The sequence below is a fragment of the Streptomyces spirodelae genome, from assembly GCF_017676385.1.
GTDB lineage: Bacteria > Actinomycetota > Actinomycetes > Streptomycetales > Streptomycetaceae > Streptomyces > Streptomyces spirodelae.
This window is the reverse complement of record NZ_JAFFZN010000016.1, coordinates 115344-172528: the sequence shown is the minus strand read 5'-3', so window position 1 is coordinate 172528 and position 57185 is coordinate 115344. Positions and strand designations below refer to the sequence as shown.

48 protein-coding genes, 1 tRNA gene, 1 pseudogene and 1 riboswitch (1 of these 51 only partly in view) are annotated in these 57185 nt (G+C 70.5%); of the genes and pseudogenes, 25 read left to right on the top strand and 25 right to left on the bottom strand.

Going from position 1 to position 57185, the window contains the following annotated elements:
• The 4 genes from JW592_RS18660 to JW592_RS18645 form a co-directional block, all read left to right on the top strand.
• On the top strand, nt 1-442 hold the final stretch of the coding sequence (locus tag JW592_RS18660) for an aspartate kinase (protein WP_209266258.1). It extends 839 nt beyond the left edge of the window; the window shows 442 of its 1281 coding nt (coding positions 840-1281); the start codon falls outside the window, past its left edge; its stop codon occupies nt 440-442.
• A gap of 289 nt (nt 443-731) precedes the next feature.
• Nucleotides 732-1385, top strand: a complete 654-nt coding sequence (locus JW592_RS18655) for a SigE family RNA polymerase sigma factor (protein ID WP_372446536.1) — start codon at nt 732-734, stop codon at nt 1383-1385.
• Entirely contained in the window at nt 1382-2683 is a 1302-nt protein-coding gene (locus tag JW592_RS18650; protein WP_209266257.1) for a hypothetical protein, read from the top strand. Before JW592_RS18655 ends, JW592_RS18650 begins: the two co-directional genes overlap by 4 nt.
• A gap of 73 nt (nt 2684-2756) precedes the next feature.
• Nucleotides 2757-3632: an SURF1 family protein gene (locus tag JW592_RS18645; RefSeq protein ID WP_209266256.1), complete on the top strand. Its 876-nt coding sequence runs from the start codon at nt 2757-2759 to the stop codon at nt 3630-3632.
• Here the strand turns inward: JW592_RS18645 and JW592_RS18640 are convergent.
• Entirely contained in the window at nt 3535-5397 is a 1863-nt protein-coding gene (locus tag JW592_RS18640) for a S9 family peptidase (RefSeq protein ID WP_209266255.1), read from the bottom strand. The two genes, JW592_RS18645 and JW592_RS18640, sit on opposite strands and share 98 nt — an antisense overlap.
• Nucleotides 5398-5501: 104 nt before the next feature.
• On the opposite strand from JW592_RS18640, the gene cbiE reads away from it, so the two are divergent.
• Both cbiE and cobM read left to right on the top strand, forming a co-directional pair.
• Nucleotides 5502-6773 carry a precorrin-6y C5,15-methyltransferase (decarboxylating) subunit CbiE gene (cbiE, locus tag JW592_RS18635; protein WP_209266254.1) on the top strand — a complete coding sequence of 424 codons (1272 nt, stop codon included), beginning with the start codon at nt 5502-5504 and terminating at the stop codon, nt 6771-6773.
• Nucleotides 6770-7519 (top strand): precorrin-4 C(11)-methyltransferase, encoded by a 750-nt coding sequence (gene cobM / locus JW592_RS18630; protein ID WP_209266253.1) that lies wholly within the window; start codon nt 6770-6772, stop codon nt 7517-7519. The genes cbiE and cobM overlap by 4 nt, the downstream gene beginning before the upstream one ends.
• Before the next feature lie 14 nt (nt 7520-7533).
• On the opposite strand, the gene JW592_RS18625 is transcribed toward cobM, so the two are convergent.
• Nucleotides 7534-8667, bottom strand: coding sequence for a cobalt-precorrin-5B (C(1))-methyltransferase (locus JW592_RS18625; RefSeq protein ID WP_209266288.1), 1134 nt, complete (start codon nt 8665-8667; stop codon nt 7534-7536).
• Between the two features lie 30 nt (nt 8668-8697).
• On the opposite strand from JW592_RS18625, the gene JW592_RS18620 reads away from it, so the two are divergent.
• Nucleotides 8698-9480, top strand: a complete 783-nt coding sequence (locus JW592_RS18620) for a cobalt-precorrin-6A reductase (RefSeq protein WP_209266252.1) — start codon at nt 8698-8700, stop codon at nt 9478-9480.
• Between the two features lie 144 nt (nt 9481-9624).
• A complete protein-coding gene (locus JW592_RS18615) occupies nt 9625-10320 on the top strand; it encodes an LAVTG motif-containing sortase-dependent surface protein (protein WP_209266251.1) in 696 nt (231 codons plus the stop codon).
• A 62-nt stretch (nt 10321-10382) separates the two neighbouring features.
• Here the strand turns inward: JW592_RS18615 and JW592_RS18610 are convergent, their stop codons facing one another.
• Complete coding sequence (locus tag JW592_RS18610; RefSeq protein ID WP_209266250.1) at nt 10383-11597, bottom strand: cytochrome P450 family protein; 1215 nt, start codon at nt 11595-11597, stop codon at nt 10383-10385.
• A gap of 174 nt (nt 11598-11771) precedes the next feature.
• On the opposite strand from JW592_RS18610, the gene JW592_RS18605 reads away from it, so the two are divergent.
• Complete coding sequence (locus JW592_RS18605) at nt 11772-13661, top strand: serine/threonine-protein kinase (RefSeq protein WP_372446535.1); 1890 nt, start codon at nt 11772-11774, stop codon at nt 13659-13661.
• A gap of 7 nt (nt 13662-13668) precedes the next feature.
• Here JW592_RS18605 and JW592_RS18600 read toward each other — a convergent pair whose 3' ends face one another.
• Entirely contained in the window at nt 13669-14103 is a 435-nt protein-coding gene (locus tag JW592_RS18600; RefSeq protein WP_209266249.1) for a hypothetical protein, read from the bottom strand.
• A 316-nt stretch (nt 14104-14419) separates the two neighbouring features.
• Here JW592_RS18600 and JW592_RS18595 point away from each other — a divergent pair, with 316 nt between their 5' ends.
• The 3 genes from JW592_RS18595 (at nt 14420) to JW592_RS18585 (ending at nt 16341) form a co-directional block, all read left to right on the top strand.
• A complete protein-coding gene (locus JW592_RS18595) occupies nt 14420-15304 on the top strand; it encodes a helix-turn-helix domain-containing protein (protein WP_209266248.1) in 885 nt (294 codons plus the stop codon).
• Nucleotides 15304-15525, top strand: a complete 222-nt coding sequence (locus JW592_RS18590; protein WP_209266247.1) for a DUF397 domain-containing protein — start codon at nt 15304-15306, stop codon at nt 15523-15525. The genes JW592_RS18595 and JW592_RS18590 overlap by 1 nt, the downstream gene beginning before the upstream one ends.
• Before the next feature lie 414 nt (nt 15526-15939).
• Nucleotides 15940-16341 carry a hypothetical protein gene (locus JW592_RS18585; RefSeq protein WP_229376328.1) on the top strand — a complete coding sequence of 134 codons (402 nt, stop codon included), beginning with the start codon at nt 15940-15942 and terminating at the stop codon, nt 16339-16341.
• Nucleotides 16342-16698: 357 nt separating this feature from the next.
• Here the strand turns inward: JW592_RS18585 and JW592_RS18580 are convergent, their stop codons facing one another.
• The 3 genes from JW592_RS18580 to cobG are packed head-to-tail and all read right to left on the bottom strand — an operon-like array spanning nt 16699 to nt 20425.
• Nucleotides 16699-18228 (bottom strand): precorrin-2 C(20)-methyltransferase, encoded by a 1530-nt coding sequence (locus JW592_RS18580; RefSeq protein WP_209266286.1) that lies wholly within the window; start codon nt 18226-18228, stop codon nt 16699-16701.
• A 50-nt stretch (nt 18229-18278) separates the two neighbouring features.
• Nucleotides 18279-18905, bottom strand: a complete 627-nt coding sequence (locus tag JW592_RS18575) for a precorrin-8X methylmutase (protein ID WP_209266285.1) — start codon at nt 18903-18905, stop codon at nt 18279-18281.
• A 17-nt stretch (nt 18906-18922) separates the two neighbouring features.
• Nucleotides 18923-20425: a precorrin-3B synthase gene (cobG, locus tag JW592_RS18570; protein ID WP_372446534.1), complete on the bottom strand. Its 1503-nt coding sequence runs from the start codon at nt 20423-20425 to the stop codon at nt 18923-18925.
• Between the two features lie 147 nt (nt 20426-20572).
• Nucleotides 20573-20648, top strand: a riboswitch (cobalamin riboswitch).
• 154 nt (nt 20649-20802) lie between these two features.
• On the opposite strand from cobG, the gene cobN reads away from it, so the two are divergent.
• Nucleotides 20803-24588 (top strand): cobaltochelatase subunit CobN, encoded by a 3786-nt coding sequence (gene cobN, locus JW592_RS18565; RefSeq protein WP_372446540.1) that lies wholly within the window; start codon nt 20803-20805, stop codon nt 24586-24588.
• A gap of 79 nt (nt 24589-24667) precedes the next feature.
• Here the strand turns inward: cobN and JW592_RS18560 are convergent, their stop codons facing one another.
• On the bottom strand, nt 24668-26506 hold the full coding sequence (locus tag JW592_RS18560) for a DUF262 domain-containing protein (RefSeq protein WP_209266243.1): 1839 nt from the start codon (nt 26504-26506) through the stop codon (nt 24668-24670).
• A 233-nt stretch (nt 26507-26739) separates the two neighbouring features.
• On the opposite strand from JW592_RS18560, the gene JW592_RS18555 reads away from it, so the two are divergent.
• A complete protein-coding gene (locus JW592_RS18555) occupies nt 26740-27648 on the top strand; it encodes a glycoside hydrolase family 16 protein (protein ID WP_209266242.1) in 909 nt (302 codons plus the stop codon).
• Between the two features lie 15 nt (nt 27649-27663).
• Here the strand turns inward: JW592_RS18555 and JW592_RS18550 are convergent, their stop codons facing one another.
• Nucleotides 27664-28155 (bottom strand): histone deacetylase, encoded by a 492-nt coding sequence (locus JW592_RS18550; protein WP_307805456.1) that lies wholly within the window; start codon nt 28153-28155, stop codon nt 27664-27666.
• A 176-nt stretch (nt 28156-28331) separates the two neighbouring features.
• Nucleotides 28332-28697, bottom strand: a complete 366-nt coding sequence (locus tag JW592_RS18545; protein ID WP_209266241.1) for a hypothetical protein — start codon at nt 28695-28697, stop codon at nt 28332-28334.
• 413 nt (nt 28698-29110) lie between these two features.
• On the opposite strand from JW592_RS18545, the gene JW592_RS18540 reads away from it, so the two are divergent.
• Both JW592_RS18540 and JW592_RS18535 read left to right on the top strand, forming a co-directional pair.
• A complete protein-coding gene (locus JW592_RS18540) occupies nt 29111-29977 on the top strand; it encodes a LysR family transcriptional regulator (RefSeq protein WP_209266283.1) in 867 nt (288 codons plus the stop codon).
• Between the two features lie 151 nt (nt 29978-30128).
• On the top strand, nt 30129-31268 hold the full coding sequence (locus JW592_RS18535) for an epoxide hydrolase family protein (protein WP_209266240.1): 1140 nt from the start codon (nt 30129-30131) through the stop codon (nt 31266-31268).
• Nucleotides 31269-31389: 121 nt separating this feature from the next.
• On the opposite strand, the pseudogene JW592_RS18530 reads toward JW592_RS18535, so the two are convergent.
• From JW592_RS18530 to JW592_RS18505, 6 genes and pseudogenes are all read right to left on the bottom strand, one after another.
• Nucleotides 31390-31713 (bottom strand): annotated as a pseudogene (locus JW592_RS18530) (transposase family protein); the annotation flags it as partial.
• Nucleotides 31714-31856: 143 nt separating this feature from the next.
• A complete protein-coding gene (locus tag JW592_RS18525) occupies nt 31857-33938 on the bottom strand; it encodes a type I restriction-modification system subunit M/S (protein ID WP_229376360.1) in 2082 nt (693 codons plus the stop codon).
• 923 nt (nt 33939-34861) lie between these two features.
• On the bottom strand, nt 34862-35680 hold the full coding sequence (locus JW592_RS18520) for a DUF8758 domain-containing protein (RefSeq protein ID WP_504739934.1): 819 nt from the start codon (nt 35678-35680) through the stop codon (nt 34862-34864).
• A gap of 84 nt (nt 35681-35764) precedes the next feature.
• Nucleotides 35765-36445, bottom strand: a complete 681-nt coding sequence (locus JW592_RS18515; protein ID WP_209266237.1) for a DUF488 family protein, N3 subclade — start codon at nt 36443-36445, stop codon at nt 35765-35767.
• Between the two features lie 245 nt (nt 36446-36690).
• Nucleotides 36691-36764, bottom strand: a tRNA-Pro gene (locus JW592_RS18510).
• 62 nt (nt 36765-36826) lie between these two features.
• On the bottom strand, nt 36827-37771 hold the full coding sequence (locus JW592_RS18505) for a metallophosphoesterase (RefSeq protein ID WP_209266236.1): 945 nt from the start codon (nt 37769-37771) through the stop codon (nt 36827-36829).
• Between the two features lie 195 nt (nt 37772-37966).
• On the opposite strand from JW592_RS18505, the gene JW592_RS18500 reads away from it, so the two are divergent.
• Entirely contained in the window at nt 37967-38431 is a 465-nt protein-coding gene (locus JW592_RS18500) for a GatB/YqeY domain-containing protein (protein WP_209266235.1), read from the top strand.
• A gap of 221 nt (nt 38432-38652) precedes the next feature.
• On the opposite strand, the gene JW592_RS18495 is transcribed toward JW592_RS18500, so the two are convergent.
• Nucleotides 38653-41007 carry a transglycosylase domain-containing protein gene (locus JW592_RS18495; RefSeq protein ID WP_209266234.1) on the bottom strand — a complete coding sequence of 785 codons (2355 nt, stop codon included), beginning with the start codon at nt 41005-41007 and terminating at the stop codon, nt 38653-38655.
• A gap of 439 nt (nt 41008-41446) precedes the next feature.
• Between JW592_RS18495 and JW592_RS18490 the strand changes: the two genes are divergently transcribed.
• Nucleotides 41447-41797, top strand: coding sequence for a WhiB family transcriptional regulator (locus JW592_RS18490; protein WP_209266233.1), 351 nt, complete (start codon nt 41447-41449; stop codon nt 41795-41797).
• A 117-nt stretch (nt 41798-41914) separates the two neighbouring features.
• Here the strand turns inward: JW592_RS18490 and bagB are convergent, their stop codons facing one another.
• Nucleotides 41915-43447 carry an ATPase BagB gene (gene bagB, locus JW592_RS18485; protein WP_209266232.1) on the bottom strand — a complete coding sequence of 511 codons (1533 nt, stop codon included), beginning with the start codon at nt 43445-43447 and terminating at the stop codon, nt 41915-41917.
• Nucleotides 43448-43650: 203 nt separating this feature from the next.
• A complete protein-coding gene (gene bagA, locus JW592_RS18480; protein ID WP_209266231.1) occupies nt 43651-44664 on the bottom strand; it encodes an ATPase BagA in 1014 nt (337 codons plus the stop codon).
• Nucleotides 44665-44776: 112 nt separating this feature from the next.
• Between bagA and sp36 the strand changes: the two genes are divergently transcribed.
• From sp36 to JW592_RS18460, 4 genes are read left to right on the top strand one after another with little or no spacing between them, the layout of a single operon-like run.
• Nucleotides 44777-44938 carry a Sp36 family protein gene (gene sp36 / locus JW592_RS18475; protein ID WP_003975360.1) on the top strand — a complete coding sequence of 54 codons (162 nt, stop codon included), beginning with the start codon at nt 44777-44779 and terminating at the stop codon, nt 44936-44938.
• Nucleotides 44935-45399: a RidA family protein gene (locus tag JW592_RS18470; protein ID WP_209266230.1), complete on the top strand. Its 465-nt coding sequence runs from the start codon at nt 44935-44937 to the stop codon at nt 45397-45399. Before sp36 ends, JW592_RS18470 begins: the two co-directional genes overlap by 4 nt.
• A 58-nt stretch (nt 45400-45457) precedes the next feature.
• Nucleotides 45458-46390: an NUDIX hydrolase gene (locus JW592_RS18465; protein WP_229376324.1), complete on the top strand. Its 933-nt coding sequence runs from the start codon at nt 45458-45460 to the stop codon at nt 46388-46390.
• A complete protein-coding gene (locus JW592_RS18460) occupies nt 46387-47217 on the top strand; it encodes an MBL fold metallo-hydrolase (protein WP_209266229.1) in 831 nt (276 codons plus the stop codon). Before JW592_RS18465 ends, JW592_RS18460 begins: the two co-directional genes overlap by 4 nt.
• Nucleotides 47218-47284: 67 nt before the next feature.
• Here JW592_RS18460 and JW592_RS18455 read toward each other — a convergent pair whose 3' ends face one another.
• A complete protein-coding gene (locus JW592_RS18455; protein WP_209266228.1) occupies nt 47285-47959 on the bottom strand; it encodes a Crp/Fnr family transcriptional regulator in 675 nt (224 codons plus the stop codon).
• 265 nt (nt 47960-48224) lie between these two features.
• On the opposite strand from JW592_RS18455, the gene nth reads away from it, so the two are divergent.
• From nth to JW592_RS18440, 3 genes are all read left to right on the top strand, one after another.
• Nucleotides 48225-49355 (top strand): endonuclease III, encoded by a 1131-nt coding sequence (nth, locus tag JW592_RS18450; protein WP_209266227.1) that lies wholly within the window; start codon nt 48225-48227, stop codon nt 49353-49355.
• A gap of 65 nt (nt 49356-49420) precedes the next feature.
• The gene (locus JW592_RS18445; RefSeq protein ID WP_209266281.1) at nt 49421-50089 is read left to right on the top strand and encodes an NUDIX hydrolase; all 669 of its coding nucleotides are present in this window, start codon (nt 49421-49423) and stop codon (nt 50087-50089) included.
• 142 nt (nt 50090-50231) lie between these two features.
• Nucleotides 50232-51431, top strand: coding sequence for a MarP family serine protease (locus tag JW592_RS18440; protein ID WP_209266226.1), 1200 nt, complete (start codon nt 50232-50234; stop codon nt 51429-51431).
• Between the two features lie 95 nt (nt 51432-51526).
• On the opposite strand, the gene JW592_RS32825 is transcribed toward JW592_RS18440, so the two are convergent.
• The 5 genes from JW592_RS32825 to acs all read right to left on the bottom strand — a co-directional run bounded on the left by JW592_RS32825 (nt 51527) and on the right by acs (nt 57099).
• Nucleotides 51527-51712 carry a hypothetical protein gene (locus tag JW592_RS32825; RefSeq protein ID WP_229376323.1) on the bottom strand — a complete coding sequence of 62 codons (186 nt, stop codon included), beginning with the start codon at nt 51710-51712 and terminating at the stop codon, nt 51527-51529.
• 148 nt (nt 51713-51860) lie between these two features.
• Complete coding sequence (locus JW592_RS18435; protein ID WP_209266225.1) at nt 51861-52847, bottom strand: alpha/beta fold hydrolase; 987 nt, start codon at nt 52845-52847, stop codon at nt 51861-51863.
• Nucleotides 52844-53314, bottom strand: coding sequence for a phage holin family protein (locus tag JW592_RS18430; RefSeq protein ID WP_209266224.1), 471 nt, complete (start codon nt 53312-53314; stop codon nt 52844-52846). Before JW592_RS18430 ends, JW592_RS18435 begins: the two co-directional genes overlap by 4 nt.
• 116 nt (nt 53315-53430) lie before the next feature.
• The gene (gene nhaA / locus JW592_RS18425; RefSeq protein ID WP_229376322.1) at nt 53431-54909 is read right to left on the bottom strand and encodes a Na+/H+ antiporter NhaA; all 1479 of its coding nucleotides are present in this window, start codon (nt 54907-54909) and stop codon (nt 53431-53433) included.
• Nucleotides 54910-55131: 222 nt separating this feature from the next.
• A complete protein-coding gene (gene acs / locus JW592_RS18420) occupies nt 55132-57099 on the bottom strand; it encodes an acetate--CoA ligase (protein ID WP_209266223.1) in 1968 nt (655 codons plus the stop codon).
• Nucleotides 57100-57185: the final 86 nt, after the last annotated feature.

Here is a 57185-nt window from a genome sequence, read left to right as displayed (position 1 = left end):
GGGCGAGGCCGCGGCCCTCTTCCGCGCCGTCGCGGAGGCCGAGATCAACCTCGACATGGTGGTCCAGAACGTCTCCGCTGCCTCAACGGGCCTGACCGACATCTCCTTCACGCTGCCCAAGACCGAGGGCAAGAAGGCCATCTCCGCGCTGGAGAAGGTGCAGGGCACCGTCGGCTTCGACTCGCTGCGCTACGACGACCAGATCGCGAAGATCTCCCTCGTCGGCGCGGGGATGAAGACCAACCCGGGCGTGACGGCCACCTTCTTCGAGGCGCTGTCGAACGCCGGGGTCAACATCGAGCTGATCTCCACCTCGGAGATCCGGATCTCGGTCGTCACCCGCGAGGAGGCCGTGGGCGACGCGGTGCGCGCGGTCCACTCGGCGTTCGGCCTGGACAGCGACTCGGACGAGGCTGTCGTCTACGGCGGTACGGGTCGCTGATGGCTGGGCTCCGGCCGGGGAGTTCTTGCCTGCGCCCCTGACCGGGGCCCCTGGTCACGACGGCGTCCGCTGACGGACAATGGCGCTCCCCGCCCCTGCAACCGGCAGGCAGGCGGGGAGCGTCTTTGTGCCTCCAGGGCCTGACGCGCAGGGGGAGCGCGGCCGACGGCTTGGGCGACACGCGACGTTCACGAAGACTGAGAGATGTGTGTATGACGGCATGTGGTGTGTTTTCGCGCACAGTGCCTGTCGCGTACAACCCTGACGGGGGGAAACGTGTCAAACAGGCGTGGCAGAGGTACTCGGAATCGCAACGGCCCCTGGTCGCCCTGGCCCCGGTGTGGGAGGGCTGCCGGTGGCCGGAGGCATGCCTGTGATCGCGCCGTGGCCGGCCCCGCGCCCCTCGCGTCCGCTCACCCAGCATGGGGACGCTGACGAGGCGATGGCACATGGCACCACAGTCGACCATCTGACCGAGACCTACCGCGCCCACTACAAGTCCCTGCTCGGGCTCGCGGCGCTCCTGCTCGACGACACCGCCTCGTGCGAGGACGTCGTCCAGGAGGCGTTCATCCGCGTCCACTCGGCGCGCAAGCGCGTCCGGGACCCCGAGAAGACCCTCGCCTATCTCAGGCAGACGGTCGTGAATCTGTCCCGCTCCGCACTGCGCCGCCGCATTCTCGGGCTCAAGCTGCTCTCCAAGCCGATGCCCGACATGGCGAGCGCGGAAGAGGGGGCCTACGAACAGCTCGAACGGGATCAGTTGATACAGGCGATGCGCGGCTTGCAGCGGCGCCAGCGCGAAGTGCTGGTGCTGCGGTACTTCGCGGACATGACCGAGGCTCAGGTGGCCGAGGTGCTCGGGCTCTCCCTCGGCTCCGTGAAGGCGTACGGGTCGCGCGGTATCGCCGCCCTGCGCACCGCCATGGAGTCGGCGTCATGAGTGAGGGACTGGGTCTCCCCGGCGGCGAGGAGCCGCGTGAGCAGCACACGCCGCGTGCCGGGACGGACGGGCCTGCCGGGACGGACGGGCCTGACGGGAAGGGCGGGAAGGACCGGGCGGAGGAGGGCGCCGCGGGCGCCGCGGGCGCCGAGATCCAGGAGCGGCCCGGGGCGGACGCCAAGGCGGCAGCCGCCTCCGAGGACGAAGACGCCACCCGGGAAGCGGCGCCCGGGGAGATGTCGCTGGACCTCTTCGACGAGTCCGAGCTCAGCTCCGAGGAGGAGGTCCTGCGGGGGCTGCTGCACAACAGCGTCCGCGGCATCGAGCCGCCCGCCGACAGCCTCGACCGCACGCTCGACCATCTGCGCCGCGCGGTGCCGGCCCGGCGCGCGCACCGCCGTCAGGCGCTGGTCGGCGGGGTGGCAGCGGCGCTCGTCGCGGTCGTCGGAGTGCCCGCGCTCTTCTACGGCGGTGTGCCCGGCGTCGGCGGCGACGACCACCCGCTGAGCGCGGCCAGCACCCACGGCCAGACGCGCGGGCCCGACGCGGGCTCGGGCGGGAACGGCGGCAAGGGCGAGGGCGAGCACGACGGCGGCAAGGAGAAGGGCAAGGACAAGGGCGGCAAGGGCGGCTCGGAGGCCCGGCCCTCGCCGTCCGGCGGCCCGGGGGACAGCGTCGATCCCAACCAGAGCCTCAGCGCCAGCGCACCCACCTGCGGCAGCGAGCAGCTCGGCGGCGGCTCGTCGCAGTCGGGAGTGCCCGACAGCAACGGCACCGTCTACGGCAGCTTCCGGGTGGCGAACGTCTCCGGTGACGCCTGCACGGTCCAGGGCGAGGGCGTCGTCGGCGCCTCCGTGGAGGGCGGCGGCTCCGGCCAGGTGGTGGTCGTCGACCACACGCCGGGCGACCCGGCACCCGGCCTCGGCGACCCGGCGGCGGCGCGGGACGAGCTGGTGCTGCGGCCGGGACAGTCGTATGTGGTGAAGTTCGCCTTCGTGCCCAGCGGAAGCTGCAGCTCGCCCACGCCGCAGGGTGGCCGGTACGAGGGCGACACCTCGGGTTCCACGGGAGCCGGTCCCGATGACGGGTCCGGGGACGCCGGTGGCAGCGACGGCTCGGGCGGCGGCACCGGAACGCCCGGCGAGAGCGACGGCGGCAGCGGTGACCCCGGTGGCGGCGACACCCAGGTCGTGGTCTCGCACACCCCGGAGGGCGGCGCTCCGGTGGCAGGCACCCGCGTCCCGGGCGCCTGCGGGAGCGGCACCGTCTACCGCACGGGAGTCATCCCGCAGGGCTGACGAGGGGGTGCCCGTCGGTGGCGAGGGGGTGCCCCTTGCCAGGGGCGGCACCGCGTGGTCGTACTGTGGTGGCGTGTACCGGTTTTTGCTGACCCCGCGATGGTGGGCGATCAACATCTTCGCCGTGTTGGCGATTCCGGTCTGCGTGCTGATGGGCAGCTGGCAGCTCAGCCGTTTCGACGACCGGGTGGACCGGCACCAGGAGCAGCAGGAGCAGTCGGGCACCGGTGCGCGCGCCGCGGCGCGCCCGCTGGAGAAGCTGCTGCCGGTCACCCAGGACACGGTGGGCCGCACGGCCGAGGTGACGGGCCGGTTCGATACGGCGCACCCGCTCCTCGTGCCGGACCGCACGGTCGAGGGGAAGCGCGGTTTCTATGTGCTGTCCCTGTTGCGCACCGGCCAGACGAACGGCGGCCAGACGAACGGCGGCAAGGCCCTTCCCGTCGTACGCGGTTGGCTGCCGGGTGAGCCGGACCCGGACCGGGTGCCGGCGGCGCCGAAGGGGAAGGTCACGGTGCGGGGCGTGCTCCAGGCGCCGGAATCGCACAGCGACGCCGGCCAGGGCGCCTCGGGCGGGCTGCCCGACGGGCAGCTCGGCTACGTCAGTGCGGCCACGCTCGTCAACGTCGTCCCGTACGACGTCGAGGAGGCATGGATCACCGAGCAGCGGACCGAGCGGCCGCTGAGGCCGGTGCCGCCGGTCGCGCCCGACAACACCGGCCTCGATATGAAGGCGTTCCAGAACCTGGGCTACACGGCACAGTGGTTCGTGTTCGCCGGGTTCGCCGTCTTCATGTGGTTCCGCTTCTTCCGCCGGGAGGCGGAGATGGCCAAGGACGCGGCGCTGGGCCTCATCCCCGGGGACCGGCCGGACGGTCCGGAAGCGGATGCCGGCCCTCCCGGTCCGTCGTCGGAAGGTGCCGCAGCGCGAAATCGATCTCCAGCCTGACCTGCTTGATCCGCTCCTCCACGACGAGCGAGCCGTGGCCCGCGTCGTAGCGGTACACCTCGTGCGGGTGGCCGCGCTCCGCCAGCTTGTCGACGTAGTTCTCCACCTGCCGGATCGGGCAGCGCGGGTCGTTGACGCCGGCTGAGATGTAGACGGGAGCGCGCACCTTGTCGACGTACGTCAACGGCGAGGACGCCGCGAAGCGCTCCGGCACCTCCTCGGGGGTGCCGCCCAGCAGCGTGCGGTCCATCGACTTCAGCGCCTCCATCTCGTCGTGGTAGGCGGTGACGTAGTCCGCGACCGGGACGGCGGCCAGCCCGAGCGCCCACGCCTCCGGCTGGGTGCCCAGGCCGAGGAGGGTGAGGTAGCCGCCCCAGGAGCCGCCGGCCAGCACCAGCCGGTCGGGGTCGGCGAGGCCGGAGTCGACGGCCCAGGCGCGGACGGCGTCGATGTCCTCCAGTTCGATCAGGCCGACGCGGTGTTTGAGCGCGTCGGTCCAGGCGCGGCCGTATCCGGTGGACCCCCGGTAGTTGACCCGTACGACGGCGAAGCCGTGGTCGACCCAGGCGGCGGGCTGCGCGGCGAACGAGTCGCTGTCGTGGTGGGTGGGGCCGCCGTGCACCTCGAAGACGGTGGGGAAGGGGCCGTCCCCGGCCGGCTTCTGCACCAGCGCGTGCACGGCGCCGCCGGGCCCCTCGACCCAGGCGTCCTCGACCGGCACGGAGCGCGGGGCCTTCATCCCTGGGGGGTCGAGCACGGCCGAGCCGGAGGTGGATCGGACCTGCGGCGGTTCGGCGGCCGACGACAACAGGTACTCCACCGTGCCGTCGGGCCGGGCCGTGGCGCCCATGACGGACCCGGGGGGTGTCTCGATACGGGTCCGCTTGCCGTCGGCCAGGTCGTAGCGGAACAGCTCGTCGCGGGCCTGGTGGCTGTGCGCGATCAGCAGCGCTGAGGCGTCCGGATACCACTCGGCTGCGACGTCGCCGGGCAGCTCCAGGTCCAGCTCCGTGGTGGTGCCGACGACCGGGTCCCAGACCATCGGCTCCCACCGGCCGCGCCGCTGGTGGCCGACGAGCAGCCGAGGGTCGCCGTCGACGGGCGCGAAGCCCAGCACGGTCAGGCCCAGGTCCTTGGTGCCGCCCTCGCTGTCGTCCAGCTCGGCGACGGTCGAGCCGTCGGGCCGCACCACGCGCAGCGCCGAGTGCATGGCGTCACCGTGCTCGGTGTGTTCGATCACCAGCAGCGTGCTGTCGTGTGAGAGATCGCCCACACCGGCCGACTCGCTGTGCCGGTAGATCTCCACGGGCGGTTTGGGCGCTCCGGAGGCGGGGCGCAGTACGTGGATGGTGGAGCCGTCCTCGTCGGTGGAGCGGCCGACGACGACGGTGCCGTCCCGGCCGATCGCCAGCCCGGCCGGGTAGGCGGGGTCCAGGCCCTCGACGGCGACCGTGTCGGGGCCGCCCCCGAAGGGCTGGCGCATCCAGGTGCCGAACTCGTCGCCGTCGGTGTCGGAGAACCACCAGATCCACTCGCCGTCGGGCGTCAGGGTGCCGTCCGTCGTCCCGTTGGGGCGGTCGGTCACCTGTCGCTGTTCGCCGGTCGTACGGTCCCAGGCGTACAGCTCGAACGTGCCCGTCGCGTTCGATACGAACAGCGACCGGGCGGGTGCGTCCTCGGCCCACTCGGGCAGTGAGACGCGCGGCGCCCGGAACCGCTTCTCCCAGTCGGGCATGGCGTGGTCGGGCAGTGCGTTCTGATCCATGCGCCCCATTGTGGACCGGGACCGGTGGTCGGGGCGCGGGGCCGTGAACAGTACAGTTCGAGCGTCCGTGTTCGAGAGCCAGCGCGTGCCGTGAGGTGTCCGTGATGTCCCCCTCCGCCGCCGACCCGTCCCAGGCGGCGGCGCCGGTCACCGTCGTCGGCGTCGGGGCCGACGGCTGGTCCGGCCTCACCGAGCCGGCGCGTGAGGCGCTGCGCGCGGCCGAGGTGCTCATCGGGGGCCGCCGCCAGCTCGACCTGCTGCCGCCACTGGAGTGCGCGGGGGAGCGGGTGGCCTGGCCTTCCCCGCTGCGTCCCGCCGTCCCCGGGCTGTTCGCCGAGCACGCCGGGCGCCGGATCGCGGTCCTGGCCAGCGGCGACCCGTACTTCTACGGCATCGGCCGCACGCTGACCGAAGCGCTCCCGCACGTCTCCCTCCGGGTGCTGCCGCACCCCTCGTCGGTCAGTCACGCGTGCGCCCGGCTGGGCTGGGCGCTGGAGGAGTGCGAGGTCGTCAGCGCCGTCGGCCGGCCGCTCGCCCGGCTCGCTGCCACGCTGCACCCCGGGCGGCGGCTGCTGATCCTCAGCGCCGGGCCCGGCACCGCAGGCGAGGTCGCGGCGCTGCTGCGGGAACACGGCTTCGGGCCGAGCAGGATGCGGGTGCTGGAACAGCTCGGTGGCGCGGCTGAGCGCTCCTTCGAGGGGACGGCCGGCGACTGGGCGCATCCGCCGGGCGACCCCCTCAACATCGTCGCGGTGGAATGCGCGGCGGCACCTGACCGGTTGCGGCTCGGCGCCGTGCCGGGGCTGCCGGATGCCGCCTACGAACACGACGGGCAGCTCACCAAGCGGTACGTACGCGCCGCCACGCTCGCCGCGCTGGCGCCCGCGCCCGGTGAACTGCTGTGGGACGTGGGCGGCGGCGCCGGTTCGATCGCGGTGGAGTGGCTGCGTACGCACCCTGCCTGCCGGGCGCTCACCGTGGAGCGCGACCCCGGGCGGGCCGCACGCATCGCCCGCAACGCGGACCGCCTGGGGGTGCCCTCGCTCCGCGTCGTCACGGGCAGGGCGCCGGATGCACTCGCCGGACTGCCCACGCCCGACGCCGTGTTCATCGGCGGCGGCCTGACCGCGCCCGGACTGCTGGACGTCTGCTGGGCGGCGCTGCCGGTGGGCGGCCGGCTGGTGGCCAACACCGTCACCCTGGAGTCGGAGGCGCTGTTGGTCGAGTGGTACCGGCGCTGCGGCGGCGAATTGGTGCGGCTCTCGGTGGCGCACGGGGCGCCGGTGGGCGGCTTCACGGGCTGGCGGCAGGCGATGCCGGTGACGCAATGGGCGGTGCGCAAGGGCGCCGGCCCGGAAGTGGGAGGGGACGTATGACGGTCTACTTCATCGGTGCCGGGCCCGGTGCCGCCGACCTGATCACGGTGCGAGGCGCCCGTACGCTCGCTGCCTGCCAGGTGTGCCTGTACGCGGGCAGCCTGGTGCCCCGCGAACTGCTCGCCGAGTGCCCGCCCGGGGCGCGCCTGGTCGATACGGCCCAGCTCGATCTGGACGCCATCACGGAAGAGCTGGTGCGTGCGGACGGCGAGGGGCTGGACGTGGCGCGGCTGCACTCCGGAGACCCGTCCGTCTTCAGCGCCGTCGCCGAGCAGATGCGGCGGCTGGACGCGGCGGGCGTGCCGTACGAGGTGGTACCGGGCGTACCGGCCTTCGCGGCCGCCGCCGCCGCGCTGAAGCGGGAGTTGACGGTGCCGACTGTGGGGCAGACCGTCGTGCTGACGCGCGTTGCGCGGCAGGCGACGCCGATGCCGGAGGGGGAGGACCTCGCCACGCTGGGGCGCAGCGGCGCGCTGCTGGTGCTGCACCTGGCGGTGCGGTACGTGGATGAGTTGGTGGCCGAGCTCGTCCCGCACTATGGCGGCGACTGCCCGGCGGCGGTTGTCGCCTTCGCCAGCCGACCGGAGGAGGTTGTTCTTCGGGGGACGTTGGCCGACATCGCGGAGCAGGTGCGGACCGCCGGCATCAGCAAGACCGCCGTCATCCTGGTGGGCCGCACGCTTGCGGCTTCGCACTTCCGGGACAGCCATTTGTACTCGGCGGAGCGCGAGCGGCACGTGTGCTGAGAGCCCCCTGGGACCTAGCGGATAGCGCTGCGGCCCACAATGGTGCCCCCGCGATCGATGCAGAGCACATCAACGGCGACGGGTGCCCCGCGCAGCACCGCGAGGGCTTCGTCGCGTGCGGCGGCGGCAACGAGATCGCCGAGCGGCACATCGGCGGCCGTACACAATTGCAGGGCCGCCAGCCCCGTGTTGGCCTCACGGATGCGCGCGGCCAGCTCCCCGTCGGCCCCTCCCGCAACGGCCAGCTCGGCGAGGAAACCCTTGTCCACCTGCGAGCGCTTCGAGTGCAGATCCATGTGCCCGGCCGCCAGCTTCGACAGCTTGGCGAAGCCCCCGCACAGGGTGAGCCGCTCCACGGGGTGGCGGCGTACGTACTTGAGCACGGCGCCCGCGAAGTCCCCCATGTCCAGCAGCGCGTCCTCGGGCAGCCCGTACTCGGCGACGACCGTCCGCTCCGAGGTCGAACCGGTGCAGCCGGCCACATGGGTGCGCCCCGCCGCGCGTGCCACATCCACGCCGCGCCGGATCGAGTCGATCCAGGCGGAGCACGAATAGGGGACGACGACCCCGGTCGTCCCGAGGATGGACAGCCCGCCGAGGATGCCGAGCCGGGGGTTCCAGGTGGAGCGGGCGATCTCCTCGCCGTTGTCGACCGACAGCGTGATCTCCACATCGCCGCTGCCGCCGTACTGCTCCGCGACACGCGCGATGTGCTCGCTCATCATCTGGCGCGGTACGGGGTTGACGGCGGGCTCACCCACGTCGAGGGGGAGTCCGGGGCGGGTGACGGTGCCCACGCCGGGTCCGGCGCGGAAGACGACGCCCGCGCCCGGCGCGAGGGGGCGCACGGTGGCGCGTACGAGGGCGCCGTGCGTGACATCGGGGTCGTCACCGGCGTCCTTGACCACGGCGGCGGTGGCGTACCCGGGCCGCGACTCCTCGTAGGCGAGGGCGAAGGCGGGGGTCTGTCCCTTGGGCAGGGTGATCGTCACCGGATCGGGGAAGTCGCCGGTCAGCAGCGCGGTGTAGGCGGCGGTCGTCGCCGCCGTCGCACAGGCGCCGGTCGTCCAGCCGGGCCGCAGCCCGGTGTGCTTGAGTTGGGCGTCGCGCCCGCCCTGGGCTCCGCCGCCTCCCGCCGCGTCACTCATACGCGTCACTCATGAAGGGAACCGAATGCTGTGCACGTGCTGATTCTCGGCGGTACGACGGAAGGCCGCCGCCTGGCGGAGCTGCTGTACGCCGACCCCGCCGTGCGGGTCACCAGCTCGCTGGCCGGGCGGGTCGCCAGTCCCCGGCTGCCCGCGGGCGAGGTGCGGATCGGCGGCTTCGGAGGCGTCCAGGGGCTGACGGAGTGGCTCCGTGCACACCGTGTGGACGTACTCATCGACGCCACCCATCCCTTCGCCGAGACGATCAGTTTCCACGCCGCGGAGGCCGCGGCCAGTGCCCATGTTCCCCTGCTCGCTCTCCGCCGTCCCGGGTGGGTGCCGAGTGCGGGCGACAATTGGCACATCGCGGATTCGCTGGGCGAGGCCGCGCGCCTGCTGCCCCGGCTGGGGCGGCGCGTCTTTCTGACGACGGGGCGGCTGGGGCTGAGCACCTTCGCCGGTCCTGGGAGCGACGACCTGTGGTTCCTGGCCCGCTCCGTCGACCCGCCGGAGCCCGGCAGACCGACCCCAGCGCGTATGGAGCTCCTCCTGGACCGGGGGCCGTTCACGCTGGAGGGCGAACGCGCGCTGCTGCGCGGTCACCGTATCGACGTGCTGGTCACGAAGGACAGCGGTGGCGAGGCCACCGCGCCCAAGCTGGTGGCGGCGCGGGAGGCGGGGCTGCCCGTCGTGGTCGTACGCCGTCCGCCGGTCCCGGCAGGGGTCCGGGTGGTGACGAGCCCGGAGGAGGCCGCGGAGGCGGTGGAGACGGAGGAGGCGGCGGATGTGGCGGAGGCCGTCCGTCGCCGCTAGGCCGGATTGTTATGCGTCATCAAAGGTGCGTTTCAGTAGGAAATCGGACTGCTGGTCCCATATCCGGCTTGACCGGGATCGGATACCAGGCAACGCTGAGCGGCCCACCCCCCCGCTCGGATCTCTCAAGAAGTTGGTATGCCCATGCGCACCTTCTCTTCGGCTTGCACGGTGGTGGCGGGGGTGGCGGTCTCGCTGCTCGTTGCTCCGGTGGCGCAGGCCACCCCGCCCGGTGACAACGGCACCGTGAAGATCCACGACGCCAAGACCGGCGAGATGCTCCGCAAGAACCAGCCCCATGTCTGCACCTTCTACCTCGACGCGTTCGGCTTCGACGGCCGGCAGCAGGTGGACTGGCGGATCGTCGAGATGCCGCCCACCGGAACGAAGGGCACCGTGGCCAAGAGCGACTCCCTGGCTCTCGACGGCGAAGGCCACGGCCGCAGCGCGGATCTGACCCTGCCGGACGGCCACTACAAGCTGATCTGGAACTTCGACGGCGAACACGGCCGCGCCAAGCACAAGGTCTTCTGGGCCGATTGTGAGGGTGACAAGGAGCCGGGCGGCGACCCGAGTGGTTCGCCGAGTGGTTCGCCGAGCGACGGGCCCAGTGAGAAGCCCTCCGCGGAGCCTTCGAAGCCCGCGGCTTCGACTTCGGCCTCGCCCTCGGCCTCCACCCCTGCCGGCTCGGGCCAGGACCCGTCCCCGGCTCCGTCGCCGAACGGTGGCGAGGGTGATCTCGCTGAGACGGGCACCTCGGTGGCCGTCGTCTCTGCGGCCGCAGCGCTGCTGCTGGGTGCCGGTGGCACGCTGCTGGTGCGGCGCCGCCGCCGGAGCTGACCGCCCCGCTCGTTCCGGTGAGGGGCTGCCCCTGACGGGGCGCACCCACGCGAGGGCAACCCTCAGCGGACCGGCAGGTGGCGCGGGCCGCGGACCAGGAGGCCGGGGCGGTAAGGGAGGGAGTCCGCGGGGGCTGCGAGGCCCACCTCATCGGGCAGCGCGGCGAACAGGCGGGGGAGGGCGACGGCCGCCTCCAGTCGGGCCAGCCGCGCCCCGGGGCAGATGTGCGGCCCGTGGCCGAAGCCCAGATGCGGGGCGGGGCGCCGGCCCTCCGCCAGATAGCGGGCGGGCCGGAAGCTGTCGGGCTCGGGGAAGTGCTCCGGGTCGCGGTTGGCGGCGGCCAACACGACCAGGACCGCCGCCTGCTCCGGCAGCACTGCCCCGGCCAGCTCCACCTGTTGCGTGGTGCGCCGCCATGTCGCCCCCTCCAGCGGGCTGTCGAAGCGGAGCGTCTCCTCCGTCACGGCCGCCCAGTACCGCGGGCCGCCGTCCCGGGCGGCGGCCCGCTGGTCGGGGTGGGTGAGCAGCAGCAGCGTCGCGGAGGCGAGCAGGTTCATCGTCGTCTCGTATCCGGCGAACAGCAGCAGGAACGCCATGGCGACCAGTTCGCCCTCGTCGAGACCGGGCACCAGGGCGCTGAACAGATCGTCGCCGGGGCGGCGCCGCTTGGCGGCGATCAGCTCCGTGAAGTACGCGTACAGCTCCCGCCACGCCTCCTCGACGGCGCCGGGGGGCAGCGCGTCGGCGGGGGAGCCCACCCGGTAGGTCCACTCACGCAGCTGGGTGCGGTCGGCCTCCGGTACGCCCAGCACGTCGGCGATCACCAGCACCGGCAGCGGGAAGGCGAACGCGTCCACCAGGTCGGCGGTCTTGCCGTCCGCCAGCTGCCGGGTGACATCGGCCACCAGCCCGTCCGCCAGCTCCTCGATACGCGGGCGCAGCGCGTCGACGCGGCGCGGGGTGAAGGCCCGGGTGACCAGGCGGCGCAGCCGTCGGTGGTCGGGCGCGTCCTGGTTGAGCATGTGCCGGGCCAGACACGCCTGCGCCCGGCGGGCCGGCGAGTCGGCACGCGGGCGCCCCGCTCCCCGGAGGGGGACGTTGGAGAACCGCGGATCGGCCAGCACGGCCCGCGCGGTCTCGTAACCGGTGACCAGCCAGGCGTGCGTTCCGTTGGCGAGCGCCACCCGCGTCGCGGCTCCTTTTGTGCGGAGTCGAGCGTAGTACGGGTAGGGGTCGCGAGCGAAGTCCGGGTCGGCCGGGTCCAGTGTTGCGGGCATACGCTCCATCTTTGCCGGGCGGACGACATCTGAGGACGGCCGCCCTGGACCATCTGTGCCCCGCGTGATTTGTAGGGTTTCAACAATGCCGATGCGAGGCGCTGCTCCAACTCGCTTCCCTGTCACGGGAGTTCGGATATCATCGCTCCGCTCAGCAGCCGGAGGGGGTGGCGGGTGCGACCGTTGGAGACCTCCGACCCGCGCAGGGTCGGGCCGTACAGGATGCTCGCCGAACTCGGCAGCGGCGGCATGGGGCGGGTGCTGCTGGGCGACACGCCCGGCGGCCGGCTGGTCGCGCTCAAGCGCGTACGCGCGCAGTTCGTGGAGGACGACGGTTTCCGCGCCCGGTTCACCCGCGAGGTGGCGGCCTCCCGCAGGGTGGCCGGCGACTACACGGCGGCCGTGGTCGACGACGGCGCGGACGAGCCGGTGCCGTGGCTGGCCTCGGAGTTCGTGCCGGGACCTTCGCTGCACGCGGCGGTGGACGCCGTCGGCGGGCTGCCCGAGGAGGCGGTGCTGTGGCTGGCCGCCGACCTCGCCTCCGCACTGCTCGACATCCACAGGGCCGAACTGGTGCACCGCGATCTGAAGCCCTCCAACGTGCTGCTCGCGGAGCGGCACGCCAAGGTCATCGACTTCGGTATCGCGCGGGCCACCGACAGTGACGACGGCACCTGGGTCACGCACACCGGCTGGGTGGTCGGCGCCCCCGGCTTCATGTCGCCGGAGCAGGTCGAGCCCAACGGCCGCACCCTGACGTCGGCCAGCGATGTGTTCTCGCTGGGCGCCACACTGGTCATGGCGTGCACGGGTGAGGGCCCGTTCAGAGGGACCTCGGCCCCGCAGATGATGTACAACGTCGTGCACACCGAACCCGACCTCGGCCGAATCCCGGACCGGTTGCGCGGATTCATCCAGCCGTGCCTCGCCAAGGAGCCGGCCGACCGGCCGAATCCGGCCCAGCTCCGCGAGCGGGCCCACAATCTGCTCTCACAGACCGCGCGGCCCGAGCAGGTCTGGCCGCGCGAGGTGCATCAGCTGATCGCGGCCCAGCGGGACGATGTGCTCCGGTTCCGTATGGCGGCGGACGAACGGCACGTCCCTCCCGACTCCGAGGAGCCCACCGTCGTCGTACCGCCCCGTACGGGGGGTGGCGCGGCGTGGGCCCGGCGGGTGTTCGGCTGGGCACGTGACTTCAGCCGCGAGGCCGCCCGGATGGTACGGAGCGCATCGCCGGGAGGCCCGGGCGCGGGCGCAGGCGCGGGGGCGGCGCGCGGACGCGGGGCCGCCCGCGGGACGGGCGACCCTTCGGCCACCACCGTGGACCCGAATCCGCCCGACCGCCCTTCCCTGCGGGCCCGCCTGACGGCTGCCGTCTCAGGACCGAGGGCCCGCCGCGCGCTCGGGCGGTCGCGGGACACCGCCTTCGTCGTACTCGGCGTACTCGCGGGCCTGATCGCCGCCACCAAGGCCAACAGCGGCGATCTCGTCCCCATGTCCCAGCAGTCCTTCCACGCCGGGCTCCTGGAGATGGACGCCCCCGACATCCCCGCCGGGCTGCTCCACCCCAGCTATCTGGGCGCGGTGGCCGGTGCCTGGCTCGGTGGGCTGGCCGGTGTCGTGGCGTGGATCGTCGCCGGGCTGCGGTCCGCGCTCACCGGCTTCCTCGTCCTCGTGGCGCTGAGCGTGAGCGGCTTTCTCCTCGGCTGGCTCGGGGACGACGGCGGACTGGGCATCGCTGTGATCTCCCTGGGCCAACTCGACGAGGGCGGCGCCTGGATCGGCGCGCTGGTGGGCCTCGCGCCGTTGGCCGTCGCCAGTGCCATGTCCAAGAGGGGCGGCGTGGCCCACTCCAGCGAACAGGGCTGCGGCGTCGTGGCCGCCCTCGTGGTCGCCACCGCGTTCACCGTGGGCCTGGGCGCCGTCTGCGGTTACCACGGGTGGATGGGTCTCACCATCGGCGACTCGACGACAGTCGGACTGTTCACAGCCGTCGGCGCGGCCTTCGGCGGCAGCATCGCCTTCCGCATCGTCGCCGCTGCCCGCGCACGACGGTCCGGGTAGGGGGAGTTCACCGGTCCGTCGGCCCTGGGCCGTCTTCTTTGTCGCGGAGCTTCGGGACGCATGTGATCCCGGCGCCACCGGAGTTGCCCGGCAGCCGGGCACCCCTGCTGTCGGCGACGCGGAGTACGTTGCTGAGGGCGACGGCGAGTTCCTTGGGGGCGCCGCCCGCCTTCTCGTCGTCGCCGTGCTCGCCGTAGACGAAGAGGAAGTGCTTCAACGCCCGGTCGCCGTCCGCCAGCTGGGCCTCTTCCAGTTCGTCCGCGTAACAGGAGACGGTGGAGTCCAGGTCGCCGCTGAGGTAGCAGGGTTTACCGGACTCCGTTGTCCACGGCAGCAGCCGGAGCCCCGGGGCCGGCATCGGCGTCTGCTCACGGTCGTAGATCCACATACGGCCGCCCTCCAGCCCTCGGTGGCAGACACAGCCGCACGCCTCATACGTCACCGGGACACCCGGGGGCGCCTGCCTCGGCGTGGCATGACGGCACTCCGTGTGCCTGCCGAGACCGCATGCCGCAGATCGGTAACTCGTCACGGAACCCTTTTCCTTTCCGGGGCCGCGCTCCCTTGTGTGAGCGCTCTGTGAGAAATCCCCTACAGAGTGACACCGGCACGGCTACCGTTGGAACGGAGTTGAAGGGTTTGCGCGGACAACTTTCCGTGCCAATTTCTACTGCTCGGCGGCGGTGTTCACGCTTCGCCGCAATGTTCTGCAAATTCGCAGAACGTTTCACGCGCTGGCGGAGGAAGGAAGCGCGCGGATGATCACAGACATCGAGTCGGCAACGCCCGCCCTGTGCCGCTTGCAGCTCGGCAGCGAGCTGCGGCAGTTGCGGCAAGTCGCGGGGTTGAACGGGCGCCAAGTCGTCCGGAAGCTCCTGTGGAGCTCGTCCAAGCTGACCCGTCTGGAGACGGGCGACAACGCGTCGGTGGAGCCGTCGGATGTGATAGCTCTCTGCGAGATTTATGGGGCCTCGAAGGAGAAGCGTGCCCTCTTGCAGGGGTACGCGGCGGTGACCAAGACGCGGCGGGACTGGTGGCAGTCGCCAACCTATCGGCCGGTGATCCGGCCAGGTTTCAAGGCGTTCCTGGGGCTGGAGGCCACCGCCAGCGCCCTGCAGAACTACGAATCGGAGTTCGTCCCGGGGCTGTTGCAGACTGAGGCGTACGTCCGCGTGATCCATGAGCGCGCCCACCAGGGTATGAACGCCGAGGAAGTGGACAGCCTGGTCGCTGTGCGAATGAACCGTCAGGAGGTGCTGCGACGAGAGTGCTCGCCGCTGAAGCTGACGGCCATCATCAACGAAGCGGTATTGCGCCGTACGGTCGGTGGCTCCAAGCTGATGCGCGACCAACTGAGCCACGTCGTCGACGTGGCCACGGAGCTGCCTAACGTGCGGGTCCAGGTGGTGCCGTTCAGCTACGGTGCCCACTCAGGGATGAACGGGCCGTTCTTCGTCCTCAAGTTCCCGGACGGGGCAACAATGAGGTCTCTCGTGTACCTGGAGAACATGGCGGATGCTTGGGTCGGCCGTAGGGAAGAGGACATTGAGCGGTACAAGGAAGCGTTCACTGACCTGCAAGCCTTGGCCCCCGGGCCGCAAGAGTCCCTGAGCCTCATCAAGAGAGCGATCAAGGAGCATTGATGTCCACGAAGAGCATGGCCGTGAGCCCGCGCGACGCTACATGGTTCAAGTCGAGCTACAGCAACGACCAGGGCGGCGCCTGCGTTGAGGGTGCCCGTCTCGCTGGCGGTGTGATGGCCGTGCGTGACTCCAAACGACCCGACGGGCCCGCGTTCGCCTTCCGGGCCGATGCCTGGTCTGCCTTCCTGGCCTCCGTGAAGGGTGAAGCCCTCGACATCTGACCCCGCACCAACTTCGTTTTCGTCACCCCCTTGACCAGTGACGTCACCGTGCTCCGTGGCTCCAAGCGGCAGCCCGCGGTGAAGAGTGGGGCTCTCGAAGAGGAGCAGTGCTCGGGGGCGGGAGCACCGCTCTCGCCCCCGAGCAGGGCACAGCCGCTGCCACCGCGAAAAAACCCAGCCTGTGCGGCGATTGAGGCTCCTCAGGTCCTCCCTCAGCGGGTGCGCTCTCATCCGCAGGACGGATACGGTCCGCCGTAGAGGACGAAGCGTCGCCGCCATGACCAGGCCAGCATGTACGTCATGACGACAGCGACCGCCCCTCTGCCTGCCTCCGCGCCTGCGCCTGTGTGGGCTCGCCGCGCCGCCCATGCCATCGCTCTGTGTGCCGTCCCGTCCGGCCTGTGGCGCATTGCCATGGCATCCGGTGTCTACGTGGGCTACAGCGACCAAGTGCTGCGCGATGTCTTCGACATCCCAGGCTGGGGCATCGCATACGTCGTCGGTCTCTCGGTCCTCGCCGAGCTGGCCGCTCTGTTTCCGCTGTTGCTCGTCAGCGACCGGTGGAGGCCGCTGCACCCCAGGGTCCTCGCCCCGCTGGCCTGGACCGCCTCGGGCGTCGTGGTTCTGGTGGCACTGTGGCAGCTCGTGGTCGCTTTCACCGTCGAGAGCCGGACGTACATGTCCAGCGGTACGGCAGAGACCGTCTGGGGTTTCACTTTCGCCCCGCTGCTCGCCATCCCGGTCCTGATGACCGCGGTGACCTGGTCGTACGCAAAGCGGCACCGGGCACGGGGAACAAGCGGTAGCGGGAGCTGACGGGTGGGGCCTGAAGGAGGCCAAGGAGGCTGCCGGTCCAGTGGGGCTGCTGCGAGCGGGTTACTGCTGGGGCGCGATCTCGATGAACTGGTGGTCCGTCCGGGCGCGGCCATCTGTGTCGGAGCGCGGCAGCGCGGCTGTCGGCGTCGGCCTCATTCCAGACGGCTGCATACCGGTTCATGAAATCGTCGATGCCGTTCATATTGATCTCCTCCGGGTAGGGCCGACGCGGCACGCATCGGGGGAGGGGCCGGGCCGCCGGAACAGCGCCAACCTCGCACCCGCCCGCTCTCTCGTCGGCTACCTCCGAGGTCATGCACGGCCCGTCCCCCAAGGGGAGGGGACTCGGCAGTCGGCTCAGTCCTCCGGGTACCGGCGCGGCGTCCACACGTACCGCGTACCGTCCGGCCGACAGGCCGTCCGCGTCTGCGAGGAGCCGACGAGCAGCAGGGTGCGCATGTCCACCTGGGCCGGGTCCAACTCGGCGAGCGGGACGATGCGGACGCGCTCGCCGTCGCCGCCCACGTCGCGGGCCAGTACCACGGGTGTGTCCGGGGCGCGGTGCTCCAGCAGGACCTCGCGGGCCTTGCCGACCTGCCAGGTGCGGCTGCGCGAGCCAGGGTTGTAGAGGGCTAGCACCAGATCGGCCGCCGCCGCTGCGCGCAGGCGCTGGGCGATGACCTCCCACGGCTTGAGGCGGTCGGAGAGGGAGAGCACCGCGTAGTCGTGGCCCAGCGGTGCGCCCGCGCGGGCGGCTGCCGCGTTGGCGGCCGTCACACCGGGCAGCACCCGTACGGGTACGTCCGCGTACGCGTCCTGCGCGGCGGCTTCCAGTACGGCGGTCGCCATGGCGAACACGCCGGGGTCGCCGCCGGAGACGACGGCCACCCGCCGCCCGCGCCGGGCCAGTTCCAGGGCGAATTCGGCGCGTTCGGCCTCGACCCGGTTGTCCGAGCCGTGCCGGCGCTGCCCGTCGCGCCGCGGTACCCGGTCCAGATAGGTGGTGTAGCCGACCAGGTCGTCGGCGGCGGCCAGCGCGCCCCGCGTCTCCGGGGTCAGCCACAGCGGCCCGGCGGGCCCGGTGCCGACGACGACGACCTCGCCGGCGGCTTCCCCTGAAGGCCCGGCGGGTCCGGGCTCCGCGCCCTGTCGGGCTCCGACCTTGCTCGGCAGCACGGCCACCGAGAAGTACGGCACCGATTCCGGGTCCACGTCCGCGACCCGGCCGGTGCGCTCGCCCTCCATGGTGGCCCGCTCGACGTAGCGGGCCTCGGCCAGCCGTCCCGACCGCTCCAGTGCGCGGCGCACCTTGGGGAACGTCCGTCCCAGCTTCATCACGGCCACCGCGTCGCTGGAGGCCAGACGCGCGGTCAGCTCCTCCTCGGGCAGCGTGCCGGGCAGTACGGTCAGCGCCTCCTCGGCCTCGGACAGTGGGGTGCCGAGGCGGGCTGCGGCGGCGCTCACCGAGGTGACGCCGGGGACGACCTCCGTCGGATACAGGTGCGCGAGCCGCTTGTGCATATGCATGTAGGAGCCGTAGAAGAGCGGATCGCCCTCGGCGAGTACGGCCACCGTCCGTCCCGCGTCCAGATGCGCGGCCAGTCGCGCCGCCGCGTCGGCGTAGAACTCCTCCAGCGCGCCCCGGTAGCCGCCGGGGTGGTCGGTGGACTCCGTGGTGACGGGGTAGACCAGCGCCTCCTCGATGTGGTCGGCGCGCAGGTGGCGGGCCGCGATGGAGCGCGCGATCGAACGGCCGTGCCGGGCGCTGTGATACGCCACGACGTCCGCCTCAGCGATGGCCTCGACGGCGCGGACGGTCATCAGCGAAGGGTCACCGGGCCCCAGCCCCACACCGATCAGCCGTCCGGTGCCCGCGCCCTCGGTCACGCCCTCGGCCACGTCGTCGCCCCTCACTCGGTCGCTGCCGGTCACCTGGCTCACTCCTCCTCACTCGCGATGGCGTTGAGCGCGGAGACGGCCAGCGCGCTGCCGCCCCGGCGCCCGTGCACGACCAGGTGCTCAAGACCGGACGGGTGCTCGGCCAGCGCCTGCTTGGACTCCACAGCGCCGACGAACCCGACCGGCACCCCGATGACGGCAGTCGGCCTCGGCGCCCCCTCCTCCACCATCTCCAGCAGCCGGAAGAGCGCGGTGGGCGCGTTGCCGATCGCGACGACCGCCCCCTCCATGCGGTCGCGCCACAGTTCGAGTGCGGCGGCGGTACGGGTCGTACCCAGCTCGGCGGCGAGCCGGGGTACGGCCGGGTCGGCGAGGGTGCAGATCACCTCGTTGTCGGCCGGGAGCCGCTTGCGGGTGACACCGCTGGCGATCATGGCGACGTCGCAGAGGATGGGAGCGCCCGCGCGCAGGGCAGCGCGGGCCTTCTCGACGACTCGCGGGGTGTGGGCGAGGTCGCGTACGAGATCGACCATGCCGCAGGCGTGAATCATCCGCACCGCGACCTGGCCGACATCGGCGGGCAGCCCCGCCAGGTCCGCCTCGGCGCGGATGGTGGCAAAGGACTGCCGGTAAATGGCAGCGCCGTCCTTCTCGTACTCGAACACTGTGTTCTCGCTCATCGTCATGGGGTCGTCGGCAGGGGGCGCGTGGTGTCGGGGGAGCGGTGGTCGGGGGAGCGTGGGTCGCGGGCTGCAGCCACGGTGGCGGCCAGATCGTCGGAGTGCCCGGCGCTGTGTACGGCGCTGCGCACGGGGAGCGCTTCGCCGGTGGCCCGTACGACGGAGATCCGGTAGCCGTCCGCGCCCGCGACGACCTCGACCCGCTCCCCGCGCGGATGCCCGCACCGGCGCTCACAGCCGGACCAGTACACGGGCAGTGCCCTTCCGGTGCTCTCTTCGGGTGCGCGCCGTCCGCCCCGGGAGGCCAACGCCGCGGCGGCGTCCGCGCGTACGTCCGTCAGCGACTTGGCGCAGCCCGGCCGCCCGGCGCAGGCGCCCACTCCGCGCCAGGGCGAGGAGGGGTCCGTCACCAGCCCGGCGTCACCGAGCGCGGCGAGCGCTGCCGGCGCGCCTCCGGGCGCGAGTCCGGGCACGACGACGCCGCGCCACGGGGTCAGCCGCAGTCCGCCGCCGCCCTCCTGTTCGGCGGTACGGGTGAGCAACTGCCACTGTCCGCCGGTCAACCGCCCCAGCGGAGCCAGTACGGAGAGTGCGACCGGTCCGGAAGGCCGGGGGCCGCGGACCGGTCCGGGTTCGGGTCCCTCGTCCGCCGTCGGCGGGAGCGATGGAACGGGAACGAGTTGGACATCGCCGAAATCGCTGGCATTGCCGACACTGCCGACACTGCCGACACTGCCGACATCGCTGCCGTCGCCACGCAGCCGCTCCGCGGTTCTGCGGGCCAAGTCACCGCTCGTCACCGGCAGCTCGGCCACCCGCCACGCGCGTACGCCGCACTCCCGCGCGGTCTCCAGGAACACCTCGGCGGCGGTCACCGCGGCCGCAGCCGCACGCCCGCTCTCCACCCGGAGCGCCGGAGCGGCAGCGTCCGCCCCCAACCGCAACAGTGCGCGCCCCTCCCGCTCGGCGAGCAAGGTCACATCCGCACCGAGCGAGGCGACATCGCCCCGGCCGTCGTCCACCGCGAACAGGAACCGCCCCGAGAGGTCGCGCAACTCTTCGCTCTCGCACACCAATCGGTCCAACTCGGTGAGCCAGGTCCCGATGTCCCGCCTTCCGCGCCCGTCCAGACCGGACAGCGGCGAGGCCACGATGTTGCGTACCCGCTCGTGCGCGGCGGAGGGCAGCAGCCCCGCGTCGTCCAGTATCCGGGCCAGTTCGGCACCCGAATCGTCGCGCAGTCCGCGCAGTTGGACGTTTCCGCGCGAGGTCAGATGCAGGTCGCCGTCCCCGAGGCGGGAGGCGGCCAGCCGCAGCGCCGCTGCCTGCGCGGTGCCGAGCGCCCCGCCCGGTACCCGCACCCGGGCCAGCCCTCCGTCGTCAGCCTGGTGCAGCCGCAGCGCACCCGGGCAGGCGTCGTCCCGCGCGCGGGAAACCGCGCAACTGGTTGCGGAAGCAACCGGCGCGGCGCTGTGCGCGGACGAACGAGCGGAGGGCATGACCATGTCGGCGAGCATACCGACCCCCCGTCGGCCCCTCGCCGGAGCGGGAGACAGGGATGAGTGGGCGCCCTCCCGCCGCGCAGGGGACCCCCGTACGATGCTGTGGGCGGACCACCCGGTCCGCCTTATCGCCGGCGACGGCGACAGGGGGAGGAAGCCGGTGCGAATCCGGCGCGGTCCCGCCACTGTGAGCCCGGCCACCGACGGCCGGGTGAGCCAGGAACTCCCTCACCCCCGCCCTCGGCGCTGCCTGGGCAGGGGACCTCACTACGACACCGCCCGGGGCGCGGATACCCCGAGGAAGGGCCGACCGCACCATGCCGCTTTCGTCACGCGACAACGCCGACGTCGACGCCGTCACCCCCGACGGCACCGCCAGGGTGATCCTCCTTCTCTCGACGTCCGACACGGACCTCCTCAGCGCCCGCGCGGCAAACGCTGCGCACGCGGCAAACGCCACGCACGCAGCCAACGCAGCCAACGCAGCCGAACCAGCCAACGCAGCCGAACCAGCCGACACAGCCAACGCAGCGCCCCTCACCTACCGCTACGCCAACCCGAGCCGCCTTCCCGAGGACAGTCTCGACGCCGAGCTCGGCACCCTCCTGGAGGGCGTCGACTTCGTCGTCGTACGGCTGCTCGGCGGTGTCCGCGCCTGGCAGCAGGGCATCGATCTGCTCCGCGACACCAGCCTCCCGCTCATCGTGCTGACCGGCGAACAGGCGCCGGACGCCCAGCTCATGGCGGCTTCCACGGTCCCGATCGGGGTGGCAGCCGAAGCGCACGCCTACCTCGCGCACGGCGGCCCGGCCAACCTCGTCCAGCTGGCCCGCTTCCTCTCCGACACGGTGCTGCTCACCGGGCACGGCTTCGACCCCCCGGCCCCGGCACCCTCCTGGGGCCCGCTGGACCGCGAGCCCTCGCCCCAGGCCCCCGCGCCGCCGACGGACACGGCGGCCCCCACCGTCGCCGTCCTCTACTACCGCGCGCACCACATGAGCGGCAACACCGCGTTCGCCGCCGCGCTCTGTGACGCGATCGAGGCGGCGGGCGGCAAGCCGCTGCCCCTCTATGTGGCCTCCCTGCGTGCGCCCGAGCCCGAACTCATCGAGGAACTGCGCGCCGCGGACGTGATCGTGACGACGGTACTGGCGGCGGGCGGCGCAGGCGGCGCGAAGCCGGCCGAAGCGGGCGCGGGCGGCGACGACGAGGCGTGGGACGCGGGCGCGCTCACCACGCTGGACGTCCCCATCATCCAGGCGCTGTGCCTGACCGCGCCCCGCTCGGACTGGGAGCAGAACGACGAGGGCGTCTCGCCCCTGGACGCGGCGAGCCAGATCGCCGTACCGGAGTTCGACGGCCGCCTGATCACCGTCCCGTTCTCCTTCAAGGAGATCGACGCCGACGGACTGCCGTCCTATGTGGCCGACCCCGAGCGCGCGTCGCGCGTCGCGGGCATCGCCGTACGCCACGCCCGGCTGCGCCATATCCCCGCCTCTCGAAAGCGGCTGGCTCTCGTGCTGTCGGCGTACCCGACCAAGCACTCGCGCATCGGCAACGCCGTCGGCCTCGACACCCCGGCCAGCGCGGTGGCGCTGCTGCACCGCCTCCGCGCCGAGGGCTACGACTTCGGCGACACCCCCATCCCCGGCGTCACCCCCCGAGGCGGTGACGATTCCGAGGGGTCCGACGAAGGGTCCGACGAGGACGTCCACACCGGCGACCCCCTCATCCGGGCCCTCATCGACGCCGGAGGCCACGACCAGGACTGGCTCACCGAGGAGCAGCTCGCCAAGAACCCGGTCCGCATCCCGGCCGCCGACTACCGCCGCTGGTACGCCACCCTTCCCGCCGAACTCCGTGAGGCGGTCGAGGAGCACTGGGGGCCGCCGCCCGGCGAGATGTTCGTGGACCGTACGCACAACCCGGAAGGCGACATCGTCCTGGCGGCCCTGCGCCACGGCAACCTGCTCATCCTCATCCAGCCGCCCCGCGGCTTCGGCGAGAACCCCATCGCCATCTACCACGACCCGGACCTGCCGCCCTCGCACCACTACCTGGCGGCGTACCGCTGGATCGCCGCCCCCCGCCAGGACGGTGGCTTCGGCGCGGACGCGATGATCCACCTGGGCAAGCACGGCAACCTGGAGTGGCTGCCCGGCAAGAACGCCGGACTCTCGGCCGCCTGCGCCCCGGACGCCGCGCTGGGCGATCTCCCGCTCGTCTACCCGTTCCTGGTCAACGACCCGGGCGAGGGCACCCAGGCCAAGCGCCGGGTGCACGCCACGCTCGTCGACCACCTGGTGCCGCCGATGGCCCGCGCCGACTCCTACGGCGACATCGCCCGCCTGGAACAACTCCTGGACGAGTACGCGCAGATCAGCTCCATGGACCCGGCCAAGCTGCCGGCCATCCGCGCGCAGATCTGGACGCTGATCCAGGCGGCCAGGCTCGACCACGACCTGGGCCTGGAGGAGCGCCCGGACGACGACGGCTTCGACGACTTCCTGCTCCATGTGGACGGCTGGCTGTGCGAGGTCAAGGACGCGCAGATCCGCGACGGACTCCACGTCCTCGGCACAGCACCGGCCGGCGCCGACCGCGTCAACCTGGTGCTGGCCATCCTCCGTGCCCGGCAGATCTGGGGCGGCACCAACACCCTGCCCGGCCTGCGCGAAGCCCTCGGCCTGGACGAGTCGGCCGCCACCCGCACCGCCTCCGACGAGGCGGAGGCCGAGGCCCGCGCGCTCGTCGAGGCGATGGAGGCGGCCGACTGGGACCCGCGCGCTGTCTCCCGTATCGCCTCCGGTCACCCGCGACAGGTCGCCGACATCCTCGACTTCGCGGCCCGCGAGGTCGTACCGCGGCTCGCCGCCACCACCGCCGAGCTGGACCACACCGTGCACGCGCTGGCCGGCGGCTTCGTACCGGCAGGACCGTCCGGCTCACCGCTCCGCGGCCTGGTCAACGTCCTCCCGACAGGGCGCAACTTCTACTCCGTCGACCCCAAGGCCGTCCCCTCCCGCCTGGCGTGGGAGACGGGCCAGGCCCTCGCCGACTCCCTCCTGGAGCGCTACCGCGCAGACAACGGGAGCTGGCCCACCTCCGTCGGCCTCTCCCTGTGGGGCACCAGCGCCATGCGCACCGCGGGCGACGACATCGCCGAGGCCCTCGCGCTGCTGGGCGTCCGCCCGGTGTGGGATGACGCCTCACGCCGGGTCACCGGTCTCGAGCCGATCCCGGCCGACGAGCTGGGCCGTCCGCGTATCGACGTCACCCTGCGTATCTCCGGGTTCTTCCGCGACGCGTTCCCGCACGCCGTCGCGCTGCTGGACGACGCGGTACGCCTGGCCGCCTCGCTCGACGAGCCGGACGAGATCAACCACATCCGCGCCCACGCCCAGCAGGACCTGCGCGAACACGGTGACGAACGCCGCGCCACCACCCGCATCTTCGGCTCCCGCCCCGGCACCTACGGCGCGGGCCTGCTCCAGCTGATCGACTCCCGCGACTGGCGCACCGACGCCGACCTCGCCGAGGTCTACACCGTCTGGGGCGGCTACGCCTACGGTCGCGACCTGGACGGCCGGCCGGCGCGGGACGAGATGGAGACGGCGTACAAGCGCATCGCCGTGGCCGCCAAGAACACCGACACCCGTGAACACGACATCGCCGACTCCGACGACTACTTCCAGTACCACGGCGGAATGGTCGCCACCGTGCGCGCGCTGCGGGGCACGGCCCCCGAGGCGTACATCGGCGACTCCACCCGCCCCGAGACGGTACGCACCCGCACCCTGGTGGAGGAGACCTCCCGCGTCTTCCGTGCCCGCGTGGTCAACCCCAAGTGGATCGAGGCGATGCGCCGCCACGGCTACAAGGGCGCCTTCGAACTGGCCGCCACCGTCGACTACCTCTTCGGCTACGACGCCACCACCGGCGTGGTGGCCGACTGGATGTACGACAAACTCACCGAGACGTACGTCCTGGACGAGACCAACCGCTCCTTCCTCCAGGAGGCCAACCCCTGGGCCCTGCACGGCATCGCCGAGCGCCTGCTGGAGGCCGAGTCCCGCGGCATGTGGGCCAAGCCCGACCCGGCCACGCTGGACGCGCTGCGCCAGATCTACCTGGAGACGGAAGGCGAACTGGAACAGGACGAGTAGTAGGCAGTTCGCCTCGTCGATGGTGCTGACGACGGCTTCGCCGTCGTCAGGGGGAAGGCTGTCGGCGGCGGAACCGTCGTCACAAGTCATCCGTGTCGTCGGCTGCGTCGAGGCTGGCGCCGGGGCCGTCGTCGGCATCATCGCTCTCAATGATCACCTTGCCCATGGCGGCCGCGATGTGATCGAGCAGGGCTGCCTTGCGGGCCGCGAAAAACCCGGCGAAGTCGTCCTTGGCCATCTTCCCCGGATCGGCGAGGTGGGTTCGGATGTGCCGGTGAACGCCGTCGTGAGAGGTCTCGGCAGCGTTCACCAAGCGGTCGAGGTAGTCGGAGGGCGCGATGCCGCCGATGATCCGATTGGTGCGGGCCGTCAACGGGGTCTTGTTGACAATCGAGTTGAAGACGGTGGGGTCAAGGCCGGCCTTGTCGCACCAGCTCTTCGGGAAGATGTGGTGGATGTCCACGGCCTCGTCGAAGTAGCCGGTGACCTCGGCCTTCTCGCCGGTACGCCAGTCGACGGCACCCGCCTTGAGGAGGAGCGCGTAGATACCTTTGTAGGCAGCACTGTTGCGGGTTCGCAGGGTCAGCAACCGTCCTGGCGAGAACTGCGCAGCAGTCACCGTTCGCGGCTCCGTCGTGGACCCGCGGATCCAGTCCACGACATCCGGCAGGTCTTGGCTGAAACGAGTCTCGGTGGAGCCGCCGTACAGCTCGCCGAACACTCCGCACCAGTACCAACGGGTCAGCTTCTCTTGCGCACCTGCACTCTGCGCGTCCTCAGCGGCCAGGGCGAAGATGGCGGCCAGCGGGATCAGCTGGGTGCCGTAGGGCAGGAACTTGGTGTCGAAGACGCACTGTTGATGCAGGAACTTCGCCGCGGCCTTGAACCCGGCGACGAGCATGGGTGCGAAACGCCGGTAATCGGCGAGGGAGAGTGCGAGCATATCCTTGCGCTTGCAGCCGATCCGCGGCAGCCGTTCCTCCTCCGTACCGTTGGCCCGTTCGCGCCACCACCGCTCGCCCGTGGAGAGCAGGGTGACCGCCTGCAGAAAGTCGGTGTTGGAGACCTCCCGCAGGATGCGGTACTCGGGCGCCTGCCACGCTGCCCGGCACTCGTGCTCCCAGTGCTTGCGCAGGTCGAAGTCGTCGGCGGCGTATGTAGCGGTCAGCAGCTCGAACACCGTGAGTGTGACGCCACCCGTGTTGACCTTCTCGAATACCTGGCAGACTGCCTGTCGTGGGGTTTCCTGGCCGAGTTCGATGACGGGTACGTGGTACAAATCGAAGGGCCGTACGAACGCATTCCGGAAATTCCGCCACAGCGCGCGCTTCTCTTTGTCACCGACCCAATAGTCGGTGAACTCATCGCCCCAGTCGCCGTTGTCGAACACCGCGTGCAGCGGGAAGAGATGATGCTTGAACTCCAGCTCCGGGGTCGAGTAGTCCTCCAGGACCTCCCCCCGGAAGTTGCGGACGACCCGGGACTCCGGAAGGAACCGGATTGCTTCCTCGCGGTCGCCGTTCTCTTCCAGCGCTGCCCGCATGTCGGCGTAGAACCATCCAGTGGCCCGGTGCTTGCGCAGATCCTGCGTCTCCACCGGGCGCTGCAGCTTCAGAGCCTGGAAGAGTGAGGTGAGGCGCTGCTGCCCGTCCAGTACGAGCGATTCCGGTTCCGCGTCAACCGGTGGCGCGGCACCTTCGATCGGCCGATATTTGAACCGTACATCGCCGCCCGCCTTGAGTAGCATGACGGTACCGACTGGATAGCTCAGCGAGATCGACGCGAGCAGGCTCGCAATGTTCGGCCAGGGCCAGACCCAGCCCCGTTGGAACTCGGGTAGCTGCGCCTTTCCGACCCGCACCTGCTGCAGCAGGTCGCGCAGCGGTCGCTTGTCGATGCTGAACGCCTCATCGGCCACTTCGGCTCCTTTGTGACAGTCGGACAGGCCCGCCGCCGCTTGTCCGCCCAAACTACTATCTGTCACCTGGTGATATGCCCGGGAAACGGAAAACGGCCGTGGTCTCGGCCAGAGGCATGTCGCCGTGGAGGAGCCGGATGCATCGACTGCTGGACTAAGTGTCGTGCTGCTTAGGGGCGTTACTCCTGAGAAGGGGGGGCGCCGCAGGGACGGCAGGTGCATACTCTCTGGCCATGAGACGGAAACTCGGCTACAAGGCCGTCACCGCGGTGGCGGCCGCCCTCGCCTGCGTATGGATGGCGGCCGGCTCGGCACCGGCCGACGAGACACCCTCGGAAGACGCGTGCCGGGTGACGGACAACGCCATGCCGACCGGGGACTGCGGAGACTTCCGTCAGGTGTTCGCGGAGAACTTCAACGGCGACACCGTGCCGGTCGGCTCGTTCTCCGACTGCGACCACAACGTCGACACGGCCGACGCCTACTGCGGCGGCCTCAGCGGTGCATACCGCGCTGACTGGTGGGCGTACCCGGCCGGGTGGTACGACACAGCCCACCCGAACAACCACAGCAACGGCAACGACCGCGAGAGGGGCGGCGAGTACCGCGCCGACAAGACCGTCTCCGTCTCCCCCTCCGGCTACGACGGCACCGGCACCATGAAGGTCGACATGTACCGGCCGCGCACCGGCGACGACAACTACGTCGCCACCGTCGTCCCCCGCAAGTGCATGGACCGCGCGTACGGCAAGTACACCGAGCGCTTCAAGGTCACCCGGATGGACCCCGGCTTCAAGGCGGCGCACCTCTTCTACGAGGAGCCCCACGAGATGGACTTCCCGGAGGCGGGCGGCAACTTCAACGACGACACGATCTCCGCCTTCACCCACCCCAGCGAGGAGAACGTCGACACCGGCGCCTCCTGGACCACCCCGCACACCACCTCCATCGAGTGGACCCCGGGAAAGGTCAAGTACTTCCTCGACGGCAAGCTGGTCAAAACCGCCACCCGCGACATCTCCTCCTCACCGATGGACTGGGCCCTCCAAAACGAGTCGGCCCTCTCCGGCCCCTACGCGGCCCCCGGCGCACACGCCACGATCGAGACGACGTGGGTGACGTGCTACACGTACAACCCGTAGCAGCGGCCCGGCTACCTATCCGCCGATCAGCTCCCGCACCCGCGCGGCCCACCAGCTCCCGGCCGCCCCCGGCGCCCCGGCGAGATACGCAGCCACCGTGTCGGTGCTCCATGCGCCGGTCTCGCACAACCCGGTGGCCAGGTACCGGAGGTACCTGGCCACCGGAGCCACATGGGTCACCTCCGCCACCGTCCACGGCGCGGTGAACGTCACCACCGGACACCCCTCCAGCTCCCCGGGACTCACCAGCGTCTCGTACCGGCCATCCCCCAGGACCGCCCGCCCCACGCCGAGCACCTCGGCCAAGTCCAGCTCGGCACCCGGCTCGCGGCCCATTTCCTGGGCCGCGACATCGGAGAACTGGGCGGGCGTCAGCAGATGGGCGACCGCGAGCGTCGTTCCCTGCGCATCGGGATCGTGGAAAGCCCGCCCACCACCCCACACAGGAGAGGTGGTCGCGAAATACAGCACCCCCGGCAGCTCGACAGGCACCGACCGCGCCGGCATCCGCCCGTCCCGGCACCCCGGATAACTCCGCGCAGCCCCCTCCGGCCGCCCCCCACAGACATACGCCCGCAACCGCTCCCGATGCGTATTGGACCCGTAGGCGGCGTACCAGATCTTCTCCGGCGCCTCCGCCCGAGCCTCCATGGGCTGCCCGCCCCGCACCACCCGCACCGCGCTCACTTCGGAGCCGTCACGTCCTCCGCGCTCCTGTAGTAGTCGCGGCAGAACTCCACCAGGTCATCGGCGTGAATGGCGCCGTACTCCAGCGGCGACGAACTCTCGAGGGCCTCGATGATCTGATGCGCCGAGGCCGACCGGTATCCCATCGCGCTGGTGCCCTCGGTGACGGTCACTCCCCAGTACTTCACCAGAACCGGCGACCGCTGAAAGGAGCGATAGGTCTTCGTATCCCGCAGATCCCGATCGGTGATCTCCACATTCAACCCCTCGGCGAGGGCTTTCCTGGCATAGGCCACAGCTGCGTCGAGATCCAGCGTGTAGAAGGTCAACGGCCGACCGTTGGACTGGCGAGGGATCGACATGCGGGCACCCTATGGTCATCCTCCTCCCACCGCACCACTTCGAGCCACCGCCCACCACGCCTCGACCGCCTCCATCGCACACCACCCCTGGGGCCTGCCGGGCAGCCGTGACGTGCTGTTTCTTCAGCAGCGTGGCTCGACGCCGGCCCCGAGCGCATTCCGCGCGACCCTCAACGGACACCGGCTCCGAGGCGGACGGGCAGTCGCCAACATCGCCGAGCGGAAAGTGAAGGAAAGGCCGGATTCTGCCGTGCGGGTGCCAGCGACGCCGTAGCCTTGGACCTCCGTATTCGGGCGCAGCTCTCCCGGTAGCTCCTCCCGCCCGCTAGCGTGACCGAGATGTTGGAGATGCGACAGATCGAGGCGTTTCTGGCGGTGCCGAGGAGCTGCACTTCGGGCGGGCCGCCGACCGGTTGCGGCTGTCCACCTCGCGGGTCAGCAATCTCATACGGGCCGTGGAACGGCGGGCCGGCGCACGGCTCTTCGAGCGCAGCAGCCGGGTGGTCAAGCTGACCCCGCAGGGCGCCCAGCTCTATGCCGGGCTGCGGGCCGCGTACATCCAGATCGAGTCCACCCTGGAAGACGTCCGTCGCACCGGCTTTCTGAGCGGTGGGGTACTGCGCGCCGGCTTCTCCACCACATTGCCCGAGAAGCTGCGGGCAGAACTCATCAACGTCTTCGAGAGCCGCTACCCGGACTGCCGCATCGTCGCTTCCGGCATGCCCACCACCGACCTCTTCCGGTGGCTCGGCAAGGACTGGCCGGTCGATGTGTTCGTCACCTGGATGCCCACCGCCTCCGCCCCTGTCGAGCCTCCGCTGCACATCGGGCGGGTGATCCATCGCGTACCCCGCGCCGTGATGCTCGGCGCGGGTCACCCGCTGGCGGGCCAGGAGCGGGTCGACATCGAGGAACTGGCGGAAGGCGGCCACCCCGTCATCTACCCCGAGCTGCCACCGTGGTTCGGTGAGCTCTGGGCGCCGGCCACCACATCCGGTGGGTGGACGGTACGGCTGCGACACCTGCCGGCAAGCTATGTGGAGGACGTGCTGCGGCTGGTCGCCGAGGGTGCGCTGGCCCATCTGACCTTCGCCTCGCTGCTCGACGCGTACATCCGGCCGGGCGTGGTCGTCGCTCCCCTCACCGGACTGCCGCCCATGCCCGTACGGGCCGTGTGGACGGCGGGCCCGCAGGAGAAGCTGGCGGAAGCGTTCGCGGAGTGCGCGGCGGATCTCGCCGCGGAGGTGGGTTGGCTGACCGACCCGGACCCGGCGCTCTGAAGCGTCCCGGAGCCGCGTCATTCCTCGTCTGGCGCGCCGCGCCACGGTGAGAGCCCCCTGCGGCAGCGCCCCAGTGATCGTTGTGTCACACGCAACGATCGTGCTGCATTTCGTCATTGATGCAGGTCAGAGCCTACGGGAAGTTCTACCCATGACGGAAATCAAGCGGTTCCAGATCGACATCCCGCAGGCCGAGCTCGACGACCTCCAGGACCGGCTCGCCCGTACCCGCTGGGCGGATGAGCTCCCCGCCGATCCCGAGGCCGCACAGACTGGGCCGGTGCCTCCGGGCTGGGAGCGCGGCGTACCGCTCTCGTACGTACAGGAACTCGTTGAGCGCTGGCGCACCACCTATGACTGGCGCGAGCACGAGGCCCAGCTCAACAAGTACCCGCACTTCACGACCGAGATCGACGGTCAGAACATCCACTTCGTGCACGTGCGTTCACCGCATGAGGACGCCACACCACTGATCCTCACGCACGGCTGGCCCAACACCTTCGTGGAGTACATGGGCCTCATTGATGAGCTCACCAACCCGGAGGACCCGGCCGACGCCTTCCATGTCGTGATCCCCGACATGCCCGGCTTCGGCTTCTCCGGCCCCACCCGCGAGGCCGGCTGGAACCGCCACCGCATCGCCGACGCCTGGGCCGAGCTGATGCACCGCCTCGGCTACGAGCGCTACGGCGTGCACGGCAACGACGCGGGCGCTTTCGTCGCCCCGGAGCAGGGGCGACAGCACCCGGACCAGGTCATAGGCGTGCACGTCAACCAGCTCTTCTCCTTCCCCGACGGCACCCCGGGCGAGTTCGAGGGGCTGACGGAGCAGGAGATGGGGATGCTCCAGTTCCTGCAGTCGTTCAACTCGGAGATGTCGGCATACGCCGAACTGCAGTCCACCAAGCCGCAGAATCTCGCGCACGCGCTCGCCGACTCCCCGGCCGGCCCACTCGCCTGGATCGGCCAGCTGCTGGGCACCGCGGTCGACCCCGACACCGTGTTGACCATTGCCACCATCTACTGGCTGACCAACACCGGCGCCTCCTCCGCCCGTCTCTACTGGGAGGACCGCCACACCGAGCATCCCACGGAGCCGACCACCGCCCCCACGGGCCTGGCCGCCTTCGCCTACGACTTCCGCCCGATACACAGATTTGCCGACCGCGACCACAAGAACATCGTCGCCTGGTCCGAATTCGACCGCGGCAGCCACTGGGCCGCCCACGACGCCCCCGACCTGCTCATCACCGACCTGCGCCGCTTCTTCCACTCGCTCCGCCAGGGCTGACCCGGCGCCTTCCCGTACCGACGCACACCACAGCCGAGGCCCCGCGCCGGCTCCCCGGCACCGGGCCTCGGTGCGCGATACCGTCGACCACTCCTAGAGGTTGTCCCGTATGAGGTGGGAGTTATCCAGTGAGGGCCAGGTTGTGCGGCCGGGCGATGCCGAGCATGGCCTGGTGAACTCCGTCGCTCTTGAGTCGGCAGTCCCGCAGGATCTTCCAGTTCTTCAACCGCGACAGGGCATGTTCCACCCGCGCTCGTGCCCTTCGATGGACAGCGTTCTCTGCTTCCTGCGATGGGCTGAGGTGGCTCTGGCCTCGTCGTTTGCGGTGCGGGATGAGGAGACCGGTGCCTTGGTAGCCGCCGTCGGCGATGGTCGGGGCTCCCCGGCAGGCCCGGTCGATGCCGGACTCGGTGAAGGCCCGGCAGTCGTTGCGGCTGCCGGGCAGCGAATGCGGTGGGGAGCCCGGAGCGCGCCTCGTCACTGGTCATGGAATTCCCCGCGTCGGTGTGGTTGGACTCCCCATGCTGGACCACGCCACTGACAGCTTGTGGTCCCAGCCTGGAGATCCCCCGATTTTCGAGTGCCGATCTATGAGCTCGGCAGAATCCCCTTCAGCGCGTCACTGCGGATCTTCTGCGTTAGCGCGAGATGCTCTCGCAACAGTCGCTCATGCTCGTCCAGCCGCGTCATCGCGTCGGCGATCGCCTGCTGTGTCCCAAGATCAGGTAGTGCAACCGGCAACTCACCCAATACGTTGCGAGAGACGGTCTTCATGGCCATGCTCCCCGTGGAGCGGGCCTCGAGCCACTCGCGTGCTTCCGGACTGCGGAGGAACGCCGCGAAGTAGTCGGCGTCGAGCTCGGCGGGAGGACGAAGTACAAAGCAGCCGGTTCCGCAGACCCAGCCGTGCTGCTCCTCACGGACGACAGCACATCGCCCCAGCTCTCCACGGCGTGCCAGCACCACGTCACCACGGCGGAGTCGAAAGCGTTCCAGCCCTTCAGCGTGCTGCTCGGTGATGTATCGGATGCTCGCCTCACTGAAACCGTTGCCAGTGAGATCCTTGGGCATCACGACGGGCACACCCGCGTCCACGTAGTCCTCGGCGCGGATGAGGCTTCCCGAAGGACCGGCGAGGAGCAGGCCAGGCATTGAGTCCTCGAACAGGTCCGCTGTGGCGCCACTGACGATGTCCCGGAGCGGCACTCGCGGATGTTCAATCCCGCTGCGAGCCAACCGCTGACACATGGTGAAGCTCTTCCGGACGCTGACGCTTGATTTGGACGTGGCCAAGCCACACCGATCCAACTCATCGAGCGTGCGGCTCATGTCCAGTGCCGTCGCCGGTTGCTCCCGCTCGGCGTAGACGTACAGCCGAGGGTCGAGGCTGCCGTCGTGCATGAGGATTTCTTCGTGTGTGACCGAACGGGAGAATCCTGGTTCATGTGCCGTTGCTTGAGGGGATCGCTGCCAGGCGTGAAGCTGACTGCTGATGTGCCCCAGCTCTTCTGCGGTCAAGGTGCGCGGTCGCCGAGGCAATTGCGTGCCGAGACGGCTGGCATCGATGAAGAGGACGTCATTCGCATGGCCGGTCGGCAAGTGGCGGGACTTGTCGCGGGCGAGTACCCAGATGTGCACAGGGATGGACGTGTGGGGAGCAAAGAGATTCGGCGGTAGCGCGATGATGCCCAGGAGAGCGCCGCCAGCGATCATCCTTTTGCGGATCTCCGCCTCGCGACCGCTGGACCAGGTGGCTCGCGGCGGCATGATGACCGTCGCGAGCCCGTCCTCGCTCAGCCGGGCCCACGCGAGCTGAAGCCAGGCGAAGTTCGCATTGGACTCGGGTGGCTGGCCGAAGGGCCAGTCGATGGCATGGATGTCCTCGACGCGCTGGTTGAACGGCGGATTGCTCAACACCCGGTCGGCAAGGCCGGTACCCCGGCGGAGGAACAGCGACACCGGGTCGGAGGTGTCGACGACCGGCTGGTCTACTCCGTGGATGGCGAGGTTCAACGTCGCCAGCCGCGGATTGCTGCGATCCGTCGCGTGCGCCTCGAAAGAGTCGCCGTCGATGCGGCCGGCGGCCCCAGCGATGTGTTGTGCCGCGGCCGCGAGCATGCTGCCGGTACCACAGGCAGGATCAAGGATCCGGTCTCCGGGTTGCGGGGACGCGGACTCGACGAGCAGGCGTACCACCTCACGCGGCGTGTAGAACTCCCCCGCTGAAAAGGCGCCCTCCTGAACGTGGCGTTCGAGGAGGAGCCCACCGACTTCCGACAAACCGGCCTCGGCCAGCGTCGGGCGCTGCGTCAGCGCGGTGAGGAAAGCGGCTACCCACGGCACGTCGTCGGATGCCTCGCCACCGTCGAGGAACTCGACGTCCAGCTTGTGGATGTCAGGCACAGGGAAGTGCGGGTGCCTGCTGGCGCTCCTCATCGCAGAGCGCAGATCCATCAGCGGTGAGATGCCGATTCGAGCCTCCGAAACCGCGCGGGTCCACCGCTGGACGAACTCGTCTTCCGGTTCGCCCGCCGACTCGACGAATCCTGCAAGCATCAGGATCGCGAGCATGGACGTCAGATCGCCGAACGTGTTCCGGCCCCGCTGGAAGGGCGCGTACGCTCGCCAAAGCCGGTCAACCACGTCCGCGGCGCGGCTCTCCGCCCCCATGGTCTCCACGTGTAGGTCTCCTTGCTCTAGACCGGACCCAGTTGGCTGATCATTGCCAAGGCTGCTACGGCAACAAGGATCAGCAGACACAGGCGCAGCGTCATGCCTGTGCTCTGCATCGCCTTCCCAAGCAACTCGAAGAACGCCTTCACTCTGCGGTGCCCCCTGCCAAATTCTGCGCAGTGCTTCTGCGCATTTCTGCCTCACCCTTGGCTGTGTCGAACGACGACGGTCAGGCCTGTGGGTAGAGGCCGGATGAAGAGGAATCTAGCAGCGGCCAACGGAGAGTGTGAGTCGGCAAGTTGCTCGTTGGTTGAGGACGAGGGAGCTGCGCAGGAAAACTGCGCAACGATGCTCGCGGTGAGATTGCTGTTCACGGACACGCGGAGGGGAGTGTGGTGCTCGTCAGTTAGTCGCGGAGGCGGCCACGGGTGTGTTGCAGTTCACAGTGCCAGCTGTCGGCGAGCGGCCGCTGGAGTCGAGTTCGGCTCGGTGATGTTTCGCAGATCGCGGGCGGCCGTGCTCAGTGCGTGTTCGAGTGATCTTGGTGCTGGCTGACGGGAGCAACTGAGGAGACGGGATATGCAGGCGGTTCCCAAAATGCCCCCGGAGCCATTCGAGGGTCCGCCCCGCAATGCGCATCAGGCCCCCGGGGCGTCTCAAGCGAGGCGGTCCCGGAGGTCGCTCAGCGAATCTTGCACGTCACCGAAAGCATGATGCCACTACTCTCGGTGATGCCGGGAGGGACCGTGCATGGTCGCCGGTGCAGTGCCCGCAGTGGGGCGTCGGGAGCGTTGTAACTGACCGCGGCACTACGAGGGTGCCACGGTGACGACCAGCGTCAAGGTGGAACGGCCATAGGAGTGACGCCTGGGGCCCCCGATGTGGTCGGCCCCCAGGGACCGTGCCCTGCGTACTCGCCCTTACAGGTCGAACAGACTCTCCTGGAAGTTCTCAACGACATCCCGTCGCGGGTAGAACAGGCCCAACAGCAGAAACGTCTTGGGGCGGGCCGCGACGTTTCCGACGAAGCAGTGCACGGCCTTCTCCGGAGAGACCATCCGGTCGAACCAGCGCTCGCGGAGCTTCTCCTCCACGTCGTCCTTCCCGTACTGGCGAAGGAACTTGCGGTACGACTCGCCCGCCTCCCAGTCTCTCAGCCCCATATCGTGACCGCCGCACTCCTGATCCGCACATCGGAAGCTGTATCGGAACTCAAGTGGCACCCACTCCAACTGGCGAAGGTCCTGCGCGAGTAGATCCAACTGATCGGCCAGGGCCGCCTTCGAAGCAGGCCAGGGCTCCGCAGGAGCGAAGCGGAAGCCAGTGAACTCCGCTGGGCGGAAGACGCCGAGCGATGTGCCCCGCACCTCTTGGTCTCGCTTTATGGAGCACAGGGACGACGCCACGAGAGGCCGAACATGCGAGAAGCGTTCGCGCCAGCCGTCTGCTGTCCCGAGGCGCTCGATGACCTTGAGGGTCTGCAGATTGGGGCGCAAGCTCTCGGGACGGCGGTCCCCATGGTGTCGTTGCACATCGACCTCGACGATCGAGTACTTGGCGAACTGGCTTTCTTCATTCAGCAGCCGGAACGGAACCGGGAAGAGCCGCACATGCTGGGGCACCCCCTGGTCGATCCGTATGCCGGCCACGCAGCTCGTCTCGTGGTACTTCGCAGACAGTTCTGGATAGGTCTTGACCGTGATCATGATTCGCGCGCGTTGCCAATTCCCCGATCCCATGGTTGCCCCTCCACTGATCCCCGATCCGATTGGAGGAGAGGCATGCGCCACCGGCAAGGGCGCGTATAGGAGTGAGGGACGAAGTCAGGCCAGGGGAATGACGGGCACCGCAGCCCGTTCGCGGACCGTGTCCAGAACCAGCTGCCGGTGGCAGCGGCTCTCGTCCTTCTCGAAGCACAGGACTGCGACCCGGGACTGCCGGGCATGCTCTGCGAGGCGTTCAAGATCGGTCTGCGCTTCCGCGGACCGCAGCACCCCACGGAACCGCGCCCGGCCCACGTCGAGCCGGCCGTCCCAGAACGGCGCCCGGTTGTCCTTGGGATTCCCCAGGCCACGCAGGTGGGTGTACTCGATGCCGGCCTCGGCGAGCGCCTGCCCCAGCCGAGTCTTGCTGAAGCCCTTCTTGCGGCTGATCGGCGTGAGTCGTACGTCCGCCACGACATCGATACGGCAGTCGAGGAGAGAGGCGACGAACGAGTCGATGTCCCGGCCTTCGTATCCAGCGGACCAGAGGCCAGGAGTGGCCTTGGATTCACGGAAGAGCTCATCGAGGGAGATCTCAAGTGCCTCGGAGACCGATCCGACGGTGAAGAAACCTGGCTGGATTGCTCCCTCGCTTTCCAGTCGGGCCAGCGTTCCAACGGCGATGCCGGCTTCCTTGGCGAGCCGCTCCCGCGACCACCCTCGGCCCTCCCGCAATGCTCGCACGCGCTGGGCGAGTGCGCGGGCGTGATCGTGGGGACGCTCTGAGCGATGGCTTGCCATGTGTCGTGATCCTAAGGGCGGTTGAGACGGGCGGGCATAGTGTTCCCGGCCGACTGCGGGGTTGGATTCGCGAACGCGCAGGTCCGAGTGCCCTCAGCCGTCGCACTTCAGACGGCCTCACCGGCCACCCCCCTGGGAGAAGCCGACCAAGATCTTCTCCCAGATTTCTCCCAAACGATCTCCAGAAACCCGTCAGGGGCCTGATCCACTTGGTGGATCAGGCCCCTGATCTGGTGTTTCCTCTGTCGGGGTGGCGGGATTTGAACCCACGACCTCTTCGTCCCGAACGAAGCGCGCTGCCAAGCTGCGCTACACCCCGAAGCAACGACGACTACTTTAGCCCAGGGGAGCGCTGAGGTGAAATCGGGTTTCGGAGGGGGGTCAGTCCGCGCGGGGGGTGAGGGTGAGGAGTGTGGCCTCAGGGGGGCAGGCGAAGCGGACGGGGGTGTAGCGGTTGGTGCCGCAGCCCGCGCTCACGTGCAGGTACGACTCGCGGCCGCCCGCGCGGTGGGTGGAGAGGCCCTTCACGCGGTCGGTGTCGATGTCGCAGTTGGTGACCAGGGCGCCGTAGAAGGGGAGGCACAGCTGGCCGCCGTGGGTGTGGCCGGCCAGGATCAGCGGGTAGCCGTCGGCGGTGAACGCGTCGAGTACGCGCAGGTACGGAGCGTGTACGACGCCGAGGGACAGGTCCGCGTCGGTCTCCGCGCCGCCCGCCACCTCGCCGTAGCGGTCGCGCTTGATGTGCGGGTCGTCCAGCCCGGTCAGGGCGATCTCCTGGCCGCCGTCCAGCTTGAGGCGGCCCCTGGTGTTGGAGAGGCCGACCCAGCCCGCGGCGTCGAAGGCGTCCCGCAGCTCTTCCCACGGGTTGTGGACGACGCCGACAGCGGGAGGGTTGCCGTTGAGGCCGTGCCGTCCCGTGGCCTTCTCCAGCAGGTACTTGGCCGGGTTGCGGAGCTTGGGCCCGTAGTAGTCGTTCGAGCCGAAGACGTAGGCGCCGGGGTACTCCATCAACGGGCCGAGTGCGTCGAGGACTTCGGGGACACCCTCGGTGTCGGAGAGGTTGTCACCGGTGTTGATCACGAAGTCCGGCCGCAGTCCGGCCAGCTCGCGCAGCCAGCGCTGCTTCTTGCGCTGGCCGCGGACCATATGGATGTCGGAGACCTGCAGGACGCGCAGCGGGTGCATACCGCGTGGCAGTACGGGTACGGAGACCCGCCGCAGACGGAACGAGCGGGCTTCGATGCCTGCCGCATACCCGACGCAGGCCGCGCCGAGCGCCGAGATGCCGACGGCTGTTTTCAGGGGGATCCGGTATCGCGCGCGCATCACCCTATGGTCGCAGACCCGCGAGCCCCGCCGCAGGTCATGTGGAAGAGCCGGTTCCTCCTGTGGGAGCACGCGGCCGAGGGAGCCCGCCGGGCCGAGGGAGGTTGCGGTTGGGGGCGAGCCCATGGCTGTGGAAGCCCGCGGCGCGGGATATTGCGGGGCGGGTCTTCGCCCGGTCCTGGCACACTGGGCCCCATGACCACGCTCAAGTCCCGGCTGCAGGACGACCTGACCGCAGCGATCAAGGAGCGCGACGAGCTTCGCTCCGCCACTCTCCGGATGACCCTGGCCGCGATCACGAAGGAGGAGGTCGCGGGCGCCAGCGCACGCGAGCTCTCCGACGACGAGGTGCAGAAGGTGATCGCCCGAGAGGCCAAGAAGCGGCGTGAGGCGGCAGAGGCGTTCGCGAGCGGGGGCCGGGCCGAGCAGGCGGAGCGCGAGCGGGCCGAGGGCGAGGTGCTCGCGGACTATCTGCCCAAGCAGCTCACCGACGAGGAACTGGACGCGCTGGTCGCCGAGGCCGTCGAGGAGGCCCGCGCGGCAGGCGCCGAGGGGCCGAAGGCGATGGGCGCCGTGATGAAGATCGTGAACCCGAAGGTCGCGGGCCGGGCTGAGGGCGGCCGGGTCGCAGCCGCGGTCAAGAAGCGACTGGCCGGGTAGCCCCTGGCTGGATGGAGCCGGGCTGGGTCCCGTTCCGGGACAGAGCGGCTCAGCTCCTGGCGGCGAGACCTGTACGTACGTGTAAGGGGCGCCCTCCTGCGGGAGGGCGCCCCTTACACACAGCCTGTCAGCCCGGTGCGCTCATACCGCTACCCGAGCGCAGGGAACCGCGCGCCGAGAACCGAGAACGGAACGCCGAGAACCGAGCGCCGAGGCGCGAGCTACGGGAAGCCTCCGGCCCCCGCGTCCCAGCCGCCTCCGCCGTCCGCCGTGCCGCCGCCACCATCTGCGCCGCCGCCCCCGTTGCCGTTGCCGCCGGGCCAGCCGCCTCCCGTGCCGCCGGTGTCACCGGTGCCGCCCGGGCTGCCTCCGTTGCCGCCTCCGATGGCGTCACCGCCGCCGATGATGTCCGGCGGTACGGTCACGTCCGGCCACGGGTCGCGGGGGCGGTCGTTGTTGGCGTTGTCGTCCGGCTTCGGCGGCGCCGGTGGCTTGCGCGAGGGTGAGCGGGGCTTCTTGCCGCCATCCCGGATGGGTACGTGGTGGAAGTCGGGTGCCGGTTCGCCGGCCAGCGCGCCCGCCATCGCGTCCCGCCAGATCGGGCCGGGCACCTCGCCACCGAAGACCTTGTCGTAGGGCACGCCACCGATGCTTATGTCGACCATCCGCGTACGGTGCGCGGGGTCGCCGACCCAGACGGCGCCGGACATGTTCGGGGTGTAGCCCACGAACCAGGCGGCGTACCGCTGGTCGGTGGTGCCCGTCTTGCCCGCGCTGTCGCGGCCGCTGAGGCCCGCCTTCTTGCCGGTGCCGTCCTCGACCACGCCGCGCAGCAGCGCGTTGACCGTGTCGGCGGTCTTGGTCTTCATCGCGCGCTTGCACGTGCTCTTGGGCACGTCCAGCTTCTTGCCCTGTGCGTCGGTGATCGACTCGATGGCGACGGGGGTGCAGTGCACGCCGCGGTTGGCGAAGGTGGCGTAGCCCTCGGCCATCGTCAGCGGCGACATCTCCTGGGTGCCGAGCGAGATCGACGGCACCTGGTCGATCTTCTTGCCGTCGGCACGCTCGACGCCCATCTTCTCCGCCATCTTCGTCACAGGGCAGATGCCGATGTCGCTTATCAGCTGGACGAAGTAGGTGTTGACCGACTTCGCGGTCGCCTCCTTCATCCGGTAAGGCCCGACCTCGCTGCTGTTCTCGTTCTCGACCGGGGCCTTGCCGCGCCACTTGCCCTCGCACCTGTCGACGGGCGAGGGGTACTGCATGCGGTACGGCGAGGAGTAGGACTTGTAGGGGCTCATCCCCTTGTCCAGCGCGGCGGCGGCGATCACGGGCTTGAACGTCGAGCCCGGCTGGTAGCCGGCGCCGCCGCCCATGGACTTGTCCACGGAGAGGTTTATCTGCGTCTCATGCTCTTTGGGGCGGAATCCGTACGGGCGCGACTGGCCCATCCCCAAGATCTTGCCCGTGCCCGGCTGCACTATCGTCGCGGCGGTCGCGACCTTGTCCGACTTGTTCACATGGGAGCGGATCGACTTCTGCACCGACCGCTGCGCCTTCGGATCGAGCGTGGTCTTGATGGTGAGACCACCGCGGTTCCACCGCTTGGCACGCTCCTTGCGGGTCTTGCCGAACGTCTCGTCGTTCAGGAAGACCTCGCGTACGTAGTCGCAGAAGAAGCCCGCGCCCATGGTGGCGGTGATACAGCCGTTCTTGGGGCGGCTGACGTCCAGCCCGAGGGGCTTCTTCTTGGCGGCCTCGGCCTGCTCGCGGGTGATGTCGTGGTGCGAGGCCATCCTGGTGAGGACGACGTTGCGCCGCTTGAGCGCCGTTTCCTTGTGGATGACGGGGTCGTACCGGCTCGGTGACTGGACGATGCCCGCGAGCAGCGCGGACTGCTCCAGGTTCAGCTCCTTGGCCGACTTGGAGAAGTAGCGCTGCGCCGCCGCCTCGACGCCGTAGGCCTGCTGGCCGAAGAAGGTGATGTTGAGGTAGTTCTCCAGGATCTTCTTCTTGCCCAGCTCCTCCTCGACCTGGATCGCGTATTTCAGCTCCTTGATCTTGCGGCCGATGGTCTGCTGGGTGGCTTGCGCGACCTTTTCCGCGTCGTTGCCGGCCTCCTCCACGAAGACGTTCTTGACGTACTGCTGGGTGAGCGTGGAGGCGCCCTGGGAGACCTGGCCCGACTGCGCGTTGCGGTTCAGCGCCCGCAGTACGCCCTTGAGGTCGACGGCGCCGTGCTTGTAGAAGCGCGCGTCCTCGATGGCGACGATGGCCTTCCGCATGTACGGGGAGATGTCCTTGAGGTCGACGACCGTGCGGTCGCGGGAGTAGACCTTGGCGATCTCGCCGCCCTCGTTGTCCAGTATCGTCGTGCGCTGGCTGAGCGGCGGGCGCTTGAGGTTGACCGGCAGTTCGTCGAAGCCCTCGACGGTGCCCTTGGTGGCCAGCCCGAGCGTCCCGACGGCGGGCAGCGCGAGCCCGGCCATCACCGTTCCCGCCAGCACACTGACGCCGACGAACTTGGCGATCTGCTGGGGCTTGCTGACTCCGCTGCCCGCGCGCTTCTTGGCCATAGGTAAGAGCGTACGACGCGTCGGTGTCAGCGCGGCGGCGGGTAAGCGTGGCAAACGCCGGACAGCGCTGTGAGGGTCGCCTAAGCTGAGGCCGTTGTCACTCTGACACCTCTCTTCACCCTCTCTGTGCTCCTCATGGCCCCTCCTCCCTACTCCTCATGGCCCCCTCCTCCCTGCTCCTCGCAGCCCCGTCTTCCTCTCTCCTCGTGGCCCCCTCCTCTCCTTCACAACCCCCTCACCCCAGAGTCTCCGCAGCGCTTCCGGGTCACTCCGTTGGGTGATGTCCTGCGCACGCATAGTCCGTTCGGGCCATTCAAGATTGGGCCCGAAGGGGGTGTTGCGTGCTGTCTGCTCTTCCGTAACGTCCTCAACTGGCAACGGTGAATATGCCGTTCGCCGCCGTGGGGGAGCCTCGATTCGGGAGAGGACGGCACCGGCAATGAGCTGGGTAACAGACTGGAGTGCGCAGGCTGCCTGCCGCTCTACGGATCCGGACGAACTGTTCGTGCAGGGCGCCGCGCAGAACCGCGCGAAGGCCGTGTGCACAGGCTGCCCGGTCCGCACGGAATGTCTCGCCGATGCTCTGGACAACCGCGTGGAGTTCGGAGTCTGGGGAGGAATGACCGAGCGGGAGCGGAGAGCCTTGCTGCGCCGCCGACCGACGGTCACCTCCTGGCGGCGCCTGCTGGAGACAGCGCGTACGGAGTACGAGCGCAGCACCGGAGTGGTGCTGCCGGTCGATGTGGAGTTCGAAACGGAAGAGGACGAACGGTACGCAGCGGTGGGCTGACCGCCCGGCGGAACGGTACTGCGGAGCACACGAGGGCGCCGCCCGGCCTGTGGTCGGCCCCGTGGGCCGGCTCCAGCGGTGGCCAGCCCTGGTGGGCCGGCCGAACCCGGGCCTGCGTCAGCGGGGCCCGGCGCTCCGAGACTGGTCGGCGAGCCGCTCGCCGATGGCGCGCAGGCCGTCGAGGTCGTGTACGTCACCAGGCAGCGCGGCCACCTCGGCCAGCGGGACGTCCGGGTGCAGCGCCATGAAGCGGTCACGTGTGCGCCGCTCACGCGCCAGCAGCCGCATACGGTCGGCATGCAGCCGCAGCAGCCCGGCCGCCAGCACGGAGACCTCTGCCGAGTCCTCACGGCCGTCACGGCTCTCATGCAGGCTGTCCCGGCTCTCCTCGCCGTCCCGGCCGCCCTCGCCGCCCTGCGCATCGCCGTGACCGTCGTCCCGTGTGCTGCCGTCCGTGGACGTGCGGTCGGTGGCCGACCGCACGTCAGGGATCGTTCGCTCTGCGGCGGTTCGCTCTGCGATCGTTCGCTCTGCCGTCTCGGTCGTCGTCTCGGTCTTCTCGGCCCTCCCAAGCGTGGTGACGGACCGGGGGTGGCCGGGGTTCTCGACGGCGGGGGAGCCGTCCTCGGGAGCCGCTGGACCGGCCGATGGAGCGTCGCGATCCAGAACCTTCCCGCCCTCGCGATCCACAATGCCGCCGTCTTCAAGATTTTCGGCCGCTGCGAGGGCCCGCTCGGCGCTCAGTCCGGCCGCCTCACTGCCGTGCACCCGGTTGAGCACCAGGCCGGCCAACGGCATGCGGTCGGCGGCCAGCCGTTCCACGAAGTACGCGGCCTCGCGCAGCGCGTCCCGTTCCGGAGCCGCGACGACGAGGAAGGCGGTTCCCGGCGCCTGGAGCAGCCGGTAGGTGGCGTCCGCGCGAGTGCGGAAGCCGCCGAACATGGTGTCCATGGCCGCGATGAACGTCTGCACGTCGCGCAGCAGGCCCGCACCCAGCAGCTTGTTGAGGGCACCGGTGAAGAGGGAGAGCCCGGCCATGCCGAGGTTCACGACCTTCATCCCGGCCCGGCCGCCGACCCGGGCCGGCGCCATCATCAGCTTGATGAACTTTCCGTCCAGGAAGGAGCCGAGGCGCCCCGGCGCGTCCAGGAAGTCCAGCGCGGAGCGGGAGGGCGGGGTGTCGACGACGATCAGGTCCCACTCGTCGCCCGCGCGCAGCTGGCCGAGCTTCTCCATCGCCATGTACTCCTGCGTGCCGGCGAAGCCGGTGGAGAGCGACTGGTAGAAGGGGTTCTCCAGGATCGCCTTGGCGCGGTCGGTGTCGGCGTGCGTTTCGACGATCTCGTCGAACGTGCGCTTCATGTCGAGCATCATGGCGTGCAGTTCGCCACCGGCCGCCTTGTCGATCCCCGGGACTTCGCGCGGAGTGTTGTCCAGCTCGGACAGGCCCATGGACTGGGCCAGCCGCCGCGCGGGGTCGATGGTCAGTACGACGGTCCTGCGGCCGCGCTCGGCGGCGCGTACGCCCAGCGCTGCGGCCGTGGTGGTCTTGCCGACGCCTCCGGAGCCGCAGCAGACGACGATCCGTGTGGCCGGATCGTCCAGCAGGGGGTCGATGTCCAGCGCGTCGGCGTCCAGCGGCGTGGCCATGGATGCCTCTCCTTCCCCGGATATCGCGGGCGGCCCGGCGGTCTGTGGCGCCCCGGTAGCGGTCTGTGCTGTTCCGGGAGCGATGTGTGGTGTTCCGGGCGCGATCTGTGGCGTCTTGTGAGCGAGCGGCGGCGCTGACGGTGAAGGGGAGGTCGGCCGGGCCGCTGAAAGGGGCGGCTCCGGTGCCTCGGCGTGCCCTGGGCTCACGGGTGCTTGCCGTCCGTCCCGGCGGCGTCTGCGCCGCTGTTCTGCCACTGGCCGCGCAGCTCACGGGCGAGCCCGTACAGGCCGGCCAGTTCGACGCCCTCGCTGAGCAGACCGAGCTCCCGTACCGGCAGGCCCTGCGCGGACAGCTCAGCGCGCAATACGCGCTCGAGCCGCACCCGCTGCGCGTGCTCTCTGCCCTGTTCCAGCAGGGGTGTGACGAGCCGTTCCGCGCGACCTCCACGGCGCGCGCCCCCGAGACCGGCGCGTGCGAAGGCGTGCGCGATCTCGTCCGTGCGCCCCGGAGCCGTCAGCAGCTGCTCCTCACCGGGCAGCTCAGGGCGCACCATGTTCACCACCACGGAGGCGGCGGGCAGTCCGGCGGCCCGTAGCTCGGCGATGCCGTCGATCGTCTCCTGCACCGGCATCTCCTCCAGCAGCGTCACCAGATGCACCGCTGTCTCCGGCGACTTGAGGACCCGCATGACGGCCTGCGCCTGGTTGTGCACGGGGCCGACCTTGGCGAGCCCCGCCACCTCCTCGTTGACGCCGAGGAAGCGCGCGATACGCCCTGTGGGCGGTGCGTCCATCACCACGGCGTCGTAGACGGGCCGCTGGCGCTTGTCCCGGCGGCGTACCGCCTCGCACGCCTTTCCGGTCAGCAGGACGTCGCGCAGGCCGGGCGCGATGGTCGTCGCGAAGTCGATGGCGCCCAGTCGCTTGAGAGCGCGGCCGGCGCTGCCCAGCTTGTAGAACGTCTGGAGGTAGTCCAGCAGCGCCCGCTCGGCGTCGATGGCCAGCGCGTACACCTCGCCGTTGCCGTGCGAGACGGCGATCTTGCGCTCCTCGTACGGCAGCGGTTCCGTCTCGAAGAGTTGTGCGATGCCCTGGCGGCCCTCCACCTCGACGAGCAGCGTGCGCCGGCCGCCGTGTGCCAGGGCCAGCGCGAGTGCGGCGGCGACCGTCGTCTTGCCGGTCCCGCCCTTGCCGGTCACTACGTGAAGCCTGCTCACGGCTGGGAGCCTAATTCGTCGCTCCGGGCTCCGGCGAGACCGGCCACCGTGGACCGCCCGGGAGGCGCTCTCGGCGGCTGGGAACGCGGCTGTGTTGGTTAGGGTCTTCCCCATGACGAAGTGGGAATACGCAACCGTGCCGCTGCTCGTGCACGCGACCAAGCAGATCCTCGACACCTGGGGCGAGGACGGCTGGGAACTGGTCCAGGTCGTGCCAGGGCCCAACAACCCCGAACAGCTCGTCGCCTACCTGAAGCGGGAGAAGCAGGCGTGAGCGCGGTCGAGGACAAGCTCGCAGAGCTCGGGCTGGAGCTGCCCGAGACGGCCACCCCTGCCGGTGCGTACGTACCGGCACTGCAGACCGGCCGGTACATCTACACCGCGGGCCAGGTGCCGCTGGTGAAGGGCACCCTGCCGATGACCGGGAAGGTCGGGGCCGAGGTCACGCCCGAGGAAGCGAAGGACCTGGCGCGTACGGCGGCGCTGAACGCGCTCGCCGCGGTCAAGTCCGTGGCCGGGGACCTCGACCGGATCGCCCGCGTCGTCAAGGTCACCGGTTTCGTCGCCTCAGCGCCGGACTTCACCGGGCAGCCCGGCGTCATCAACGGCGCCAGCGAGCTGCTGGGTGAGGTGCTGGGCGCCGCTGGCACGCATGCCCGCAGCGCGGTCGGGGTCGCGGTGCTGCCCTTGGACGCGCCGGTGGAGGTCGAGATGCAGGTCGAGCTGGCTGACTGAGGCCGGGCGGGGCGAAGGGGCTCTCGAACATCGGCGCTATGGGCCGTAGCATCCGGCCATGTCGTCCTCGTCGTCCGCCTCGTCCGGCGCCTCCGCCTCGTCCGGCTCAGCCACCCCCACACCGCCCGCCGGAAATGCCGGGGGCGGTCAGTGGTATCCGCCGGAGTGGCCGGAGCGCATTCGCGCGCTGGCCGCCGGCGAGCTGACCCCGGTGGTGCCCCGGCGCGCGGCCACCGTGATGCTCCTGCGGGACACGGCGGACGGGCCCGCCGTCCACATGCTGCGCCGCCGGGCCTCCATGGCGTTCGCCGGCGGCGCGTACGCGTATCCGGGCGGCTCCGTCGATCCCCGGGACGCGCGGGTCGTCGACGCGGCGGGCCCGACGGCCGCGTGGTGGGCGGAACGGCTCGGCACCGACGAGGCCACCGCGCGCTCGACGGTGTGCGCGGCCGTACGGGAGACCTTCGAGGAGTCGGGCGTCCTGCTGGCGGGACCCGACCCGGACACCGTCGTCGCCGACACCACCGGCGAGGACTGGGAGGCGGACCGCGCCGCGCTGGTCGACCGGGAGCTGTCCTTTGCCGACTTCCTCGACCGCAGAGGGCTCGTACTCCGTGACGACCTGCTGGCGGCCTGGGCCCGCTGGATCACACCGGAGTTCGAGGCCCGGCGCTTCGACACGTACTTCTTCGTCGCCGCGCTCCCCGAAGGCCAGCGCACCCGCAACGCCTCGACCGAGGCCGATCGCACCGTCTGGGTCCGCCCGCAGGAGGCGGCGGCAGGCTACGACCGGGGCGAGCTGCTGATGATGCCGCCCACCATCGCCACGCTGCGGCAGCTCGCGCCGTACGGAACGGCGGCGGAGGCCCTCGCGGCTGCCGGACAGCGGGACCTGGTGCCCGTTGTCGCGCGCGCTCGCCTGGAGGACGGTGAGATCGTGCTGAGCTGGCCGGGACACGACGAGTTCACCAAGAGGATCGACCCCGCATGACCAACGCCGCAGCACTCCCCGGCCAGCCGCGCGGCGGCATCCTCGACGGCCAGGCCAGTCTCCGCGCCCACTGCGTGCTGGCCCCCAATCCGTCACCCATGACACTGGACGGCACCAACACCTGGATCGTCGCGGAACCCGGCTCCCGCCTGGCCGTCGTCATCGACCCGGGCCCGCTGGACGACGCGCACCTGCGCAACGTCATCGCCACCGCCGAGCAGCAGGGCAGGCGGGTCGCGCTCACTCTGCTCACCCACGGTCACCCCGATCATGCCGAGGGTGCGGCCCGGTTCGCCGAACTGACGGGTTCACCGGTCCGCGCTCTCGACCCCGCGCTGCGCCTGGGCGACGAGGGCCTGGCCGCCGGGGACGTGGTGGACACGGGCGGCCTGGAACTGCGCGTCGTGCCCACCCCTGGGCACACCGCGGACTCGCTCTCCTTCCACCTCCCAGCGGACGCCGCCGTGCTCACCGGGGACACGGTGCTGGGGCGCGGCACCACGGTTGTCGCGCACCCGGACGGCAGGCTCGGCGACTATCTCGACTCGCTGCGCGCGCTGCGCTCCCTGACGGTGGACGACGGTGTCAGCCGCGTACTGCCGGGCCACGGACCGGTGCTCGACGACGCCCAGGGCGCCATCGACTACTACCTGGCCCACCGCGCCAAACGGCTCGCCCAGGTCGAGACGGCGGTCGAACAGGGGCACCGGACGGCCGCCGAGGTGGTGGCACACGTCTACGCGGACGTGGACCGGACCCTGTGGCCCGCGGCGGAGCTGTCGGTACGGGCCCAGCTCGACTATCTGGTCGAGCACGGGCTGGTGTGACTGGTGGACGTACGTGTAAAGGGGCGCCCTCCCTAGGAAAGCGCCCCTTACATGCCGTACGGCCGGGTCAGCGCGAGCGCTTCGCCAGTCGCTCGATGTCCAGCAGGATGACCGCGCGGGCCTCCAGCCGCAGCCAGCCGCGCCCGGCGAAGTCGGCCAGCGCCTTGTTCACCGTCTCGCGGGAGGCGCCCACCAGCTGGGCCAGCTCCTCCTGGGTCAGGTCGTGGACGACGTGGATGCCCTCCTCGGACTGCACGCCGAAGCGGCGGGAGAGGTCCAGCAGCTGCTTGGCCACCCGCCCGGGCACATCGGAGAAGACCAGGTCGGACATGGAGTCGTTGGTGCGGCGCAGCCGTCGCGCGATGGCGCGCAGCAGCGCCGAGGCCACCTCGGGCCGGGCATTCAGCCAGGGCTGGAGGTCGCCGTGGCCCAGCCCCAGCAGTCTGACCTCGGTCAGCGCGGAGGCCGTGGCCGTACGCGGGCCCGGGTCGAACAGGGAGAGCTCGCCGATCAGCTCGCCGGGGCCCAGCACCGCCAGCATGTTCTCCCGGCCGTCCGGCGAAGTGCGGTGCAGCTTCACCTTGCCGTCGGTCACCACATAGAGGCGGTCACCCGGGTCACCCTCGTGGAAGAGGGCCTCGCCGCGAGCGAGCGTCGTCTCCGTCATGGAGGCGCGCAGCTCAGCGGCCTGCTCCTCATCGAGCGCCGCGAAGAGCGGGGCGCGCCGCAGAACGTCGTCCACGAGTTCTCTCCTTGTCGACCTGCCCATGGGGTCCGTGGAACCCATGATGCCGGACGGTGAAACCATGCGATCAGTCACAGCAATCAGTCACAAGTTTGACGCACGCATGCTGTCGCTCCCAACGCGGGGCGCGCTAGGGCCCCGGATCAGCCGCGTGTGCCACGAATGTCGGTGGCCCCCCTTACGCTGGCCGAGTGTCCAATACCCCGGGCAGCGCACGGAGAGAGAGGGGGCTGGGCGGGTGACGGCAACAGAGGATTCCGCTGTGAGCGAACAGGAGGCTGCCGACGCGGCAGCGTCGGCAGCGGCGCCGAGGAAGCGGGCCGCCGCGAAGAAGGCGACCGCCACGGCGAAGAAGACCGCTCAGGCGGAGAAGGCCCCCACGGGCAAGAAGACCGCCGCCGCGAAGAAGTCCCCCGCCGGGCAGACCGCCGCGAAGAAGACTGCTGGGAAGAAGGCCGCCGCCAAGAAGGCGACCGCCAAGAAGGCCCCGGCCAAGAAGACGGCCGTCGCTGCGAAGAAGGCCACCGCCGCGAAGAAGGTCCCTGCCAAGAAGACGCCCGGGGGCAAGCCGGAGTCGCGGGAGTCGAGGGCGAAGCGGGCCGCGCGGCTCAACGAGGCGCTGGCGGAGGTCTACTACTACGCACACCCCGAGCTCGATTTCGAGAATCCGTTCGAGCTGCTGGTGGCCACCGTCCTCTCCGCGCAGACCACCGACCTGCGCGTCAACCAGACGACGCCCGCCCTCTTCGCCGCGTATCCCACTCCGGAGGACATGGCGGCCGCCAACCCCGAGGAGCTGGAGGAGCTGATCCGCCCCACCGGCTTCTTCCGCTCCAAGGCCAAATCGCTGCTCGGCCTCTCGGCGGCGCTGCGGGACGACCACGGCGGCAAGGTTCCCGGCACGATAGACGAGCTGGTGAAGCTGCCGGGCGTGGGCCGGAAGACGGCGTTCGTCGTGCTCGGCAACGCCTTCGGAGTCCCCGGGCTGACCGTCGACACGCACTTCGGCCGACTGGTGCGCCGCTGGAAGCTCACCGAGCAGACGGACGCCGTCAAGGTCGAGCAGGAGATCGACGACCTGCTGCCGGAGAGCGAGTGGACGATGTTCTCGCACCGCACGATCTTCCACGGCCGGCGCATCTGCCACTCCCGCAAGCCCGCCTGCGGCGCCTGCCCGATCGCCGAGCTGTGCCCCTCGTACGGCGAGGGCGAGACGGACCCGGAGAAGGCGAAGAAACTCCTCAAGTACGAGATGGGCGGTCAGCCGGGGCAGCGCCTCAAGCCGCCGGCCGACTACCCGGGCCGCCCGGCTCCGCCTCTGCCCTCCCGGGACCCGGCCACGGAGCCACCGGCCGGGCAGTCGGCCGACGCCGCCGCCGGAGCCCAGCGGTGACGGGAGCCGGACAGTCCTCCGACCAGGCGGCGGAGCACGGGGCGGCAGGCCGCCGCGCGGTCGCGATGCCGATCGAGGTCGACGGACGCGGGCTGCCGCGGTGGCTCGGTCCCGTACGGGACGCGGCGGAGAGCGTCGAGGCGAGGCAGCTCAGCCGTTTTCTGCCGCCGGCGGACGGCCGGGGCCGCCCCTCAGCCGTGCTGGTGCTCTTCGGGGAGGGCGCACGGGGCCCGGAGCTGTTGCTGATGGAGCGGGCCTCCAGCCTGCGCTCGCACGCCGGGCAGCCCTCTTTCCCAGGTGGGGCGCTCGATCCGGAGGACGGCGATCCGCAAGGGGACGGACGGCTGCGGGCCGCGCTGCGTGAAGCCGAGGAGGAGACGGGGCTGGACCCCACGGGCGTGCAGGTGTTCGGAGTGCTGCCCAGCCTCTACATCCCCGTCAGCGGTTTCGTCGTCACGCCGGTCCTCGGCTGGTGGCGCCGTCCCACGCCGGTGGCGCCGGTCGACCCGGCGGAGACGGCGCGGGTCTTCACCGTTCCCGTCTCGGACCTCACCGACCCCACGAACCGGGCCATGGCCGTGCACCCGGCGGGCCACGTCGGGCCCGCCTTCATGGTCGGCTCCGCGCTGGTGTGGGGGTTCACGGCCGGCCTCATCGACCGGATCCTGCACTACGCGGGGTGGGAGCGCCCCTGGGACCGGGAACGCAGGGTTCCGCTCGACTGGCATGCGTGACCCGTACCGGCTGGTACGGGTGGCCGTCGCGCCCGCGCGCACATGAGACGGTGTCTCTTCCGCTCTCCTGGACCCCGGCCGCCCGCCGCGGCCGAGAGCGGGGGTAGGACTGCCGAGATGGACCCGAGGCGAGGCTGATTCGGTGAATGTGCTGGACGTACTGCTGGTCGTGGCTGCCGTTTGGTTCGCGATCGTCGGCTATCGCCAGGGCTTCGTCGTCGGCATCCTGTCGGTCCTCGGGTTTCTCGGGGGTGGCCTGGCCGCGCTGTACCTGCTGCCGCTGCTGTGGGACGAGCTGACGGCGGGCGACCGGCCGGGGACGGGACCGGCGCTCGCCGCCGTGATCGTCGTGATCATCTGTGCCTCCGTCGGCCAGGCCCTCACCACGCATCTGGGCAACAAGCTGCGGCAGTACATCACCTGGTCGCCCGCCCGGGCCCTGGATGCGACCGGGGGCGCGCTCGTCAATGTGCTCGCGATGCTGGTGGTCGCCTGGCTGATCGGCTCCGCGCTGGCCGGTACGTCGCTGCCGACGCTGGGCCGGGAGGTACGCGGCTCCAATGTCCTGCTCGGCGTCTCGCGCGTGATGCCGCAGCAGGTCAACACGTGGTTCGCCGACTTTTCCTCCGTTCTGGCCAAGAACGGGTACCCGCAGGTCTTCTCCCCCTTCTCCCGGGAGCCGATCCGTGAGGTCCGGCCGCCCGACCCGAAGCTGGCGGGCAGTCCCGTTGTCGAGCGCGCCAAGCGCAGCGTCGTCAAGGTCGTCGGTACGGCACCGAGCTGTCGGAAGGAGCTGGAGGGCAGCGGCTTCGTCTTCTCGCCGGGCAAGGTGATGACGAACGCGCATGTCGTCGGCGGGGTCCGGCATCCGACCGTGCAGGTCGGCGGCGAAGGGAGGCGCTACAGCGCCCGGGTGGTGCTCTTCGACTGGAAGCGCGACATCGCCGTGCTGGACGTTCCCGAACTGAGGGCGCCCGCACTGCGCTTCGCCGAGCAGGACGCGGAGAGCGGTGACGGCGCGATCGTGGCCGGCTTTCCGGAGAACGGCGGCTACGACGTCCGCTCGGCCCGGGTGCGCGGCCGCGTCCAGGCCGACGGTCCCGACATCTACCACCGGGGCACCGTCGGGCGAGATGTGTACTCGCTGTACACGATGATCCGGGAGGGCAACTCCGGTGGCCCGCTGCTCACCACGGACGGCCGCGTCTACGGTGTGATCTTCGCCAAGTCCCTGCGAGACGACCGCACCGGATACGCCCTCAGCGTCGATGAGATCCGTAAGGACATCACGCGGGGACGCACCGCCGAGCGGCCGGTCGACAGCCAGGGCTGTGCGATCTGAGGAACTCCGTCGGCGACGTGCCGCCCGGCACTCGACCTGCCGTCCGGCACTGCGACCTGCCGTCCGGCGCTCGGAGGGAGTGGCCGGGCGGGTGCTCAGGAGCGGGGGTGCCGGAGTCTCGCGCCCACCCAGCGTGCACGGCGACGCAGAATGCGGGGAATTCCCAGCTCGGCGCCGGCGGGATGCAGCCGACCCGTCGCGCGCGGGGAAGCCTCGCCGCGCAGGTCCCTGGAATGGCTGCGGCTACGTGCCACGTCACGGAAGTCGTGCGTCAACCCCATACCGAGGTCCCTGCCCCTGCCTCATGGTCAGTAATCGCCCGCCGGGCGCTCAATCGGCCTATGCGCCGGGCACATGTACGGGCCTGTGCGCCGCCCATGGCAACCCTGCGCCTGCCGGGCCTGTGGCGTCGGGCCTGTGACGTCGGGCTCAGCGGTCCGGTTCCGGGTCGCTGAGCCAGTGCACCAGCTCGGAGGTGAAGGTCTCCGGGTCCTCCTCGTGCGGCCAGTGCCCCAGCCCGTCGAAGAGCCGCCAGCGGTACGGGGCCTCCACGTACTCTCCCGAACCGGCCGCGCTCCGGGTCCGCATCACCGGATCGAGTGAACCGTGCAGATGCAACGTCGGCACCCGTACCGGCCGCTTCATCCGGCGGTAGAACTGCATCCCGTCCGGCCGCGCCAGCGACCGCACCAGCCACCGGTACGGCTCCACCGAGCAGTGCGCCGTGGAGGGCACGCACATCGCGCGCCGGTAGTCGTCCACCGCCAGCACGCCCGCGTGCCCGGCGGGACCGGCCGGGCTGCCGACGGGACCGGGCGGGGTGTCGCTGGGGCCGGGCGGCTTGGGGCCTGCCCACTCCCGGACCAGCCGCTCCACCAGCGCGCCCCCGTCCGCGACGAGCTGACGCTCCGGCAGCCATGGACGCTGGAACCCCCAGATGTAGGAGCTGGCCGCCGTCTGCCGTACGTCAGCCAGCATGGCGGCCCGCCAGCGGCGGGGGTGCGGCATCGAGGCGACGACGAGGCGGCGGATCAGCTTGGGCCGCATCACCGCGGCCGTCCACGCCAGGTAGCCGCCCAGGTCGTGTCCGACCAGTGCCGCGTCGGGCTCGCCCAGTGAGCGGATGACACCGGTCACATCGAGCGCGAGGTTGGCCGGGTCGTAGCCGCGCGGCGTACGGTCGCTGCCGCCCACTCCGCGCAGGTCCATCGCCACAGCCCGGTAGCCGGCGTCCGCGAGCGTCGGCAACTGGTGGCGCCACGCCCACCAGAACTGCGGAAAGCCGTGCAGCAGCAGCACCAACGGGCCTTCGCCCATTTCGGCGATGTGGAACCGCGCGCCGTTGGCCGCCACATCCCGGTGTGTCCAGGGGCCTTCGGGACGGATCACGGCCGCGGGACTGTCTGCGAACGTCATACGGACGAGCGTGTCACACCCTGCAGCTGCGGGCGTTCCTTCCCGCCGTTCTCCGCCGCACGGGGGTGCGGCCTGGCGTGCGAGAGGACGGCCGCGCTCTGCTTGGCGGAGGCCACCGACTTCTGCGGGCTCTTGCTCTTGGAGACCTTCTTGAACTTGGCCAGCGCCAGCAGCAGCAACAGCAGCGCGAGCGCGATGTAGGCGCCGCCCACGATCAGGAACGACCAGGCCAGACCGAGCCCCAGATTGTGGATGCCGAAGGCGGCGGCGAAGCTCAGCACGGGCAGCGCGAAGAGCACCAGGACCCCGGCGGCCAGGGCCGCGCCGCTGCCCAGCACACCGCGCTTGACGTCCTGCCGCAGCTCGGCCTTGGCCAGCGCGATCTCGTCGTGCACCAGCGCGGACATCTCCGCAGTGGCCGCTGCGACCAACTGGCCCAGGCTGCGGCCGTCGTCGGCTGCGCTCATCGCTGTCTCTCCCTTGTCGTCGTGCGGGCCCGGCGCGGTGCGGACCCGGTACTTCCCCTGGCTGTGGCGGCGGGCTCGGTGCGGGCTTTCCCTGCCGGTAGCCGGTCAGGCTCAGATCATGCCGGACCATCGTCCGTCACGTCGTGGCGAGTGGCCACCTCGGCGAGCCTGCGGTGCTCGGCAGCCTTCGCCTCGTAGAGCGCCGCCATGCGCAGATGGAAGTCGGGGTTGTCCTCCTCGTACATGTCGGGGACGCCGTCGCCGTCCTCGTCCCGGTTCTCGGCGTCCACCAGCGAACGGTACTTACGGGCCCGCAGTTTGAGCACGATTCCGGCGAACACGGCGGCCAGCAGCGAGCCTATGAGCACGGCCGCCTTGGCCTCGTCGGCGAGCACCGGGTTGTCGGAGAAGGCCAGTTCGCCGATCAGCAGCGAGACGGTGAAGCCGATACCGGACAGCGCCGCGATGGCCAGCACATCCGCCCAGCCCAGCTCCCGGTTGAGCTCCGCCTTGGTGAAGCGCACCGCCGCCCAGGCGCCGCCGAAGACACCGAGTGTCTTGCCCGCCAGCAGGCCGAACACCACGCCCAGCGTCTCCGGCTTGGTGAACACATCGGCCAGCGCCCCGCCCGAGATCGTCACACCCGCCGCGAACAGCGCGAAGAGGGGCACAGCGAGCCCTGCTGAGAGCGGCCTGACCAGGTGCTCGATGTGTGCGGCCGGTGAGGTCTCCTCTCCGGACCGGAGCGTGCAGCGCAGTATCAGCCCCATCGCCACCCCGGCGACCGTGGCGTGCACCCCGCTGGCGTGCATCAGCCCCCACACGACCAGGCCGAGCGGTACGTACACGTACCAGCCGCGCACGCCCCGGTGGTGCAGGAACCAGAACAGCGCCAGCCCTGCGATCGCGCCCGCCAGCGCGCCGAGGCTGATGCCCGCCGAGTAGAAGATGGCGATGATGACGATGGCGCCCAGGTCGTCGACGACGGCCAGCGTCAGCAGGAAGGCGCGCAGCGCGGAGGGCAGCCCCGTGCCGAGCACGGCCAGTACTCCCAGCGCAAACGCGATGTCCGTCGCCATCGGAATCGCCCAGCCGCGCAGGTCACCGCCGCCGCCCGCCGCGAAGGCCACATAGACCAGCGCTGGGACGGCCATCCCGCACACCGCCGAGACGATCGGCAGCGCGGCCGCCCGCGGATCGCGCAGCTCGCCGGCGACCAGCTCCCGCTTGAGCTCGATCCCGGCGACGAAGAAGAACAGGGTGAGCAGGCCGTCCTTGGCCCAGTCGGCGACCGAGAGGTTCAGATGGAGCGCCCCGGGACCGAAGTGGAAGTCCTTGATGTCGTCGTAGAAGCCGCTCGCGCCGGTGTTGGCGAGCAGCAGGGCGACGACCGCCGCGGCCAGCAGCAGGGTGCCGCCGACGGTCTCGGTACGCAGCGCGTCCGCGAGGAACCTGCGCTCGCCGAGGGGGAGCCTGCCGAGGAAGACGGAACGGCGGTTGTTGTCGTCGTTGCTGTTGCTGTTGCTGTTGCTGTTGCTGTTGCTGTCGTTGCTGTGGTCGTCGGGGCCGTGCGGCGGGGCGTGCGGGGTAGCCATGAGTGGGACTCCGGGGGTCGCGCGGACACACCTGTGGTGTGTGCCGACCAGACTTCCCGGCTCGCCCTCGGTTCTTGGTATTTTCTTTACTCGATTCCCCAAGGGTAACCAACCCCACTGACACGCCCGAGGGGGCACCCGGCGCGTTGCCGGATGCCCCCTCGCCGGGTGCCGGGCCCAGTCTTGGCTGGTGCGGGGCCCAGTCCTCGCTCGGTGCTGTGCTCAGTCCTCGCTGGGCGCGCTCGGCAGCTTGGACTGGATGAGCTCCATCACCGACGAGTCGGTGAGGGTCTGGGTGTCACCCAGCGTCCGGTTCTCCGCCACGTCCCGCAGCAGCCGGCGCATGATCTTGCCCGAGCGGGTCTTGGGCAGCTCGGCGACCGGCAGGATGCGCCTCGGCTTGGCGATCGGGCCGAGGTGCTTGGCGACGTGCGCACGCAGCTCCTCGACCAGCGCCTCGTCCTCGTCGGCACCGCCGCGCAGGATGACGAAAGCGCAGATCGCCTGCGTCGTCTGCGGGTCGGTCGCACCCACCACGGCCGCCTCGGCGACCTTCGGGTGGGAGACCAGCGCGGATTCGACCTCGGTGGTGGAGATGTTGTGCCCGGAGACGAGCATCACATCGTCCACCCGGCCGAGCAGCCACACATCTCCGTCGTCGTCCTTCTTGGCGCCGTCGCCCGCGAAGTACTTGCCCTCGAACCGCGACCAGTAGGTGTCCAGGAAGCGCTGGTCGTCGCCCCAGATGGTGCGCAGCATCGACGGCCACGGCTCGGTCAGCACGAGGTAGCCGCCGGCTCCGTCGGGCACCTCGTTGGCCTCGTCGTCCACGACTGTCGCCGAGATCCCCGGCAGCGGCACCTGCGCCGAGCCCGGCTTGGCCTCGGTGACGCCGGGCAGCGGGCTGATCATGATCCCGCCCGTCTCCGTCTGCCACCAGGTGTCGACCACCGGGGTGCGGTCACCGCCGATGTGGTGCCGGTACCACACCCACGCCTCCGGGTTGATGGGCTCGCCCACCGAGCCGAGGATGCGCAGCGAGGACAGGTCGAACTTCGCGGGGATGTCGTCGCCCCACTTCATGCTCGCGCGGATCGCGGTCGGCGCGGTGTAGAGGATGGTGACGCCGTACTTCTGCACGATCTCCCACCAGCGACCCTTGTGCGGCGAGTCGGGGGTGCCCTCGTACAGCACCTCCGTCGCGCCGTTGGCGAGCGGGCCGTAGACGATGTACGAGTGCCCGGTCACCCAGCCGACGTCGGCGGTGCACCAGAACACATCGGTCTCCGGCTTGAGGTCGAAGACCGCGTGGTGGGTGTAGGCGACCTGCGTGAGGTAGCCGCCGGTGGTGTGCAGGATGCCCTTCGGCTTACCCGTGGTGCCGGAGGTGTACAGGATGAACAGCGGGTGCTCGGCGTCGAAGTCCTGCGGGGTGTGCTGCTCGGACTGGCGGCCGACCACCTCGTGCCACCACAGGTCGCGCTCCTCGTTCCAGACGATGTCCTCCTGGCCTGTGCGCTTGACCACCAGGACGTTGCGGACCTTCTCGGTGCCCGGTCGGGTGAGCGCCTCGTCGACGGCGGGCTTGAGCGCGGACGGCGCGCCCTTGCGGTAGCCGCCGTCGGCAGTGATGACGACACGTGCGTCGGCGTCCTCGATCCGGGTCGCCAGCGCGTCGGCCGAGAAGCCGCCGAAGACCACCGAGTGCGGTGCGCCGATACGCGCGCAGGCCAGCATGGCGACAACCGTCTCCGGGATCATCGGCATGTAGATGGCGACCCGGTCGCCTGCCTGTACGCCCAGCTCGGTCAGCGCGTTGGCGGCCTGGGAGACCTCCCGCTGGAGGTCGGCGTAGGTGAGCGTGCGGGTGTCGCCGGGCTCACCCTCGAAGTTGATGGCGACGCGGTCGCCACGGCCGGCCTCCACGTGCCGGTCGACGCAGTTGTAGGCGACGTTGAGCTTGCCGTCCTTGAACCACTTGGCGAACGGCGGGTTCGACCAGTCGAGCGTCTCCGTCGGCTCGGTTCCCCAGCTCAGCCGCCGCGCCTGCTCGGCCCAGAAACCCAGGCGGTCGGCCGTGGCCTGCTCGTACGCCGCGGCGGTGACATTGGCGTTCGCGGCCAGCTCGGCGGGTGGCGCGAACCTCCGCTCCTCCTTGAGCAGGTTGGAGAGGGAAGGACTCTCGTTCATGTCGGCTCCCGTCGGCAAGTGGTGTAGACCAATCCTTATAACTGGCATGCTTAGTGATCGCGGGAGCCCGGTCAACCCCCAGCCGA

Excerpts from the sequence above, each read along its gene's own strand:
- sp36 (WP_003975360.1), top strand. The coding sequence starts at position 44,777 with ATGACGAAGTGGGAATACGCAACCGTGCCGCTGCTCGTGCACGCGACC.
- cbiE (WP_209266254.1), top strand. The coding sequence starts at position 5,502 with ATGTCCCCCTCCGCCGCCGACCCGTCCCAGGCGGCGGCGCCGGTCACC.
- bagB (WP_209266232.1), bottom strand. The coding sequence starts at position 43,447 with ATGGCCACGCCGCTGGACGCCGACGCGCTGGACATCGACCCCCTGCTG.
- cobM (WP_209266253.1), top strand. The coding sequence starts at position 6,770 with ATGACGGTCTACTTCATCGGTGCCGGGCCCGGTGCCGCCGACCTGATC.
- JW592_RS18625 (WP_209266288.1), bottom strand. The coding sequence starts at position 8,667 with ATGAGTGACGCGGCGGGAGGCGGCGGAGCCCAGGGCGGGCGCGACGCC.
- JW592_RS18615 (WP_209266251.1), top strand. The coding sequence starts at position 9,625 with ATGCGCACCTTCTCTTCGGCTTGCACGGTGGTGGCGGGGGTGGCGGTC.
- JW592_RS18610 (WP_209266250.1), bottom strand. The coding sequence starts at position 11,597 with ATGCCCGCAACACTGGACCCGGCCGACCCGGACTTCGCTCGCGACCCC.
- JW592_RS18505 (WP_209266236.1), bottom strand. The coding sequence starts at position 37,771 with ATGCGCGCGCGATACCGGATCCCCCTGAAAACAGCCGTCGGCATCTCG.
- JW592_RS18525 (WP_229376360.1), bottom strand. The coding sequence starts at position 33,938 with ATGGGGGCGGAGAGCCGCGCCGCGGACGTGGTTGACCGGCTTTGGCGA.
- JW592_RS18490 (WP_209266233.1), top strand. The coding sequence starts at position 41,447 with ATGAGCTGGGTAACAGACTGGAGTGCGCAGGCTGCCTGCCGCTCTACG.
- acs (WP_209266223.1), bottom strand. The coding sequence starts at position 57,099 with ATGAACGAGAGTCCTTCCCTCTCCAACCTGCTCAAGGAGGAGCGGAGG.
- JW592_RS18460 (WP_209266229.1), top strand. The coding sequence starts at position 46,387 with ATGACCAACGCCGCAGCACTCCCCGGCCAGCCGCGCGGCGGCATCCTC.
- JW592_RS18465 (WP_229376324.1), top strand. The coding sequence starts at position 45,458 with ATGTCGTCCTCGTCGTCCGCCTCGTCCGGCGCCTCCGCCTCGTCCGGC.
- JW592_RS18640 (WP_209266255.1), bottom strand. The coding sequence starts at position 5,397 with ATGGATCAGAACGCACTGCCCGACCACGCCATGCCCGACTGGGAGAAG.
- JW592_RS18555 (WP_209266242.1), top strand. The coding sequence starts at position 26,740 with ATGAGACGGAAACTCGGCTACAAGGCCGTCACCGCGGTGGCGGCCGCC.
- JW592_RS18520 (WP_504739934.1), bottom strand. The coding sequence starts at position 35,680 with ATGGGATCGGGGAATTGGCAACGCGCGCGAATCATGATCACGGTCAAG.
- JW592_RS18585 (WP_229376328.1), top strand. The coding sequence starts at position 15,940 with ATGGCATCCGGTGTCTACGTGGGCTACAGCGACCAAGTGCTGCGCGAT.
- JW592_RS18515 (WP_209266237.1), bottom strand. The coding sequence starts at position 36,445 with ATGGCAAGCCATCGCTCAGAGCGTCCCCACGATCACGCCCGCGCACTC.
- JW592_RS18550 (WP_307805456.1), bottom strand. The coding sequence starts at position 28,155 with ATGCCGGCGCGGTCGGTGCCTGTCGAGCTGCCGGGGGTGCTGTATTTC.
- JW592_RS18545 (WP_209266241.1), bottom strand. The coding sequence starts at position 28,697 with ATGTCGATCCCTCGCCAGTCCAACGGTCGGCCGTTGACCTTCTACACG.
- JW592_RS32825 (WP_229376323.1), bottom strand. The coding sequence starts at position 51,712 with ATGGGGTTGACGCACGACTTCCGTGACGTGGCACGTAGCCGCAGCCAT.
- JW592_RS18595 (WP_209266248.1), top strand. The coding sequence starts at position 14,420 with ATGATCACAGACATCGAGTCGGCAACGCCCGCCCTGTGCCGCTTGCAG.
- JW592_RS18445 (WP_209266281.1), top strand. The coding sequence starts at position 49,421 with ATGCCGATCGAGGTCGACGGACGCGGGCTGCCGCGGTGGCTCGGTCCC.
- JW592_RS18500 (WP_209266235.1), top strand. The coding sequence starts at position 37,967 with ATGACCACGCTCAAGTCCCGGCTGCAGGACGACCTGACCGCAGCGATC.
- JW592_RS18430 (WP_209266224.1), bottom strand. The coding sequence starts at position 53,314 with ATGAGCGCAGCCGACGACGGCCGCAGCCTGGGCCAGTTGGTCGCAGCG.
- JW592_RS18650 (WP_209266257.1), top strand. The coding sequence starts at position 1,382 with ATGAGTGAGGGACTGGGTCTCCCCGGCGGCGAGGAGCCGCGTGAGCAG.
- JW592_RS18535 (WP_209266240.1), top strand. The coding sequence starts at position 30,129 with ATGACGGAAATCAAGCGGTTCCAGATCGACATCCCGCAGGCCGAGCTC.
- nhaA (WP_229376322.1), bottom strand. The coding sequence starts at position 54,909 with ATGGCTACCCCGCACGCCCCGCCGCACGGCCCCGACGACCACAGCAAC.
- JW592_RS18435 (WP_209266225.1), bottom strand. The coding sequence starts at position 52,847 with ATGACGTTCGCAGACAGTCCCGCGGCCGTGATCCGTCCCGAAGGCCCC.
- JW592_RS18495 (WP_209266234.1), bottom strand. The coding sequence starts at position 41,007 with ATGGCCAAGAAGCGCGCGGGCAGCGGAGTCAGCAAGCCCCAGCAGATC.
- JW592_RS18590 (WP_209266247.1), top strand. The coding sequence starts at position 15,304 with ATGTCCACGAAGAGCATGGCCGTGAGCCCGCGCGACGCTACATGGTTC.
- cobG (WP_372446534.1), bottom strand. The coding sequence starts at position 20,425 with ATGGTCATGCCCTCCGCTCGTTCGTCCGCGCACAGCGCCGCGCCGGTT.